Annotated in this window: 52 protein-coding genes, 2 tRNA genes and 2 other RNA genes (2 of these 56 only partly in view); 39 read left to right on the top strand and 17 right to left on the bottom strand. The window is 56.5% G+C overall.

What is annotated here, in order from left to right; translation table 11 throughout:
• Positions 1-121, bottom strand: the start of a protein-coding gene (locus tag H9X81_RS05475; protein ID WP_177502265.1) for a hypothetical protein. 137 nt of this gene lie to the left of the window's left edge; 121 of the gene's 258 nt are visible here — the first part of the coding sequence; the start codon lies at positions 119-121; its stop codon lies off the left edge, out of view.
• Positions 122-416: 295 nt separating this feature from the next.
• Here H9X81_RS05475 and H9X81_RS05470 point away from each other — a divergent pair, with 295 nt between their 5' ends.
• From H9X81_RS05470 to H9X81_RS05440, 7 genes are all read left to right on the top strand, one after another.
• Entirely contained in the window at positions 417-1,289 is an 873-nt protein-coding gene (locus H9X81_RS05470; RefSeq protein ID WP_204720406.1) for a substrate-binding domain-containing protein, read from the top strand.
• 41 nt (positions 1,290-1,330) lie between these two features.
• The gene (gene pstC, locus H9X81_RS05465; RefSeq protein ID WP_204720404.1) at positions 1,331-2,182 is read left to right on the top strand and encodes a phosphate ABC transporter permease subunit PstC; all 852 of its coding nucleotides are present in this window, start codon (positions 1,331-1,333) and stop codon (positions 2,180-2,182) included.
• Positions 2,183-2,196: 14 nt separating this feature from the next.
• Positions 2,197-3,021 (top strand): phosphate ABC transporter permease PstA, encoded by an 825-nt coding sequence (gene pstA / locus H9X81_RS05460; RefSeq protein ID WP_204720471.1) that lies wholly within the window; start codon positions 2,197-2,199, stop codon positions 3,019-3,021.
• Positions 3,022-3,025: 4 nt separating this feature from the next.
• Positions 3,026-3,778: a phosphate ABC transporter ATP-binding protein PstB gene (gene pstB / locus H9X81_RS05455; RefSeq protein WP_191392833.1), complete on the top strand. Its 753-nt coding sequence runs from the start codon at positions 3,026-3,028 to the stop codon at positions 3,776-3,778.
• 1 nt (position 3,779) lies between these two features.
• Positions 3,780-4,418, top strand: a complete 639-nt coding sequence (gene phoU / locus H9X81_RS05450; RefSeq protein ID WP_204720402.1) for a phosphate signaling complex protein PhoU — start codon at positions 3,780-3,782, stop codon at positions 4,416-4,418.
• 69 nt (positions 4,419-4,487) lie between these two features.
• Positions 4,488-5,156 (top strand): response regulator transcription factor, encoded by a 669-nt coding sequence (locus H9X81_RS05445; protein ID WP_204720400.1) that lies wholly within the window; start codon positions 4,488-4,490, stop codon positions 5,154-5,156.
• An 8-nt stretch (positions 5,157-5,164) separates the two neighbouring features.
• Positions 5,165-6,841 carry a sensor histidine kinase gene (locus tag H9X81_RS05440; RefSeq protein ID WP_204720398.1) on the top strand — a complete coding sequence of 559 codons (1,677 nt, stop codon included), beginning with the start codon at positions 5,165-5,167 and terminating at the stop codon, positions 6,839-6,841.
• 221 nt (positions 6,842-7,062) lie between these two features.
• Here the strand turns inward: H9X81_RS05440 and H9X81_RS05435 are convergent.
• Positions 7,063-7,139 (bottom strand) — tRNA-Pro (locus H9X81_RS05435).
• Between the two features lie 197 nt (positions 7,140-7,336).
• On the opposite strand from H9X81_RS05435, the gene H9X81_RS05430 reads away from it, so the two are divergent.
• The 19 genes from H9X81_RS05430 to H9X81_RS05340 all read left to right on the top strand — a co-directional run bounded on the left by H9X81_RS05430 (position 7,337) and on the right by H9X81_RS05340 (position 26,904).
• Positions 7,337-8,284, top strand: coding sequence for a biotin--[acetyl-CoA-carboxylase] ligase (locus H9X81_RS05430; protein ID WP_204720396.1), 948 nt, complete (start codon positions 7,337-7,339; stop codon positions 8,282-8,284).
• A 166-nt stretch (positions 8,285-8,450) separates the two neighbouring features.
• Complete coding sequence (locus H9X81_RS05425) at positions 8,451-9,695, top strand: MFS transporter (protein WP_191392828.1); 1,245 nt, start codon at positions 8,451-8,453, stop codon at positions 9,693-9,695.
• Positions 9,696-9,929: 234 nt separating this feature from the next.
• Positions 9,930-11,606: a protein kinase domain-containing protein gene (locus H9X81_RS05420; RefSeq protein WP_204720394.1), complete on the top strand. Its 1,677-nt coding sequence runs from the start codon at positions 9,930-9,932 to the stop codon at positions 11,604-11,606.
• 113 nt (positions 11,607-11,719) lie between these two features.
• A complete protein-coding gene (locus H9X81_RS05415) occupies positions 11,720-13,330 on the top strand; it encodes a peptidoglycan D,D-transpeptidase FtsI family protein (protein WP_204720392.1) in 1,611 nt (536 codons plus the stop codon).
• 13 nt (positions 13,331-13,343) lie between these two features.
• Positions 13,344-13,604, top strand: a complete 261-nt coding sequence (locus H9X81_RS05410; protein ID WP_177503182.1) for a heavy-metal-associated domain-containing protein — start codon at positions 13,344-13,346, stop codon at positions 13,602-13,604.
• Between the two features lie 109 nt (positions 13,605-13,713).
• An RNA gene (gene ffs, locus H9X81_RS05405) (signal recognition particle sRNA small type) lies at positions 13,714-13,811 on the top strand.
• A gap of 67 nt (positions 13,812-13,878) precedes the next feature.
• Positions 13,879-15,504 carry a DNA polymerase III subunit gamma/tau gene (gene dnaX / locus H9X81_RS05400; RefSeq protein ID WP_204720390.1) on the top strand — a complete coding sequence of 542 codons (1,626 nt, stop codon included), beginning with the start codon at positions 13,879-13,881 and terminating at the stop codon, positions 15,502-15,504.
• 33 nt (positions 15,505-15,537) lie between these two features.
• Positions 15,538-15,885 carry a YbaB/EbfC family nucleoid-associated protein gene (locus H9X81_RS05395; RefSeq protein WP_191392823.1) on the top strand — a complete coding sequence of 116 codons (348 nt, stop codon included), beginning with the start codon at positions 15,538-15,540 and terminating at the stop codon, positions 15,883-15,885.
• A 12-nt stretch (positions 15,886-15,897) separates the two neighbouring features.
• Positions 15,898-16,497 (top strand): recombination mediator RecR, encoded by a 600-nt coding sequence (recR, locus tag H9X81_RS05390; protein WP_191392822.1) that lies wholly within the window; start codon positions 15,898-15,900, stop codon positions 16,495-16,497.
• A gap of 89 nt (positions 16,498-16,586) precedes the next feature.
• Positions 16,587-17,000 carry a GtrA family protein gene (locus tag H9X81_RS05385; RefSeq protein WP_204720388.1) on the top strand — a complete coding sequence of 138 codons (414 nt, stop codon included), beginning with the start codon at positions 16,587-16,589 and terminating at the stop codon, positions 16,998-17,000.
• Positions 17,001-17,153: 153 nt separating this feature from the next.
• Entirely contained in the window at positions 17,154-17,732 is a 579-nt protein-coding gene (locus H9X81_RS05380; RefSeq protein WP_204720386.1) for a rubrerythrin family protein, read from the top strand.
• Between the two features lie 100 nt (positions 17,733-17,832).
• Positions 17,833-18,303 (top strand): SsrA-binding protein SmpB, encoded by a 471-nt coding sequence (smpB, locus tag H9X81_RS05375; protein ID WP_204720384.1) that lies wholly within the window; start codon positions 17,833-17,835, stop codon positions 18,301-18,303.
• 7 nt (positions 18,304-18,310) lie between these two features.
• Positions 18,311-18,660, top strand: a transfer-messenger RNA (tmRNA) gene (gene ssrA, locus H9X81_RS05370).
• Positions 18,661-19,015: 355 nt separating this feature from the next.
• Complete coding sequence (locus H9X81_RS05365; RefSeq protein ID WP_204720382.1) at positions 19,016-19,498, top strand: flavodoxin; 483 nt, start codon at positions 19,016-19,018, stop codon at positions 19,496-19,498.
• Between the two features lie 167 nt (positions 19,499-19,665).
• Positions 19,666-20,826 carry a serine hydrolase domain-containing protein gene (locus tag H9X81_RS05360; RefSeq protein ID WP_204720380.1) on the top strand — a complete coding sequence of 387 codons (1,161 nt, stop codon included), beginning with the start codon at positions 19,666-19,668 and terminating at the stop codon, positions 20,824-20,826.
• 201 nt (positions 20,827-21,027) lie between these two features.
• Positions 21,028-22,629 (top strand): Imm5 family immunity protein, encoded by a 1,602-nt coding sequence (locus H9X81_RS05355; protein ID WP_204720378.1) that lies wholly within the window; start codon positions 21,028-21,030, stop codon positions 22,627-22,629.
• Positions 22,630-23,141: 512 nt separating this feature from the next.
• Entirely contained in the window at positions 23,142-26,009 is a 2,868-nt protein-coding gene (locus tag H9X81_RS05350) for a diguanylate cyclase domain-containing protein (protein WP_204720376.1), read from the top strand.
• The gene (locus H9X81_RS11955; RefSeq protein ID WP_275951258.1) at positions 25,892-26,215 is read left to right on the top strand and encodes an EAL domain-containing protein; all 324 of its coding nucleotides are present in this window, start codon (positions 25,892-25,894) and stop codon (positions 26,213-26,215) included. The genes H9X81_RS05350 and H9X81_RS11955 overlap by 118 nt, the downstream gene beginning before the upstream one ends.
• A gap of 26 nt (positions 26,216-26,241) precedes the next feature.
• Positions 26,242-26,904, top strand: a complete 663-nt coding sequence (locus H9X81_RS05340) for a PilZ domain-containing protein (RefSeq protein WP_204720372.1) — start codon at positions 26,242-26,244, stop codon at positions 26,902-26,904.
• Positions 26,905-27,098: 194 nt separating this feature from the next.
• Here the strand turns inward: H9X81_RS05340 and H9X81_RS05335 are convergent, their stop codons facing one another.
• Positions 27,099-29,144 carry a methyl-accepting chemotaxis protein gene (locus tag H9X81_RS05335; protein ID WP_243424025.1) on the bottom strand — a complete coding sequence of 682 codons (2,046 nt, stop codon included), beginning with the start codon at positions 29,142-29,144 and terminating at the stop codon, positions 27,099-27,101.
• Positions 29,145-29,411: 267 nt separating this feature from the next.
• Here H9X81_RS05335 and H9X81_RS05330 point away from each other — a divergent pair, with 267 nt between their 5' ends.
• From H9X81_RS05330 to H9X81_RS05300, 7 genes are all read left to right on the top strand, one after another.
• Positions 29,412-29,723, top strand: coding sequence for a PadR family transcriptional regulator (locus H9X81_RS05330; RefSeq protein ID WP_204720367.1), 312 nt, complete (start codon positions 29,412-29,414; stop codon positions 29,721-29,723).
• Complete coding sequence (locus H9X81_RS05325; RefSeq protein WP_204720365.1) at positions 29,720-30,877, top strand: DUF2812 domain-containing protein; 1,158 nt, start codon at positions 29,720-29,722, stop codon at positions 30,875-30,877. Before H9X81_RS05330 ends, H9X81_RS05325 begins: the two co-directional genes overlap by 4 nt.
• 135 nt (positions 30,878-31,012) lie before the next feature.
• The gene (locus tag H9X81_RS05320) at positions 31,013-31,486 is read left to right on the top strand and encodes a flavodoxin family protein (RefSeq protein WP_177504464.1); all 474 of its coding nucleotides are present in this window, start codon (positions 31,013-31,015) and stop codon (positions 31,484-31,486) included.
• A 282-nt stretch (positions 31,487-31,768) separates the two neighbouring features.
• Positions 31,769-33,265: an ABC transporter ATP-binding protein gene (locus H9X81_RS05315; protein ID WP_191392934.1), complete on the top strand. Its 1,497-nt coding sequence runs from the start codon at positions 31,769-31,771 to the stop codon at positions 33,263-33,265.
• Positions 33,265-34,401, top strand: coding sequence for an ABC transporter permease (locus H9X81_RS05310; protein WP_191392926.1), 1,137 nt, complete (start codon positions 33,265-33,267; stop codon positions 34,399-34,401). The genes H9X81_RS05315 and H9X81_RS05310 overlap by 1 nt, the downstream gene beginning before the upstream one ends.
• Entirely contained in the window at positions 34,391-35,317 is a 927-nt protein-coding gene (locus tag H9X81_RS05305) for an ABC transporter permease (RefSeq protein ID WP_177504461.1), read from the top strand. The genes H9X81_RS05310 and H9X81_RS05305 overlap by 11 nt, the downstream gene beginning before the upstream one ends.
• A gap of 93 nt (positions 35,318-35,410) precedes the next feature.
• Positions 35,411-36,739 (top strand): pyrimidine-nucleoside phosphorylase, encoded by a 1,329-nt coding sequence (locus tag H9X81_RS05300; RefSeq protein ID WP_204720363.1) that lies wholly within the window; start codon positions 35,411-35,413, stop codon positions 36,737-36,739.
• A 108-nt stretch (positions 36,740-36,847) separates the two neighbouring features.
• On the opposite strand, the gene H9X81_RS05295 is transcribed toward H9X81_RS05300, so the two are convergent.
• Positions 36,848-38,275, bottom strand: coding sequence for an amidohydrolase (locus tag H9X81_RS05295; protein WP_191392925.1), 1,428 nt, complete (start codon positions 38,273-38,275; stop codon positions 36,848-36,850).
• A 159-nt stretch (positions 38,276-38,434) separates the two neighbouring features.
• Entirely contained in the window at positions 38,435-39,859 is a 1,425-nt protein-coding gene (locus H9X81_RS05290) for an amidohydrolase (protein WP_204720361.1), read from the bottom strand.
• A 545-nt stretch (positions 39,860-40,404) separates the two neighbouring features.
• On the opposite strand from H9X81_RS05290, the gene H9X81_RS05285 reads away from it, so the two are divergent.
• The 4 genes from H9X81_RS05285 (at position 40,405) to H9X81_RS05270 (ending at position 44,776) form a co-directional block, all read left to right on the top strand.
• Entirely contained in the window at positions 40,405-41,523 is a 1,119-nt protein-coding gene (locus tag H9X81_RS05285) for a THUMP domain-containing class I SAM-dependent RNA methyltransferase (RefSeq protein ID WP_204720359.1), read from the top strand.
• Positions 41,524-41,825: 302 nt separating this feature from the next.
• Positions 41,826-42,539, top strand: coding sequence for a DUF5058 family protein (locus tag H9X81_RS05280; protein ID WP_243424034.1), 714 nt, complete (start codon positions 41,826-41,828; stop codon positions 42,537-42,539).
• Between the two features lie 16 nt (positions 42,540-42,555).
• Positions 42,556-43,266, top strand: coding sequence for a hypothetical protein (locus tag H9X81_RS05275; protein WP_177502184.1), 711 nt, complete (start codon positions 42,556-42,558; stop codon positions 43,264-43,266).
• A gap of 73 nt (positions 43,267-43,339) precedes the next feature.
• Positions 43,340-44,776, top strand: a complete 1,437-nt coding sequence (locus H9X81_RS05270) for an amidohydrolase (protein ID WP_224762471.1) — start codon at positions 43,340-43,342, stop codon at positions 44,774-44,776.
• Between the two features lie 98 nt (positions 44,777-44,874).
• Here H9X81_RS05270 and H9X81_RS05265 read toward each other — a convergent pair whose 3' ends face one another.
• The 12 genes from H9X81_RS05265 to H9X81_RS05210 all read right to left on the bottom strand — a co-directional run bounded on the left by H9X81_RS05265 (position 44,875) and on the right by H9X81_RS05210 (position 56,158).
• The gene (locus H9X81_RS05265) at positions 44,875-46,245 is read right to left on the bottom strand and encodes an MATE family efflux transporter (protein WP_204720357.1); all 1,371 of its coding nucleotides are present in this window, start codon (positions 46,243-46,245) and stop codon (positions 44,875-44,877) included.
• Between the two features lie 166 nt (positions 46,246-46,411).
• Positions 46,412-47,002 (bottom strand): MBL fold metallo-hydrolase, encoded by a 591-nt coding sequence (locus tag H9X81_RS05260; RefSeq protein ID WP_204720355.1) that lies wholly within the window; start codon positions 47,000-47,002, stop codon positions 46,412-46,414.
• Positions 47,003-47,036: 34 nt separating this feature from the next.
• Positions 47,037-47,528, bottom strand: coding sequence for a flavodoxin family protein BilS (gene bilS / locus H9X81_RS05255; protein WP_204720353.1), 492 nt, complete (start codon positions 47,526-47,528; stop codon positions 47,037-47,039).
• 28 nt (positions 47,529-47,556) lie between these two features.
• Positions 47,557-49,605: an ATP-dependent DNA helicase RecG gene (gene recG / locus H9X81_RS05250; protein ID WP_204720351.1), complete on the bottom strand. Its 2,049-nt coding sequence runs from the start codon at positions 49,603-49,605 to the stop codon at positions 47,557-47,559.
• Between the two features lie 21 nt (positions 49,606-49,626).
• Positions 49,627-50,187 carry a GNAT family N-acetyltransferase gene (locus tag H9X81_RS05245; RefSeq protein ID WP_204720349.1) on the bottom strand — a complete coding sequence of 187 codons (561 nt, stop codon included), beginning with the start codon at positions 50,185-50,187 and terminating at the stop codon, positions 49,627-49,629.
• A 162-nt stretch (positions 50,188-50,349) separates the two neighbouring features.
• A tRNA-Lys gene (locus tag H9X81_RS05240) sits at positions 50,350-50,425 on the bottom strand.
• Between the two features lie 80 nt (positions 50,426-50,505).
• Entirely contained in the window at positions 50,506-52,770 is a 2,265-nt protein-coding gene (locus H9X81_RS05235) for a S9 family peptidase (RefSeq protein ID WP_204720347.1), read from the bottom strand.
• 226 nt (positions 52,771-52,996) lie between these two features.
• Positions 52,997-53,233 carry a 30S ribosomal protein S18 gene (gene rpsR / locus H9X81_RS05230; protein WP_177502808.1) on the bottom strand — a complete coding sequence of 79 codons (237 nt, stop codon included), beginning with the start codon at positions 53,231-53,233 and terminating at the stop codon, positions 52,997-52,999.
• Between the two features lie 58 nt (positions 53,234-53,291).
• The gene (locus H9X81_RS05225; RefSeq protein WP_177502807.1) at positions 53,292-53,759 is read right to left on the bottom strand and encodes a single-stranded DNA-binding protein; all 468 of its coding nucleotides are present in this window, start codon (positions 53,757-53,759) and stop codon (positions 53,292-53,294) included.
• Between the two features lie 12 nt (positions 53,760-53,771).
• The gene (gene rpsF / locus H9X81_RS05220; protein ID WP_177502806.1) at positions 53,772-54,062 is read right to left on the bottom strand and encodes a 30S ribosomal protein S6; all 291 of its coding nucleotides are present in this window, start codon (positions 54,060-54,062) and stop codon (positions 53,772-53,774) included.
• Positions 54,063-54,208: 146 nt separating this feature from the next.
• Entirely contained in the window at positions 54,209-55,081 is an 873-nt protein-coding gene (galU, locus tag H9X81_RS05215; protein ID WP_204720345.1) for a UTP--glucose-1-phosphate uridylyltransferase GalU, read from the bottom strand.
• Between the two features lie 24 nt (positions 55,082-55,105).
• The gene (locus H9X81_RS05210) at positions 55,106-56,158 is read right to left on the bottom strand and encodes an RING finger protein (protein ID WP_177502804.1); all 1,053 of its coding nucleotides are present in this window, start codon (positions 56,156-56,158) and stop codon (positions 55,106-55,108) included.
• Between the two features lie 262 nt (positions 56,159-56,420).
• Here H9X81_RS05210 and prfB point away from each other — a divergent pair, with 262 nt between their 5' ends.
• Positions 56,421-57,536 (top strand): peptide chain release factor 2, encoded by a 1,116-nt coding sequence (gene prfB / locus H9X81_RS05205; RefSeq protein ID WP_177502803.1) that lies wholly within the window; start codon positions 56,421-56,423, stop codon positions 57,534-57,536.
• Between the two features lie 114 nt (positions 57,537-57,650).
• A protein-coding gene (gene pyrE / locus H9X81_RS05200) for an orotate phosphoribosyltransferase (RefSeq protein ID WP_177502814.1) crosses the window boundary here: on the top strand, positions 57,651-57,671 show its beginning. The gene runs 642 nt beyond the window's last position; only the first 21 of its 663 coding nucleotides appear in the window; the start codon lies at positions 57,651-57,653; its stop codon lies beyond the right edge, outside the window.

The raw sequence follows: 57,671 nt of genomic DNA, 5'->3' as shown, positions 1-57,671 counted from the left end.
CATGGTACTGCTCACTGAGGCTTTCCAGGGCATCCTCGGCCTGCCCCAGCCGCTGGATCGCCTCCCGGAGCTGATCGGGATCGGTCAGCTCATAGCTGCCGTCCGGCAGTTTCTTTGTCATCCGCAATATTCTCACCTCTCTGCCGCCGGTGCTCCGGTTTTGCCGCGGAGCAGAAGCGAAATGGCTCATCGGTCAGCCGGACAGGGGACAGGCAGAGTCCACAGTTGTCCGGCTGCCGGAATGCTGAGCTGTTTTGCGGCTATTATATCACAAAAGCGGGGATTTAACAAAAAAAGTCCCATGTTACAGACTATGTTACACAGATTTAACACAGCTCTTGTTTCAGATGTAACGCATCAGCCTTAAAATAACGACTGAAAGCTAAACAAAGACAGCTGAAAGGAAGTAAAACAATATGAAAAAGTTCGCAGCAATCTTTATGTGTGCCGCTCTGGCAGTAGGCGCTCTGTCCGGCTGCAGCAGCAACGAAAACAGTTCCACCGCTGACAACAGCACCGCCGGCAACCCCATCTCGGTTGTAACCCGTGAAGATGGTTCGGGTACCCGCGGCGCCTTCGTAGAGCTCTTCGGCATTGAGGACGCTGACGGCAACGATGCCATCACCCAGTCCGCTGAGATCTCCAACAGCACCTCGGTTGTTATGACCACCGTAGCCGGCAACCCCGATGCCATCGGCTACATCTCCCTGGGCTCCCTGAACAACACTGTCAAGGCTCTGGAGATTGATGGTGTAGCAGCTACTGTAGAGAACATCAACAACGGTACATATAAGGTATACCGTCCCTTCAACATTGCCACCAAGGAAGGCCTCAGCGAGACCGCTCAGGACTTTGTAAACTTCATCATGAGCGAGCAGGGTCAGGCCATTGTAGCTGAGGAAGGCTACATCAGCGTTGAAAATAGCGGTTCCTACACTCCCTCCGGCAAGACCGGTACTGTAACCGTATCCGGTTCCTCCTCTGTAACTCCTGTAATGCAGGTGCTGAAGGAAGAGTATGAGGCTCTGAACCCCGATGTAACCATCGAGCTGCAGCAGAGCGACTCCACCACTGGTGTAAATGATGCCATCGCCGGCACTTCGGATATCGGTATGGCTTCCCGTGCCCTGAAGGACAGCGAGCTGGAGCAGGGTGTAGTCGGCACAGTCATTGCCAATGATGGTATTGCTGTAATCGTCAACAACGAAAGCACTGTAACCGGACTCACAAGCGAGCAGGTCAAGGGGATCTACATGGGCGAACTGACCAACTGGTCGGAAGTTGCCTAAAACTGATCGACAACAGATCAAACATTTTCTGAGGTGAGCCGATGAATAAACTCAGAGAAAAGAGCATGGGCTGTGTCTTCTTAGTCACGGCCCTTGCTTCTATATTCGCTGTAATTATAATCTGTCTGTTCCTGTTTGCGAATGGACTTCCCACCATTGCGGAGATCGGCCCGTTCGATTTCCTGCTGGGTACCACATGGAAACCTACCAATGATATCTATGGCATCTTCCCGATGATCCTGGGCAGTATCTATGTCACTGCCGGATCGCTGATCATCGGTGTGCCGGTGGGACTGCTGTGTGCCGTTTATCTGGCCCGGTTCTGCCCGCCCCGTGTCTATAAGTACCTCAAGCCGGCAGTGGATCTGCTGGCTGGCATTCCCTCCATTGTCTATGGCTTCTTCGGCCTGGTGGTGATTGTGCCCATCATGCGGGATCTGTTCGGCGGCAACGGCAAGAGCGTCCTGACTGCCTCCATCCTGCTGGGCATCATGATCCTGCCCACCCTCATCAGTGTGGGTGAGGCTTCCATCCGTGCCGTGCCCGAGAGCTATTATGAAGGCGCCCTGGCCCTGGGAGCCACTCCCGAGGAAACCGTGTTCAAAGTGATGCTGCCCGCAGCCAAGAGCGGCCTGACCGCCGGTGTGATTCTGGCAATCGACCGTTCCATCGGCGAGGCCATGGCAGTGAGCATGGTAGCAGGCAACCAGCCCATCATTCCGGACAGCCTGCTCAGCGGTGTGCGTACCCTCACAGCCAATATCGTGCTGGAGATGGGTTATGCTGCCGACATGCACCGGGAAGCCCTGCTGGCAACCGGCGTGGTGCTGTTCATCTTTATCCTGCTGATCAACCTCAGCTTCTCGCTGCTCAGAAGGAGGGATGACAAGTGAAGCAGTACTTCCGTATGTATAAAAAGCATCCCAAGGCAGTGGCACTGCGCATTCTGGTGACAACTGCCGCGGCCCTGACTGTCCTGGTGCTGTTTTCGCTGGTGTTCTATATCCTCATCAAGGGCATTCCCAACCTGAAGCCCTCACTGTTTGAGTGGAAGTACACCTCCAAGAATGCCTCGATGATGCCTGCCATCATCAATACCATTACCATGGTGCTGATGACCCTGCTCATTGCGGTACCCTTCGGCATCGGTTCGGCGATCTACCTCACCGAGTATGCCAAGCGGGGCAACAAGGTGGTGCCGGTGATCCGCATGACCACCGAGACCCTCTCGGGTATTCCGTCCATTGTCTATGGTCTGTTCGGCTATATGGCCTTTGTGCGCTGGCTGGACTGGGGATACAGCCTCATGGCTGGTATCATCACACTGGCGATCATGATCCTGCCGCTCATCATGCGCACCACCGAGGAGGCGCTGCTGGCGGTGCCGGACAGCTACCGGGAAGGCAGCTACGGCCTGGGTGCCGGACGGCTGCGCACCATCTTCCGGGTGGTGCTGCCTTCGGCTATGCCGGGCATCCTCTCGGGTGTGATCCTGGGTGTGGGCCGTATCGTAGGTGAGACTGCCGCCCTGATCTACACCGCCGGTTCGGTAACCGGTGTGCCGAATTCCCTCATGAGCGGCGGACGCACCCTGGCAGTGCATATGTATGCATTGCTCTCCGAAGGTCTTTACACCGACGAAGCCTATGCCACCGCCGTGGTGCTGCTGGTGCTGGTATTCATCATCAACCGGCTCAGCGCCTATGTGGCAAACAAAATTCAGAACAGGTGACGATATGAATAAATTTGACATACAGCACCTTGACCTCTACTATGGGGATTTCAAGGCGCTCAAGGACATCAACCTGGAGATCCAGGAACATGGCATCACCGCATTCATCGGCCCGTCCGGCTGTGGCAAATCCACACTGCTCCGGACCCTGGACCGCATGAATGACCTGGTGGAAGGCTGCCGGATCGACGGCAAGATTCTTCTGGACGGCAAGGATATTTTCGGGCCGGACATGGATGTATTTGAACTGCGCAAGCGGGTGGGCATGGTGTTCCAGAAGCCCAATCCCTTCCCGATGAGCGTCTATGACAATATTGCCTATGGTCCCCGGACCCATGGCATCCGTTCCAAGGCCAAGCTCGATGAACTGGTGGAACGGTCGCTGCGGGGCGCGGCTATCTGGGACGAACTCAAGGACCGTCTGAAGAAGAGTGCGCTGGGTCTTTCCGGCGGACAGCAGCAGCGTCTGTGCATTGCCCGTGCGTTGGCAGTGGAGCCGGAAGTGCTGCTGATGGATGAGCCCACATCGGCTCTGGACCCCATCTCCACCTCCAAGATTGAGGAACTGGTAATGGAGCTCAAGGACCGGTACACCATTGTGATGGTGACCCATAATATGCAGCAGGCGGTGCGTGTAGCTGACAAGACAGCTTTCTTCCTGCTGGGAGAGGTTGTGGAGTACGGCGAAACCGAGCAGATGTTCTCCCAGCCCCGGGACAAGCGCACCGAGGACTATATCACAGGAAGGTTTGGTTGATATGCGTACAAGATTTGACCGTCAGCTGGAACAGCTGAATGTGGAACTGATCCGGATGGGAGCATTGTGCGAGGAAGCGATTTCCATTGTAGCCAAGAGCCTGCTGGACAGTGATCTGACCTATCTGCCCCATGCGCTGGATCTGGATGACCAGATCGATGACAAGGAGCGGGAGATCGAAGCGCTCTGCATGAAGATCCTGCTGCAGCAGCAGCCGGTAGCCAGTGACCTGCGGGTGGTATCCTCGGCACTGAAGATGATCTCGGATATGGAGCGGATCGGCGACCAGGCCCGGGATATCGCAGAGATGCTGGAATATGTCGTACAGTACAAGTTTGAGAGCCGGGTGCATATCGGTGATATGGCCCGTGCCTCCATCAAGATGGTAACCGACAGCATTGATTCCTTTGTCCGCAAGGACTATGATGCTGCCGTGGCTGTGATTGCCTCGGATGATGTGGTGGATACCCTGTTCCAGAAGGTCAAGGATGAGCTGACTGCTGCCGTTGCGGCACAGCCGGAAAATGGCGAGATCTTCCTGGATCTGCTGATGATCGCTAAGTATTTTGAGCGCATCGGCGACCATGCCACCAACATTGCCGAATGGGTCTGCTATTCGCTCACCGGACAGCATGTATAAGCCAGTTGCCCTTTGGGCTAATTTTCACTATAATGAGAGCTGGAAGATACAAAAGAAGGTGATACTGGCATGATCTATGTATTGGAAGATGACGCAAATATCCGCAAGCTGGTGGACTATGCATTGACCCGGGAGGGATACAGTGTGGAAGGCTTCGGGACCCCGGCGGAATTCTGGGCAGCCGTGGGACGGCAGATTCCGCAGCTGGTGCTGCTGGACATCATGCTGCCCCAGGAGGATGGCCTTTCGGTGCTGCGGAAGCTCCGGAGCCGTTCGGATACCCGGCGTCTGCCGGTGATCATGCTCACCGCCCGCAGCAGTGAGTTTGACAAGGTGACCGGACTGGATTCCGGTGCGGATGACTATATTGCAAAGCCCTTCGGCATGATGGAGCTGATCTCCCGGATTCGGGCGGTGCTGCGCCGTACCGGGCCGGAAACCGAAGAAAAATCCTGGCGGATCGGCAGCCTGTATGTCCAGCCCGGACGGCATATTGTCCAGGCCGGCGGTGTGGATGTGGCGCTGACCTATAAGGAATATGAACTGCTCTGTGCGCTGCTGGAAGCAGATGGACGGGTACTTACCCGGGATACTCTGCTCAGCACCATCTGGGGCTATGATTTTGACGGAGATACCCGGACTGTGGATGTACATATCCGCCGGCTGCGCCAGAAACTGGGAGAAGCCGGCAGCTGTATTGAAACAGTCAAGGGCATCGGATATAAGATCGGAGGGTGAAACCGCCCATGTATAAAAGAATATTCCGGTCGGTCTGCCTGACGGCATTTGCGGTATTCATTGCCAGTCTGGCACTGATTATGGGAATGCTGTATCAGTACTTTGACGGGCAGCTCAAGGAGGAGATCCGCACCGAGGCCAATTATCTGGCCCATGCGGTGAATATCAGCGGGGAAGAGTACCTCACCGAGCTGAGCCCCGGTGACAAGCGCATCACGCTCATCGGGGCAGACGGCACCGTGCTGTATGACAGCGAATCAGACCCGGATACCATGGATAACCACAGCCAGCGGGACGAGGTGATTGCCGCCCGGAAATACGGCCTGGGAGAGAGCGTCCGCTATTCGGATACCCTCACCGAAAAGACAGTGTACTGTGCTGTGCGTCTGGACAGCGGCGACATCCTGCGTGTTTCTGATGTACAGGCTTCGACCTTTACAGTGCTGCTCAGCTTTGCGCAGCCCATTTTCGTGGTGATCATCGCTGTGCTGATCCTGTCGGCCTTTGCGGCGTCCCGGGTTTCTGCCGGGATTGTGCGCCCGCTCAACCAGATGGACCTGGATTCCCCTTCGCCGGTGCTGGAGGGCTATGATGAGCTCTCGCCGCTGTTCCGGCGGATCGAGCACCAGCGTGCCACCATTGAGCACCAGCTGGAGGACGCGGTGAAAATGCGGGAGGAATTCCGCATGATCACCGAGAATATGTCCGAAGGCTTCCTGGTCATTGACCGGGCAACCAACCTGCTCACCTATAATACGTCTGCTCTGCGCCTGCTGGGCGTCAAGGAAGGCGAGGTGGGCCGCAGTGTCCTGGAGCTCAACCGTTCCGAGGAGTTCCGGGGCGCCATTGATGAGGCACTGGCAGGCGGTCATGCCCAGCGCCACATGACCATCGGCGGCAGAACATACAGCCTGATCGCCAACCCGGTCCATGAGGGCGAGGAGGTTATCGGCGCTGTCATTGTCCTGCTGGACATCACCGAGCAGGAGCAGCGGGAACAGCTCCGCCGGGAGTTTACCGCCAATGTGTCCCATGAACTGAAAACTCCGCTGACCTCCATCTCCGGCTTTGCCGAGCTGATGAAGACCGGTACAGTCCCCCAGGAAGATGTGGTGGACTTCTCGGCCCGCATCTATGATGAGGCCAGCCGTCTGATCGCCCTGGTAGGGGACATCATCAAGCTGTCCGAGCTGGATGAGGGCGGCAGCTTTGCCTCAGCGGCAGAGGATGTGGACCTCCGGGCACTCTGTGAGGAGATCCGGGATCGTCTGTCCCCGGCTGCCCAGGCCCGAGCAGTGACCTTCTCCGTCACCGGTGAGGAAGTGCGCCTGCATACCTCCCGCAAGATGCTGGAGGAGATCATCTACAATCTCTGCGACAATGCCGTCAAGTACAACCGTGTGGGCGGCAAGGCAGAGGCTGTGATCTCCCGGTCGGAGGATCAGAAGGTCATGCTGAAGATCCGGGATACCGGCATCGGCATTCCCGATGAGGACCAGCAGCGTGTATTTGAGCGGTTCTACCGGGTGGACAAGAGCCACTCCCGGGAGATCGGCGGCACCGGACTGGGACTGTCCATTGTCAAGCATGGGGCAGCAGCCCTGGGCATTGAGATCCGCCTGGAGAGCCGGGAAGGGGTCGGCACTTCTGTGACCCTGACCTTCCCGCCGGAACTGATTGTGTAATTTCCTGTTTCAGCTTTTATAGAAAACAGCCGTCTGCAGGACTGAATGCATGCGGCTGTTTTTGTGTTTCTGCCTATGGGGGCGGAGCGCTTATTATAAGAAAACCCGGCAGCCGATGCGCCTGGCTGCCGGGTTTCTGTTTGCCCGCAAACGGGGCAGGATATGAAAAAATCCGGAGAGAATCTCTCCGGATTTTTCTCCCTCTATGTGAGGGATTTAGCTGGTCTGAGTAGCGGGATTCGAACCCACGGCCTCTACCACCCCAAGGTAGCGCGCTACCAATCTGCGCCATACCCAGCCACTGCAAGAGCTATTATAGCACCCGTATTCAGAAAATGCAAGGGGTATTTCAAATTTTTATCCATATAGCAAATTGTACAGGCTGATCTGGAAAACATTTATCAAAAATAGCCAACTTCTGCCATATAATCCGGTTTGACACTGGAAAAATCGGTTGTTATACTGTGTTCAGAGCATGAATGAAAGGAGCAAATCATGGAGAAAAAAAGTCAGATCCTTGAAATTCTCAGCGATGGTGGCTGGCATGACCGGGAACAGCTGTCCGCGCAGCTGGGCATAAGCGGCAGTGAGCTGGAGGTACAGCTGGACTCTCTGCGCCGCAGCCATCCTGAGCTGCGTCAGGTGCCGGAGCTGGGCATCTGTCTGCCCCGGGAGCCCCAGCGCTATGACCGTCGCCTGCTGGAAGCCCTGGCAGGGGGGCCTGTGGAGGTTTTCGATACCATCGGTTCCACCAATGATGCGGCCCGGGAGCTGTTTGAGCAGGGAGCGCCCCATGGAGCGGCGGCGCTTGCTGACCAGCAGACCGCCGGACGGGGCCGGATGGGGCGTTCGTTTGTATCCCCGAGCGGCACGGGCATCTATGTGAGCGTGCTGCTCACGACGCCGGCGGCACTGGAAAACGCCCATCTGGTGACTCCGGCGGCGGCAGTGGTGACTGCGGGGATTCTGGAGCGCTTTACCCGGGCGGAGATCGGCATCAAATGGGTCAATGACCTGTTCTGCAGGGGAAAGAAGATCTCCGGCATTCTCACCGAGGCAGTGGTGCGGGAGGGCAAACCTGCGGGCATCATTGTCGGCACCGGGATCAACTTTGCCACACCGCCGGAACTTCTGCCTGCGGAGATGGCAGGGTCGCTGCGGGAGGATCTCATGCCGGGGGCCAGCCGCAATGAGGTGGCAGCTGCCATGGTGCGGGAGATGCGGGATACCCTGCCGGAATTGGTAAGGAGCCGCAGTTTCCTGCCGGAATACCGCCGGCGGAGCATTCTGCTGGGCAGACTGGTGCGGGTGCTTCCGGTGGGACAGGAGTCCTACGAGGCAACAGCGGAGTCCATTGATGAGGAAGCTGCCCTTGTGGTGGACTGTCAGGGCCGGAAAATCCGTCTGCAGACCGGGGAAGTGAGCATCCGCGTCTTTGAGTAGCGAACAAATCGTTGGCAGTTATGCATGAAAGCCTTCATTTGAATTTGTGCGTTTCATTCAATTTTCAGACATTTGTAGAAAAAAGAGGGGGGGATGGTTGCGAAGCTCTGCCCTTGCGTGATAAGATTGCCTTTGGACTTTATAAAAGAAAGGGTAGATTCACACCATGTCTAACACCAAAACATCCGGCTTCCATTATGGCTGGGTGATCGTCGTTTCCTGCTTTATGATCATGTGCTTTGCACTGTGTCTGATCATGAACTGCTTTGGTCTGTTCATCAAGCCGGTAACCGAGGATCTGGGCATGTCCCGTCAGGCATTCTCCATGAACTCCACCATGATTTCCGCAGCCATGATGGTTGTGTCCTTCTTCTCCGGCAAGGTATTCAGCGGTCGGGTCAGCATCAAGAAGATCATGATGGTTGCCACAGTCGGCCTGAGTGCCAGCTATGCCCTCTATTCCATGGCAAGCACTCCGGTGGTATTTTATGCCATCTCCATTGCTGTGGGTATTTTCCTGGCTCTGCTGGCCCAGGTGCCCTGCTCCATGCTGGTCAATAACTGGTTCCGGGAAAAGAAGGGCCTTGCCATGGGTCTTGTCTTCATGGGAAGCGGTGTCGGCGGCATTATCCTCAACCCTATCATCAGCGCGCTGATGGGCAGCGTAGGCTGGCGTATGACCTATCTGGTCATGGCAGGCGTGATGTTCGTAGCAGTTGCCCCCTGCACCTTCTTCCTGATCCGGGTGCGTCCGGAGGATAAGGGCCTTGAGCCCTACGGCGGTCGTGCCCAGGGCGGTGCGTCGGAGGTTTACGGCATGACCTATGCCGAAGCCCGCCGGGATCTCCGGTTCTGGCTGCTGCTGCTCTCGGTTATGATCATCACCGGCTGCTGCGCATCGGTGGTACAGCAGCTGGCTTCCTATGTCAGCGACATCGGTTACAGCTATGAGGTGTCGGCAATGGTCAGCTCCTGCAGCCTGGGTCTGATGGCTGTGGGCAAGCTGCTCACCGGCCGTATGTATGACAAGCTCGGTGTCCGCACCAGCACCCTGATCTGCATGGCCTGTGTCATCGGCGGTATCGGCATCCTGAGCATGGCTGCATCGGGCGTGGCCTTCATCGGTGTGTTCCTGGTGCTGTTCGGCGTGGGCTGCGCCCTCACCACAGTGGCCTATCCCATCCTCACCACCGCTCTGTTCGGCAACCGGGATTACAGCAGTATCTACGGCATTGTCAATGTAGCCAACTCGGTGGGTACCGCTGTGGGTTCGCCCATTGCCGCTGCCATCTTTGACAGCCAGGGCAGCTATGTTCCGGCTTGGTATCTGGCAGCCGCGCTCCTGTGTGTGGACTTCGTTGTCCTGCTGGTAATGTTCAGAAAGAAGCCGGCAGCAGAAGCAGTTCACTGAGTTTTCCACAAAGCATAAGCCTTCGGAATGAATCTTCCGGAGGCTTTTTGTTTTCCCGATGCAGGAATTTGCCCGGAACAGCGCACTGTTCCGAGAGAGAAAGTACGCTGGAAAGCGGGCAAAAATCTTGCAACTGTGCGATAAATATAGTATGATTAAAAATAGACACTTGCGCCCTGGACCGACCCAAAGGGTCCGGAACAGGGCAGACGCGGAGGAAAGGAGGCCGGAAGCGTGGAGAAGCAGCGATGCCCATACTGCCTGAATCTGAGCGATCAGAACATCTGTCCCTATTGCGGGGAGGAGCGGGAGATTGCGGCGGCGGAGAATACCCGTGCCCATGCCCGGAATATCGGGAATATCCTGGCTGGTCGGTATCAGATCGGCAAGGCGCTGAGCCACAACGGAGAGGGAATCACCTATCTGGCCTATGATAACCAGGAGAATACCCGGGTGGAGATCCGGGAGTATTTTCCGGGGAATCTCTGTGCCCGGCAGCCGGATGGTTCAGTGCTGGTAGGGGACGAAACACTGCTGGCCTTCAAGTCCCTGATGTTTGACTTCACGGATATGTACAAGGCTGTGGCGGAAGCCGGTTCGCCGGGGCTGCAGAAGGTGCGGGAGATCTTCCTGGAGCAGGGTACGGCCTATGCGGTCTGTGAGCTCTACGACCTTCCCACCCTGGCTCAGTATGTCCGGGAAAACGGGGCGCTGTCGGTGATGGAAGCCAAGCGCATCATGCTGGAGCTGTGTTCCGCGCTGACGCCTATCCACCGGGGCGGGCTGATCCACGGCGGCATCAGTCCCCGCAATATCCTGGTGGATGAGGAGTCCCGCATCCGGATCACCGGATTTTCCACCCTGTCCCTGCGCACCCGGGGAAGCGGCATCGAATGCGAGCTGTATCCCGGCTTCTCGGCGCCGGAACAGTATGAGGCCAACCGCTGGCAGGGCAGCTGGACCGATGTTTATGGCATCGGTGCGGTGGCCTATCACATGCTCACCGGACGGTACCTGCCTCCCGCCGGGGAACGCCAGACCGGGGCGCCCCTGCCGGGTCTCCGGGAACTGCCCGGCCTGCCGGGGAATATGGCAGCCACCATTGAAAAGGCGCTCTGTCCCGAGAGCGAGCACCGCATCCAGAGTATCGAGGAATTTTCTGCCGGTATTCTGCAGTCTCAGCAGGGGAATACCTCAGTCTTTTCCATCAAGGCCAACGAAACGCTGATTCTGGACGAACAGACCCGTGTGCTGGGCAAGGCAGTGCGGTCCGATTCGGAAAAGACCATGGTAGTGCCGGAGAAACCCAAGACCTCCGCCAAGAAGAAGCCCGCCCGGAGCTGGTCCCGGAAGAAACTGGCCCTGGCAGTGCTGATCTTTCTGGTGGGCTGCGGCGGCGCGGCAGTGGGAGTCAGCGCGTTGATCGGCACTCCCATTCATCTGCCGTCCTTCTCCAAGCCGCAGGTCATCGACTTCCCGGAGCCGCACTATGTGCCGTCTCTGGTGGGGCGCTATGTGGATACCATCACCACCAACAGCGAATGGAGCGATCTGTTCCAGTTCAGCGTCAAATATGTCTATGATGACACCATTCCCGAAGGGATTGTCATCAGTCAGGCGCCCGATGCCGGGGTAAAGATGATCAACAAGGGGTATGTGCTGCTCACAGTGAGCCGGGGTCCGCAGAATGTCAAGATGCCCGGACTGGTGGGAAGCAATCTGGACTTTGCGCTCAAGACTCTCGGGGATATGGGAATCCGTTACGAGCTGGTTGAAACGGAGGAATATGCCCCGGGAATTGTGGGAAAAACCAGTGTTGTGGAAGGGCAGACCATCGACAAGACCAAGGACACCGTCCAGATCTATGTCGGTGTGGAGCCCAGTGAAACCGACGAAGAAACAGAAGACTGACAGCCTTGACAAGCGGGGTGTCCGAATGGTTCGGACACCCCGCTTTTTGCATAAAAAGAGCCGGTTTCAGCCATACTATCTCCGAAAAAATGCGCATCTGGAGGTGAGTGCGGATGGAGCGGCGGTGTGCCGGGGTGTTTGTCACCCTGATTTTATTGTTTATGGCGATGGTGCTGCGGATCTTTGTCCTCTCCCGGTCCGCCTATTATGCGGCGGTAGCGGGTGGGCAGAGCAGCTGGCTGCTGGAGGTGGACCAGAGCCGGGGACAGATCTATGACTGCAATCTCAAGCCGCTGACCGGTTCGGAGACCCGCTATGTGGCAGCAGTGGAGCCCTCAGCCGATGCGGCGGGGGCGCTGTACCCGGTGCTGGCAGAGGAGGACCGGGAGGCGGCGACCCATGCGCTGGCCGGACTGACCCCCTTTGTCATTGATGTGACCTCACCGGAGGTCTATGCGCCGGGGGTGGAGGTGTTCGAGGTACAGGACCGGGTCAGCGCCGGACAGACAGCGGTGCACCTCATCGGCTATCTGGACAGCGAAGGCAAGGGGGTCACCGGGCTGGAGGCGGCCTTTGACGAGTACCTGCGCAGCTGCGGCGGCAGTCTGTCGGTGCGGTATGCCACCGATACCATGGGACAGGCGCTTTCCAGCACAGCGCCGGAGGTGGTGAACGAGAACTACGGCGCCGGCGGGGGAGTGGTGCTCACCATCGACCGGGAGATCCAGCAGGCAGCGGAGCAGGCTGCGGCCCGGTATTTTGAGAAGGGAGCGGTGGTGGTGCTGGATGTCCACACCGGGGAGATCCGGGCCATGGCAAGCCTGCCGTCCTACGATCCCACCAATGTGGCGGCAGCCCTGGAGGACCCGGACAGCCCGCTGATCAACCGGGCACTGCTTCCGTACAGCGTTGGCTCCACCTTCAAGGTGCTGGTGGCAGCCACCGCCATTGAACAGGGCTACGCCGACCACACCCATGACTGTCCCGGCTATATCCAGGTGGAGGATGTGATCTTCCACTGCCACAACCTGGCGGGCCATGGGCTGCTCAATATGACCCAGGCGCTGGAAAAATCCTGCAATCCCTACTTTGTATCGCTGATCCAGCTCACCGGGGGTGAGTCGGTGGCAGCCAAGGCAGCCGCCATCGGGTTCGGGTCGCCGCTGGAGCTGGCAGACGGCATCACAGCGTCTGCCGGACGGCTTCCCACCTATGAGGAGCTGGCAGTGCCGGGTCAGACCGCCAACTTCGGGTTCGGGCAGGGCTACCTCACCGCCACACCGCTGCAGATTGCCCAGCTCATGGCGACAGTCGCCAATGACGGAGCGGCAGTCACCCCCAAGCTGATCGCCGGCTACACCGAGGACGGACAGACCATCTCGGAATATACCCCTACCTATTCTCCCCGGCAGGTGATCCGGGAGTCGGCGGCGCTGCAGGTGCAGCAGATGATGATCCAGGTGGTGGAGGAGGGCAGCGGCACCAAGGCCCGTCCCAAGGCGCTGGGAGCGGGCGGCAAGACCGCCTCGGCCCAGACCGGCACCTATGATGAAAACGGCGAGGAGATTGTCCAGGCGTGGTTTGCGGGGTTCTATCCGGCAGATGAGCCCCAGTATGCCATTGCTGTGCTGGCGGAGGGCATGGAGTCCGGCGGTGACTATGCGGCGCCGGTGTTTGCCAAGATCTGTGACCGTATTGCCGAGCTGGGAAAACTGAATGGATAACAGGAGGAGAAGTATGCAGGACAGAACTGAGATGAACCGGGAAGAACCGGAGCAGACCTATGGATTCACGGTGGTACCGGGATCGGGGCAGGACAGCAGTGCTCTCCAGGAGAAACTGCGGGCTATGCCCGGCGTGACCGGGGCGGAGGTCTCGGAGCTTCAGGGGCGGGTCTGGATACAGGCGCACGGGCTGGCACGCACGGTGCTGGAGCAGGCCATCGCCCAGAGCGGGTATGAAGTGACCGGCTGCACTGATGAGTCCGGACGGGACTGACCGGCAGTTTTTTTGACAGGATACTTGAAAACTTCGGTGCGGTATTGTATAATAAGAAAGCCTAATTGTAGAAAATAGGGCAATGGAGCGTGTGCTTTGCCACGCTGGCAGATTGGTCCTGTGCGATTGACGGCCGTGAATCATGTCAGGCGGGGAACCGAGCAGCATTAAGCGGTTCGAAGATGTGCCGCAGCAAACCTGTCTGCCGGTGTGACAAAGCGCACGCTTTGCTTATAGGGTTGGAAGCCAGCTGAACAGAAGGGGGCAGGGAGCTTTGCATATTGCGCTGTATCGGAAATACCGTCCCGCTACCTTTGCGGATGTGGTCGGGCAGGAGCATATCACCCACACACTGCAGAGCGAAGTAGCATCGGGCAATCCGGCCCATGCCTATCTGTTTACCGGAAGCCGGGGCACCGGCAAGACCACCTGTGCCAAGATCCTTGCCAAGGCGCTCAACTGCAGGAATCCCCAGAACGGGGACCCCTGCGGGGAATGCGAAGTCTGCCGGGGCATTGATGATGGCTCGGTGCTGGATGTCCTGGAGATCGATGCCGCCAGCAACAACGGCGTGGACAATATCCGGGACCTCCGGGACGAGGCCAACTTCACTCCGGCGGTGGGTAAATACCGGGTCTATATCATCGACGAGGCCCACATGCTCTCCACAGGCGCTTTCAATGCCCTGCTCAAAATCATGGAGGAGCCCCCGGCTCATGTGGTATTCATTCTGGCTACCACCGAGGTGCACAAGATCCCGGCAACCATCCTCTCCCGGTGTCAGCGGTTCGATTTCTACCGCATTCCCCGGGATGCCATCGCTTCCCGGCTGGAATACATCGCCGGGAAAGAGGGCTTTACCGTCACACGGGAGGCGGCGGAACTCATCGCCGGCCTGTCGGACGGAGCTCTGCGGGATGCCATTTCGCTCTTGGATCTCTGTTCCTCTTACAGCCGGGAGATTACCCGGGATACGGTGCTGGAAGCCTCCGGTACCGTGGGGACAGGCCATCTCTACGACCTGGCAGATGCCGCGGCGGACGGGGATACCGCCCGGGCGCTGGCGATTGCCGGGGAGCTGAGCCGCCGATCCATGGATGAGAGCCGGCTGTGTGAGCAGCTCATCGGTCACTACCGGGACCTGATGCTCACCCGGGCTGTCCAGGACCCGACCCCGCTGCTGGATACCCCATCGCTGGATCTTCAGCGGCTGCGGGCCCAGTCGGACCGCTATTCCATGGAGCGCATCCTCTATTCCATCGAGGTGCTGCAGGAGGCGCTGGGACGGATGTCCCGGAGTGCCGAGCGCCGCACCGAACTGGAAGTGACGCTGATCAAGCTCTGCGACCCCCGGCTTTCCACCCGGACGGACGCACTGCTCAGCCGGATTGAAAAGCTGGAATCGGCACTGCGGGCGGGTGTGACCCTGCCGCAGACCCCTACTGCCGCCCGAACGGCAGTACAGGAGGAACCGGAACTTCCGGAGATTCCGGATTTCCCGGATGTCATGCCGGTTCCGGAGCAGCCTGCCCCGAAGGAAAAGCCCGCTGTCAAGGCAGAGGCGCCGGCTCCGGAGGAGCAGAAGGTGCTCAACTGGCGGGAGGTGCTGGACCATCTGGAGAAGAAAAATCCGGCACTGGCAGGCGCACTGGTGGGTTCTTCGGCCTATCGGCGGGGCGGCTATGTGCTGATCGACTGCCGGGACGACTTTTTCCTCAAGCTCATGCGGGAAAACGATTATGCCCGGGAATGCATCAAGCAGGCCTTCCTGGAGGTAAACGGCACCCGGTGCAGCATTGGTCCCTACCGGCGGCCTGTCCAGGAGAAGAAGGAAGAGGACCCGCTGGCAACTTTCATCGAAACTCTTGACCTTCCACAGGAAAGGGTTCAAATAGACTAATTTCGCAACGATAATTTTTTGGAGGAATCAAACATGAAAGCAAGAATCCCGAAGAATTTTGGCGGTATGCCCAATAATATGCAGAGCATGATCCAGCAGGCTCAGAAGATGCAGGAAGACATCACCAAGAAGCAGGCTGAGATCGATGAGATGGAGTTCACCGCATCGGTTGGCGGCGGCGCTGTGGAAGTGGTTATGAGCGGTAAGAAGGAGCTCAAGGCCATCACCATCAAGCCGGAGGTAGTAGATCCCGAGGATGTGGAGATGCTGCAGGATCTGGTAATCAGCGCTGTGAACGAGGCTCTGCGCAATGTAGAAGCCAAGACTGCTGAGGAAATGGACAAGGTTACCGGCGGTCTGAACATTCCTGGCCTGGTATAAGGGGAGCTGCGGATGGCATATCAGGTAGCGCCGCTTCAGAAGCTGATCGAGCATTTTGAACGCCTGCCGGGTATCGGACGCAAATCCGCCCAGCGGCTGGCGTTTCATGTACTCAATATGCCCAAGGAGCGTGCGGAAGACTTTGCCCGCTGTATTCTGGAAGCCCGGGAGAAGATCCACAAGTGTGCGGTCTGCCAGAACCTGACCGATGAGGAACTGTGTCCCATCTGCCGGGACGAGAGCCGGGATCATACCACCATCTGTGTGGTGGAAAACTCCCAGGATGTGCTGGCATTTGAACGCACCCGGGAATACAAAGGAGTCTATCATGTGCTGGGTGGACTGATTTCTCCCATGGATGGAATCGGACCGGATCAGCTGGCTCTGAAGGAACTGCTGCGCCGTGTGGCAGAAGGGGAAGTGCGGGAAGTGATCATGGCAACCAATCCCACTGTGGAGGGAGAGGCCACTGCCATGTACATAGCCCGGCTGCTCAAGCCCATGGGAATCAAGGTAAGCCGTCTGGCTTATGGAATCCCGGTGGGCGGCAATCTGGAATACGCAGATGAAACCACACTGTTCCGTGCCCTGCAGGGACGCAGTGAGATCTGAGGCTTTATAAGCTGCTGCGGCAGCGGAAAACCGGACAGTACCTGAGGACTGGTCCGGTTTTTTCATGGACAAAACAGAGGTGTGATTGAATGGAACAGCTTCGCAGTCTGATCAAAAAACTGCTCCAGTTCCGGTTTGTCCGGTTCTGTATTACCGGCGGACTCAATACGCTGGTGGATTTTATTGTCTTTTTCCTGCTCACCGGTTCGCTGAAGTGGCCGGTGATCCCTTCCCAGGTCATCAGTTACAGTGCCGGGATTCTCAACAGCTACTGTATCAACCGCCGCTGGACCTTCCAGACCCGGAACCGGTTCTTCGGACGGGAAATGCTGTGGTTCATCGGAGTAAATCTCTGTGTGCTGGGAGTCAGCGTACTGTCCATGTGGGTGCTCACCACACAGATGGGCTTCGGGACGATCCTCAGCAAGCTCTGCACCACTGCCCTGACCATGGTGCTGGGATTTGTGCTCAACCGGCTGCTGGTTTTCCGCAGCCGCGCATAGTTTCAAAAAACAGGCGGCCCGAATCCAGAGCCGTCTGTTTTATTATATCATTGTGTGTCCGCTTGTTAAATTATAAATAATACTTGATTTTCCAGAATCTGAGGAACATAATAATAGTAACGATAATTGTTACTGTTTTAAGTAGGATGTACAATGGAACTCAAGGGATCGCGGACCGAACAGAATCTGCTCAATGCTTTCAGCGGGGAATCGATGGCACGGAACAAGTATCTGTTTTTTGCAGAGAAGGCCAAGCAGGAGAACCATCCGGAAATAGCTGAGCTGTTTGAAAAGATGGCACAGAATGAGGGAATGCATGGCAAGCTGCTCTATCACTACCTGAAGGGCGTAGGCGGCACAGCTGAGAACCTGCGGGAAGCCGTAGACGGCGAATATGGCGAGTGGAGCCGGATGTATCCGGAGTTTGCCCGGATTGCCCGGGAAGAGGGTTTTGAAGCCATTGGCAAGCTGTTTGATGAGATCACCAAGATCGAGCGCGACCATGAGGGACGCTTCCTGATGGCACTGGCAAAGCTGCACAATCCGTCTGTGGATACTTCCAAGCCGGAAGCTGCGCCCAAGAACTCCGGTGGCAAGCACATGGTGACTGTATCGGGTTACCGCTGCATGTTCTGCGGCGCCACTTATGAGCATCGTCCGGATGTCTGCCCGGTATGTCAGGCAATCGGATCGTTTGAGTCCACCACCATCCAGAAGGAAATGGAGGACTGAGTTCCATCAGGACTGTGTGCGACAGGAACCGGCATTGACGAATCTGAAATTTGTGGTATACTGATAAGGTATCAGCAAAAAACACAGAGGAGGCAGGAGCATGGCGGAAAAGACATCATTCAAAACCATCAGTGAGAACCGCCAGGTGCGCCATGAGTACTTTGTGGAAGAGACCTATGAAGCGGGGATTGAGCTGTATGGTACCGAGGTGAAGAGCCTGCGGGCCGGAACTGTCAATATGAAGGACAGCTGGTGCAGCATTGAAGATGGAGAGATCTTCATCAAGCAGCTGCATATCAGTCCCTATGAACATGGCAACATCTTCAACCGGGACCCGCTTCGGGTACGGCGTCTGCTGATGCACAAGTCTGAGATCCATCGTCTGTTGGGTCTGCTCAAACGGGACGGCTATACTCTGATTCCGCTCTCCCTGTATTTCAAGGGATCGCGCGTCAAGGTAAAGGTGGGCCTGTGTAAGGGTAAGAAACTTTACGATAAGCGGGCAGATGCAGCCAAACGGGATGCTCAGCGCACCATCGACCGTGCGATGAAACAGCGCACACGGTCCTGATTTACCTGGGGGCGTAAAGGCTTCGACGGGGATGCAGAAGTGCGGGCAGCGAGTAGGAGGCGGGACTCCTTCATCACCCCGAAATTAAAATTAAACGCTAACGATAATAGAGTAGCACTTGCTGCGTAACTAAACGCAGCCGTCTGACCGGACAGGACCACGGGTCCGGATCGGGCGTCGATTAGTGGTGAACGCCTTCAGCTTTTTCCTTGGGGCTGCTGGTGTATCAGAGGATACCGTAGCGCATAGCCTGTTTGCCGGCGGTGCGTGAGGGGAATCCTAAAAGACAAACTGCACTCGGAGATACCTGCGTGGAAGTGTTTTCGGACGGGGGTTCAATTCCCCCCGCCTCCACCACCAGACTGAGTCTGGACGCATGTCGCGTTCCAGGCTCTTTTTCTTTGTGCTTATACATGTCGCTACCCTAAAAGCATCTGAGAGGGTGATTTTTACAGTGTGCACTGGCGAATAACTTGTATGAGCCGATTCTGTGTGTGAGGCATTAAAGATGATGATTCTGCTCCATAGCGGGGAGGAGGTTTAAGATGCCAGCCTTTTGGTACAGCACTTTTTATCATGCTCAAAAGGCATGATTTATAATGAAGAATAGGTATTCGACATATAATTCTGACTGCGATATACTGTTGATTGAAGAGAAAATGAGCTCTAAAAGGCTCAGGGTTTTGCGTGAGTGAAAGGAGAATGATGAACCATGGCAAAGACATTGGTTGCATATTTCAGTGCCAGCGGCGTGACCCGGAACGCAGCTGAACTGATAGCCAGAACCGCAGGAGCAGACCTCTATGAGATCTGCCCGGCAGAGCCCTATACTGCGGCGGATCTCAACTGGCGGGATAAAAACTCCCGCAGTTCCCGGGAAATGCGGGATAAGAACTCCCGTCCCGCTCTGGCAGATCATCCGGTGAATCTCCAGGAGTATGACACCGTGCTGCTGTGCTTCCCGATCTGGTGGTATACAGCGCCCACGATTATCAACACATTCCTGGAAAGCCACGATTTCGCAGGAAAGACCATCATCCTGTTTGCCACTTCGGGCGGCAGCGGATTCGGCAATACAGCACAGGATCTGAAGCGCAGTGTGGCTTCCTCGGCAGTGATCCGGGAGGGGCGCCTTCTGAATGGCAGGCTCCAGGAATCTGCGATCCGGGAATGGCTCTCGGAGCTTGGAATCTGAGCAGACGAAGTACAGCCATTTTTGGTACCTGGGGAATAGTTTTTTCGGCGGTCTACTGCCTGGAAGAGCCGATTTCCAAAGGTCAGAAGACATCCGCTTTCCGCCGCCATGAACTATATGACAGACTGGCCTCTGGCGGTGTTTTAAGATAACAAGGAGTTTTGCCCATGAAAAAGTTCCTGCCGTTCCTTATGATTTTGGCGCTGATGCTCTCCCTGACCGCCTGTGGCACCGCTCAGTCTGGATCTGAGCCGGAGTCCACCGCACAGAGCCTGGAGGAATCGTCTGTTCAAGCGGCTTTGGAGGCCCCGGAGCAGGATAACAGCTGGCAGTTCGATTCCCCGGAGAACCATCAGATGGACCCGGAGGTGTTCGAGGCCCTGCATCAGGCATTGCCCGGCAGCGGCATCCATACGATGGTAACTGTCAAGGATGGGGTCATCATCGACGAGTACTATGGGGACGGCTACGATGAGAACAGTCTTTTTGAGCTGTACTCGGCCTCCAAATCCTTTACCGGGGCGCTGATCGGCATTGCAATCGACGAGGGATACATCGGCGGGGTGGATGACCGGGTCTCTGATTATCTCCCGGAGGTGCTGGAACAGGAGGATACCCGGAAGCACGACCTGACGCTGCGGCATCTGCTGACCCAGACTTCCGGCCTGGAATGGTATGAATGGGGCAGCGGGTACAGCAACTGGACCGAGTTCCGCTCTGCGGATAACTGGGTGGACTATATTCTGAGTCGGGCCCTGATTCACGATCCCGGAACAGTCTTTAATTACAGCACTGGCAATACCCATCTGCTCTCGGCAGTATTGCAGTCAGCCACCGGCATGACCCAGGAGGAGTATTGCCGCACCCGCCTGTTTGACCCCATGGGAATCAGCGAGGAGGCCTATTGGAACACCGATCCGCAGGGGATTGCCGATGGAGGCAATGGACTTGTCATCACCTCCCGGGATGCTGCCAGATTCGGGCAGCTTTATCTGAACGGCGGCACATGGAATGGGCAGCAGCTGGTTCCCGCAGACTGGGTGGAGGAGTCCACTTCCCGGCAGAATGGCGGGCCTGGCGATGCCACAGGGGCCTATGGCTACCAGTGGTGGGTGCGCACCCATACCGCAGGGGAATATGGAACCTACGCCACACCCTATCCGGCAGCCAGTTATGACACCTATTTCGCGTTCGGGCATGCAGGGCAGTTTATCTATGTGGTGCCGGAGCTTCAGCTGGTGACGGTCATCACCAGCAGCTGTCAGAGCTCCTACACGCCCCGCGCCTACTTCACCGACTATGTCCTCAATGCCTATATGGGGGCATAGTATGGCAAAAGAGAATCCCGCACTTACTTCGCAAATATCAAACAGCAGAAGGCGTCCGGCAGGGCGCCTTTTTGCGCCTGTTCTCAGAAAAGGAGAGTGCGGAGAAGCCGTGGAAAATGAGAGGGGGATATGCTATACTTTTCTTATAGCAGAGAGCCGGAAGCCGGACGCAAAGCCAGTGGATTATGAAGGGGGAAAGGTATGCTGACCATCATAGAAAAAGCCCAAAAGGAGATTTCCGAGACCGGGAGCCTGAGTGTTGCGGCCCGGCAGCAGCTCTGGCTGGCTCTGGGCCCGGCAGAGGTGAACGAACAGCACCCCGGGCCGCTCACCGAGGCGGTGAGAAAGCGGGCACAGCTCGCTCTGGCCTGCGGGAAAAAGGTATCCAGAGTATGGAACGCCTATGATGCCGAGGATAAGCGTCCCCAGGCTCTGCTGCGGAAGATCAGTGCCTATCTGGAGGGAAAATACACAGCAGAAGAGCTGGATCAGCTTCTGTCGAAAACCGACTTCATGTCCCTGATAGATGAGGAGCGGTACAGCAATGCTCCGCTGGCGGCGCTGGCAGCCTGGAACGGGGCAGTGACTGCCCTCTATGATGAGCCGCTGCTGAGCCCTGACCACATCGGGTGCAGGGAGGAAGACCTCGATTTCTACGACTGGGACGCTGCCTGGTGTGCGGCAGTAGCCTGGGCGGGCCGGGACGAGGACGCCAGCACCGGAAAACAGCGTGTGGAAGAAATGAAGTTCTGGGCCTGGTATCTGGAACAGGCGGCAGCACTGCTGGGGGAAGAGGGGTATCGCTTCCCTAAAAAGGAGATCCGCCGTTTCCAGGAACAGCAGGAGCCACCCCGACCGGTGCCGGAACAGGCCGATCTGGAGGACTTTGTCCGATATATGGGGCTGGGGGAATTACTGTACTGTGCCTGGCAGGCACGGGATCACTGCTATGTGATCTGGACTGTCAAGCGCTCCATGAAAGCAAGATGTCCGGAGTGCGGCGCTGAGATCACCCAGCCAAAGTTCTGGTACGGCGGCAACTACCTGGATGATGCGTTCCCGAACAATGGCCCGGCAATCCGGCTCTTGGTAAAAATCCCATGGCTGAGCTACCCTAATCATCCGGATGCCAACTGTCGGATCATCGAGGAGGAATCCATCAATGTCAAGGCAGCCTGGAAGCGCTATCTGGCAGTACCCGGACGCCCGAAGGAATTCCTGGAGGAGCTGAAACGCCGGAGGGTCAATTCCTACAATATAGGGGAAGCCTTTACCAGCCTCAATGAGCAGACCGATTATCATCACTGCCAGATCATTCCTCCCGACATTCAGGGAATCCGCTGGATCGATCCGGAGATGGAGGAGATGGAGATCGATCTGGCCGCCTTTGGGCCCCATGTCTATTTTCAGAATCACACCCTGGAGGAGTACTGCCGTTGTTATCCGGACCGGGTGCAGACGGAGGAGGATGGCACGCTTCTGCTGACCATGGACCGCCACTGGGTGCGCTGTGAGCGGGACGAAAACGGTGCCCTGACCCGTGTGATCCTCCGGTCCCGGTTTATGGTGCGGTTTGACCGGAATGCGGAGGCAGCGGTCAAAGCCAAGCTGCTCCATGAGAACCAGAGTGCGGCTTTGGGCGAGGTTCTGGGCTGTTCTGACCGGGAGGTTGTGCGGATGCCCTGGGAGGAGCTGCGCAGCCGGCTTTCGGGGCTGACCCGACCCCAGGCACTGGCTGCACAGAAGAAACTGCGGGATAACGGCCTGCTCTGTGACCTTCTGCCCATTCCCCGGCGTGTGTAAGTGCATCCGCCAAAAGCTGTCTGCGGTTCTGTTCCGGAGAAGGTCCAGCCCTGTCCGGCGGTGCAGGAAACCACCGATCCGGCACGAATAGATATGCAGAATTTGTGAATTTTTAGTCGAAATCTGTCGAACGCTTCCCTGGATTTTGCCGGGGAAGCGTTTTTCTGTACCCGGAGATAAGCTTTTGCTGTTTTGGCGTGCTTCCGAGGCTGTAAATCCGGAATGAATTTCTGTATGCACCGCCGATGGATCATGGCGCAAAAAATGGCTTATCTGCGTACTTTTTTGGCGTTTTTGTACTATATTTTCGGCAGCGCATTGTGGAGATGTCTATAATCCTAAAATTTTGCTTAGATGTATTTATGAATTTTGTCTTGTCAAAAGGAAAAGTTCAATGATATAATAAAATATAATCAATATTCAGCAATTACACACAGTAAAATTGTGTGCAAGTCGTACAGATATTTTGAGGATCAAGGAATTGCAAAGCTGTTTGGAAAGAGGACGGATAGATGGAATATTTACTGAATTTTTTTGAGGACCTGGACGAGATGGTCTATATCTCGGATATGGAAACCAATGAGCTCGTGTATATGAACCGGCATCTGCGGAATGCTCTGGGATTTGAAAACCATGCACAGTACCAGGGTCAGATGTGCTATAAAGTGCTGCAGGGATATGACCAGCCTTGTTCATTCTGTACCAATCATATACTGGAACCCAATCATTTCCATTCCTGGACGCATATCAATCCGGTAATGAACAAGCGCTTTCTTATAAAGGACAGTGTATTTTATTACGACGACAGAAAGTATCGCATTGAGATTGCCATTGATGTGGATTCGGAGGTCGTCTGCCAGACTCCCTATTACTATGCCCGGAGTGAAAGCATCCTGAATGGATGTCTGCAGCAGGCCTTTTCGGACGCCAGTCCGGAGGCGGCTCTGGGACAGATCCTCTCCTATGTGGGACGGACCTTCAGCTGTGACCGTGTCTATATCTTTGAGCTCGACGGCGATTCTGCCAACAATACCTATGAATGGTGCGATCCGTCTGCGGCGCCGCAGCAGGAGATCCTGCAGAACCTTCCGATTTCGTTCATCAGCTGGTGGATCGACCTCTTTGAGAAGAATGAACTGGTGATGATCAGGGATCTGGAGGAGATCCGGACCGAGTATCCCGCTGCCTATGCAGTGCTCAAGCCGCAGAAGATCGAGCGGTTGGCTGCCGGACCGATCCTTTCGGATGGCAAGCTGGTGGGCTTCTTCGGCGTGGACAATCCGGACCCGGATATGATGGGGCTGATCGCTTCGCTGCTCAAAATGATCGGTTATTTTGTGATCTCACTGCTGCAGCGCAGGGATCTGCTCAAGCATCTGAATACACTCAGCTTCCATGACCCGCTCACCGGCGCCTACAATCGCAATGCGCTCTTTGAGCACAATACCTTTGCGGACAAGTGCAAGACCATGGGCGTGGTATACTGCGATATTACCGGCCTCAAGCAGGTCAATGATTCGATGGGACATGACGCAGGCGATCTGCTGATCCGGCACAGTTATCAGCTGATCCGGAATGAGCTGGACACCCCCTGGGTCTACCGGACCGGCGGAGATGAATTTGTGGCGGTATTCCCGGATATTGAGCAGGAGGCGTTCTGGACCAAGGTATCGGACCTGCATGCGGCAGTCCATAAATCCAAGCAGCACATTGCTGTGGGTTATGCCTGGTGCGGGGAGCAGCCGTTCAGCGTGGAGGCAATGATTTCCCGGGCAGACAAGGTCATGTACCAGGACAAGCGGGACTATTACGCGGCGAACCGGATGCTGCCGGGAGTGGAACGCCGCCGGGAAGCAGACCGGGTTCCGGTGTTGGCCCATGACGGCGACAGCCTGTTCTACAACTTCCTGCATACGACCTATTATGATGCGGAAATGGTATTCCGCTCCATTTCCCAGCAGAATACAACCGCCTATTTCTATTTTGGCGATATGCAGAAGAATATCTTCTATGTATCCGACAATATGCGGGACGAGTTCGGATTCCAGAGCAACATCGTACCGGGGCTGCTCCAGGCCTGGGCGCAGCGGATCACTTCAGTGAAGTACCGTGATATGTACTGGGAGGAGCTGGACTCCATGATCAAGGAGAAGCGTTCCATCCACGACCTGCGGTACCAGGTGCGGGACACCAACGGTAAATCCATGTGGGTGCGGTGCTATGGTATCCTCAAGTGGAACGAGGATAAGACCCTGCCGCTGTTCTTCTCGGGCCGTGTGAGCCATCAGGATGATGCGTTTGTCATTGACCCGGTCACCAACTTCCCACGGGAACAGGCTCTGCTGAGCTATCTGGACGAGGTGAAGGGGAAGAAGAGCACTGCGCTGGCGATTGGATTCAGCTTCAACAGCATCGCGGAGATCAACAGCACCCGGGGCCGTACATACAGCGACCATCTGGTCGAGAATATTGCCACAGATCTGATGGAAAAGCTGTCGGATAAGATGTCCTTCTACCGTCTGGAGGGAATGCGCTGCGCAGCGATCCTGGATGCCGGCTGTACCGAGAGCCGGGAAGAACTGGTGGAACAGATCCGTGCCATTGTGGACAGCTGGTACCATCTCATGGGGATTTCCCTGCAGCACACCTGCTCCTTTGCGGTGATGGAGTACCCGCAGTCCAACCTGATGCCGGCTGACTTCCTGGGACAGCTGGTTTCGCTGATCCGTGTTGCCAAGCATGATACCAAGCAGCTCTATGCCGGCTATTCGGAAAGCAACATCGAGCGTGTAAAGTATATGTCCAATATGGCGCTGGCTCTCAGCCGGGATGTGCTGTGCGGGATGGAGAACTTCCGTATTGTGATCCAGCCCATCGTTTCCACACTGAACGGACGGGCCATCGGCGGCGAAGTATTGCTGCGCTGGAAATTCGGCGGCAAGGATGTTTCACCGGCAGTCTTTGTCCCCATGCTGGAAAAGGACAATATGATCCATCTGGCAGGCCGCTGGGTGTTTGAACAGGCTGTCTGTGCCTGCATGCGGCTGGTGTCCTACGATCCCGATTTCTATCTCAGTTTCAATGTGAGCCTCTATCAGCTGTCCGATTCCCATTTCCTGGACTTCATGGAGGAGACCCTCGGGAAGTATCAGGTGGACGGCTGCCATCTGGTGGCGGAAATGACCGAGAGCTGCATGGACGAGAAGCCGGAATACTGCTGCACTTTGTCACAGTCTGCCGGAAGCTGGGCATCCGCATTGCACTGGACGATTTCGGCAGCGGCTATTCTTCACTCCGGATGCTGCTTCAGTATCCCACCAACATCATCAAGCTGGATCGTTCCCTGCTGGGTGAAATGGTGGAATCGGCTGATAAGATGAATTTCATATCCAGTATTGTATATGCCTGTCACCGGTTTGGAAAGATGGTGTGCATGGAGGGCGTGGAAACCGCTGAGGAAAACACCCTGATCCGGGAATCGGGCTGTGATCTGATCCAGGGCTATTATTACCACAAGCCCATGGAACTCGATGATGTATACAGACTGCTGGCATCAGAAAGCGGCGCAGGTTCCGCTGGTTTGTGATTCCAGGCAGACTCGGGGGTGATACTATGACAATGAAGGATTTTATCGAATGTGCGGTGGATTTGCGCTGCACCGTTCTGACAAAAGATAATCAGTTTTTGTTTGTGGGCAGGATCACCCATTATGATCCAGAAACAGATATGATCCGGCTGGTGGATTACGAACGGCGGCTGATTCCCCGGAACAGCGCGCCGGAAGGCTCGACAGTCAAGCTCTTCATCAAGCTGACCCAGAATAAAGGCGAACTGATCCTGATCGAAGGCAAGGTTGTCAAATCCATGAGCCTGTTCCTGATGATCCAGGCTGTACAGGCGGTCATCAAGGAGGAGGCCCGGGACAATTACCGGCAGAATATCATGCGTCCGGCAGCACTTTCCAAGGTCAATGAGGAGCCCAGGGAGGTGCCCTGTACCATCCTCAATGTCAGCGCCACGGGCATCGCTCTGCAGAGCCCGGGACTGTTCCAGATCGGCGACATTCTGGAGCTGACCCGGCAGCGGTTCCGGGTGCGTGGGCCGGAGCATACCGTCAAATGCAAGGTGGTGCGGATGCGCGGCCTGACAGAGGGCGGATACTTCTATGGCTGTCAGTTCGTGGAGCTGACCCAGGAGGAAGAGAACCGGCTGTATCAGGACATGTTTGCTCTGCAGGCCGCAGAGATGTATAAACAGCGCAACCCTAAGTTCTGACTGCAAAGAGAAAAATCCCCTGGCTCATTTGGAAGCCAGGGGATTTTCATTTGCCTTGGGATATGGGGCAGGGGAGATGCGGCAGGCCTGACAGCTTCTGTTCTGTCTGGCGGAGGCTGGGGGAAACCCGTTTCAGACATTGGACTGCATACAAAAAGACCGGGCTTTACGCCCGGTCTTTTCAGATTTCTGGATTAGTACTTGTCGCTGCCGAACGGAACGGATTCACGATCCGAAGTGTTCAAAGCGGAGTCAGACATTCCGAAGGACTGCCAGGAAGATCCGGTGCTGACATTGCGCAGCTTGAAGCCGCTGATCAGCTCACGGAGCATATTGGCCTGACCGGACAGCTCTTCGCTGGCGGCAGCGCTCTGCTCGGCAGTAGCGGAGTTGGTCTGTACAACGCTGGAGATCTGATCGATGCCCACAGTAACCTGCTTGATTGCCTGAGCTTCGTTGTCAGTTTCCTGGGAAATAGTGTCCATGATGGAAACTGCGGCACGGGCGCCCTCAGCGGTTGCCTCCATGAGGCCAGCCACTTCGTCCACGATGTTGGAGCCACGCTCTACCGAAACGATGGAATCAGCGATCAGGGCAGAGGTGTTCTTGGAGGCCTCCGAGCTCTTGGAGGCGAGGTTGCGGACTTCATCGGCTACAACTGCGAAGCCGCGTCCGGCAGCACCTGCACGGGCTGCTTCCACAGCAGCGTTCAGAGCCAGGATATTGGTCTGGAACGCAATGTCCTCAATGGTCTTGATGATATTGCGGATCTGGTTCGAGCTGTTCTTGATGTCCTGCATAGCGGAAACCAGTTCTTCCATCTTATCCTTGGTGGCCATCAGCTGGTTGCCGGCGTTGGTAGCAGTATCACTGGCCTGACGGGCAGCATTGGAAGTATTGAGGGTGTTGTTGGAAATCTCGGTGATGGTAGCAGCCAGCTCCTGTACCGAGGAGGCCTGTTCGGTGGCGCCCTGGCTCAGAGCCTGCGCACCAGCCGATACCTGATCCGATCCGGCGGATACCTGATCAGCCGCGATGTTGATCTGATGCAGGGTATCGCTGAGCTTGTCAATGATGTTTTCAATGGAGGTCAGCAGGGTGGTGAAGTCACCGCGATACAGGCTCTTATCCTTGGAGTCCACATCGAAGTTGCCGGCTGCCATGGATTCCAGCAGGTAGCACTCGTCGTCGATCAGGGCAGACAGGGTATCTACGATAATACCGGTGGACTTTGCCAGAACTCCGGTTTCGTCCTTGGTTGTGATCTGCGGAACGGGGGTGCGCAGGTCGCCTTCAGCCAGAAGGTTCAGACGATTGGCGCAGAGGGTGATGGGCTTGGAGATGAGAGCTGCCAGACGGAAGCCGATCAGCACAGCCACAATAATGGAAACGATCACCAGGGCGATCACAACCAAGATAGCCTGGACAGTGGCCTGAGTGAAGTCGCTGACAGGAGCGTTGATGGCAACACTCCAGCCGTCGGTATTAGCAACAGGGCTGTATGCGATGTACTTGGTCTCGCCGTTGTATTCATAGGTACCGCTGCCCGACTCACCGGCGATCATCTTGGATTCGTATGCAGCCAGATCCTTCAGAGTGGGATCGTTCTTGGAATCAGCGATGGTGTTGTCCTGGTTGCGCACCAACTGGATATCCTCATGGGCAATGGTGTTGCCGTTCTTATCCAGCATGTAGGCGCTGCCGTTTTCGCTGATGTGGATGGAGCTTACAATATCATTGAGGAAGGTCTCTTGGGGTACGAAGTATACCACGCCGATGACATTGCTGTCCACAACGCCGTCTTCCCACAGGGGAGCGGCAACGATGATGGTCAGTTCACCGGTTACCTTGCTCACAACCGGAGTGGAGATGTAGCTGTTGCCCTTCATACACTCGGTATAGTAGTCACGGTCGGAATAGTCGTTTCCATCCAGCAGGCCAATACCGTTGGCATCCAGGATGTTGGAACGTGTCATGTTGTATTTCTGAGCCCACTGATTCATCAGAGTCGCTTTTTCCTCAGCGGTCAGGGTGTTTCCGGCGATGTCGCTCCGGGCACCGAAGGATATAGCTACATTCCGATAGGCTTCCAGCTCTTTTTCGATACGGCTGGCTGTGATGGTAGCTGTGGTTTTCATGGAATCTTCCAGCTGGCTGACAGAACTGGAGTAGCTCATATAGATGCTCACTCCGCCGACAATCAGCAGAAATGCTGTAACGGTACAGACAATACCCGCCATGATTTTTGTGCGTATGCTTTTCAACGTTCTCGCTCCCAACTTTATTGTGTTAGATTTTAATTCTTGCACAATTATTTTATTACTTTTATTGACAAAGTTCAATAAAAATTTCCAAACAATTTCCAAATTCGACATTTCATTCTATTTTGGGGGAATAAGTTTGTGGATTGATATGAAATTTGTTGCATTGGTGTTCCGGTTGTGCTATTATTATGTCAGACGATATATCGTGACGCGTAATAGTTGAGCAGAAGGAGGGACCCGGATATGCCGGAGCGTCAGCCCATGAGCGAAGCCATGTATTATATTCTGTTGGCGCTGCTGCATCCGGTGCATGGATATGGGGTCATGCAGCGGGTCCGGGAGCTGTCCGGAGGACGGCTGGTGCTGGGGCCGGGGACGCTGTACGGCATTCTGACCCGGATGCACACCGAGGGGTATATCCGCCTGGAGAGTGCGGAGGGCCGGCGCAAGGTCTACGCCATCACCGAGGCGGGGACACAGGCGCTGCTGGAGGAATACCGGCGGCTCAAGACCATGGTGCAGGATGGAAACATACTGGAGGAGGAACTCAAATGAAACGGCGGTACGCACTGCATCCGATGGAATTTGCCATCGGGGAAACCGAACAGTTTTATTCTGAAATGGCGGCAAAGGGGTGGTTCCTGGAGAAGCGGGGCGCCTGGTTCTCCCGGTTCCGCCGCGGGGAGCCGGCAGCCATGCGCTACCGGGTGGAGCTGGCGGATCTGCGCTTCCTGGACCCGGATCACGGCCTGCCTGAGGAACAGATCAGCGTCTATGAGGAATGCGGCTGGAAGTATGTCACCGGACATGGGCTTTTCCACATCTTCTCCTCCCCGGCGGACAGCGATGCCCCGGAATTCTATACCGATCCCCGTCAGCAGGCCCTGGTGCTCCGTGGACTGCGCCGGAGCTATGTGTCCAGCTGGATTCTGCTCATTGTGATATTTACGGTCAATACTCTGTTCTACTTTTCCTTCGGCAGCCGCACCTTCGGCAACTGGTGGGGAAGCTGGTACCATGTATTTGTATCGGATACCGGCATTGTGCTGACACTGGCGGCGATGCTGTTCTGGGGATTGTTCTCACTGCTCTACGGGAACATCCGCATCGGACAGCTGTACCGCCGCCTGCGCAAGGGCATACCCATGGACCACACCCCCAGAAGGAGAAACTGGTTCTATAAAGGCATCCGGCTGATGTCGGCCTGTGCCGTGGTGTATTCCCTGACCGTGATGGGGTTCCAGTATCTGGGTGCCTACCGGGGCGATATGCCGGCAGTGTCCGACGGCCCCTACCTGACCCTGGAGAAACTGGGGGTGGAAGGGGAGCGGCATTCCTATTTCACCAACGGGCCCAGCGGGCTTCGCTATGAGAAGGGTCTGCTCAGCGAGAACTGGTACACCAACGAACAGGTCTACCAGCCCCAGAAGGAGGATATTGTCTGGCTTTATCAGGATGTCTACCGCCTGCGCCGCCCGCAGATGGCGGATTCCTTTGTGGAATCGCTCATGTGGGACAGCGCCTGGAGCAGCAGTCCGGCGGACTACACCTGCCTGAATGATTCCCGGTTCGATGGAATATGGACTGCCAGGAACGAGATGATCGTCCAGTCCGGGGATACGGTCTGGGTGTTTACCTATTATGAGCTGGAAACGGCGTTCAGCCGGGAGGATCTGCTGCAGGCTGTGGCGGAGCGTCAGTCAAAGTGACCAGATTTTTCCGTACAGATTTGTGCCGGTGGGAGAATGGAGCGGAAACAGCTTGAATCCATACCGGGCAAGTAGTATATTGAAACTGATAATACCGGTGATCGGCACCGGCAGTGATGGAAAGGAGAACGGAAAATGAAACTGGCAATCGTATACTATTCGGAATCGGGCAATACCAAGCAGGCTGCGGAGTATGTGGCTGAAGGCATGAAGAAGGCAGGCGCGGAAGTGGGCCTGTTTGAGCTGGACAAGATCGACGAGGCATTTGTAGCAGAGGCCAAGGCTGTGGTATTCGGCGCACCGACCTTCTATGCAGATACCTGCTGGCAGATGAAGAAGTTCTTTGATGAAACCAAGCTGCCGCTTGCCGGAAAGATCGGCGCCACCTTCGGTACTGCCGGATACCTGCAGGGCGGCTGCGAGATCGCGCTGCAGAACAATGTGGTACGGATGCTCTGCAAGGGCATGCTGGTATATTCGGGCGGCTGTGCATTGGGCGAACCGCTGACCCATCTGGGCGCCATTGCGCTGGGCGGTCATGTGGAAGAGCAGAAGGAACAGTTTGTCACCCTGGGTGAGCGTGTGGCAGCACAGGCAGCCAGACTGTAACCGGCATCTTTGATCTGAAATGAAGGAACTGTCTTTCTCCGGAAGGGGGAAGGCAGTTCTTTTTTGTATCATAGATAAAATCTGGAATTAAAATTTTGTTAATATTTACGAGAATGAGCAGGCAGAAGCGCGGGATTTTCTGGTAGCATTTTTCGTCAAACTACGATATACTTAATATATATGGCTTGTACCAGGTCAATACTGAGATTGGGCTGTATCAACAATCTGTCAGAGAGGGTGAAGAGCGTGTCAGCAGCTTCAGAAAAAGTGTATGCCGTTGAAATGCAGGGGATCAGCAAGTATTTTGGCTCCTTCTGCGCACTGAACGGTGTGCAGCTCAGCGTGGAAAAGGGAAGCATCCACGCGCTTCTGGGCGAGAACGGCGCCGGTAAATCCACATTGATGAATGTCCTGTACGGACTGTATCAGGCGGATGAGGGCGAGATCCGGATCAACGGTCAGAAAGCGGTTATCAAGAATCCCAATACAGCCATCAAGCTGGGAATCGGCATGGTGCATCAGCACTTCATGCTGGTGGAACCGTTCACAGTTACACAGAATATCATGCTCGGTATGGAAAAAACACGGTTTGGCGGCGTCATTGATGAGGCAGCCACCCGGAAGGATGTACTGGAGCTTTCGGAAAAATATGGCCTGACCATCGATCCCGATGCCAAGATCGAGGATATTTCGGTGGGCATGCAGCAGCGTGTGGAGATCCTCAAGGCTCTGTACCGCGGTGCGGAGATCCTGATTCTGGACGAGCCCACCGCTGTGCTGACTCCTCAGGAGATTAATGAACTCATTGAGATCATGCACCGCCTGGCCAACGATGGCAAGACCATCATCATCATCACTCATAAGCTCGGTGAGATCAAGAAGTCGGCAGACTACTGCACCATTATCCGCCGGGGCAGATACATTGATACAGTCAAGGTTTCGGATGTGGATGAGATGGAACTGGCCTCGATGATGGTGGGACGGGAAGTAAAGCTCACCGTTGCCAAGGAGAAGGCCAATCCCGGGGAGGTGCTGTTCTCGATTGCAGGCCTGACCGTCGAGGATACCCGTGGAATCGAGCGGGTGAAGAACCTCAGCCTGGAGGTGCGCCGGGGCGAGATCCTGGGCATCGCCGGCATTGACGGCAACGGACAGCATGAACTGGTGGAAGCCATCATGAACATGGTGCCGTCCAAAGCGGGCAGCATCCGGGTACGGGACAAGGAGATCCAGAACCGTACCCCGTCGGATACACTGGCAGCCGGAATCGCCACCATTCCCGAGGACCGGCACAAGCATGGTCTGGTGCTGGACTTCACAGTGGCGGAAAACTTCGTCATTGAGAAGTTCCGCCGGGAGCCCTTCTCCCGGAAGGGTGTGCTGAATCTCAAGGCTATCCGCAGCCACGCCACCGAGCTGATCGAACGGTTCGACGTGCGGCCTGCGGGCTGTGAAAACAGTGCGGCCCGGGGACTTTCGGGCGGCAACCAGCAAAAGCTCATCATTGCCCGGGAAGTGGACAACGACCCGGATGTGCTCATTGCGGTGCAGCCTACCCGAGGACTGGATGTAGGCGCCATCGAGTATGTGCACAAGGCGCTCATCGAAGCCCGGGATCAGGGCAAGGCGGTACTGCTGGTATCGCTGGAACTGGACGAGGTCATGGATGTATCTGACCGGATCGCAATTATTTATGACGGAACGATTGTGGACACCATTGACGCGGAAAACGCGGATGAGAACCACATCGGCCTTCTGATGGCAGGAGGAAAGAAGTGATGAAACAACTCGAAAAAGCACTTCGCCGGCCGATCACCGGTATCCTGATCTCGATCGTGATGGGCTTTATTGTCGGAGCCATTGTCCTGTCCATTGCGGGCTACAATCCGGCAGCTGCCTATGCTTCGATGATCAGCGGCATTTTTTCCAAACCCAAGTATATTGTCCAGGTGATCATCCGGGCCACACCGCTCATCTTCACCGGACTGAGCATTTCTTTCGCCTTCAAGACCGGTATGTTCAATATCGGCGCTGAGGGCCAGGCCATCATGGGCATGGTGGCAGCAGTCGTGGTCGGCTACTGCATCGAGCTCCCGCCGGTGATCCACTTCATCGCGGTGGCTCTGGCAGCTATCGCCGCTGCCGGTCTGTGGGGCGCCCTGGTGGGCGTGCTCAAGGCCAAGTTCGGCATCCATGAGGTTATCTCGGGCATCATGCTCAACTGGATCGCCCTGTACTTCAATAACTTCATGATCGGTATGCCCTGGCTCAAGAAGCCCCAGACCGAGGCTTCCTATGAGGTGCTTCCCAGCTCCTGGATCGTAATCCTCAACGAGTGGAAGACCTCCGATGCCGGTCGGGAATGGCTGCTGGACGGCACCCATCCCATTCTGGGCGATGTGCTCATCAAGACCGACCTCAACTACGGCATCTTCCTGGCGATTGCCGCGGCTTTCCTGGTATGGTTCATTCTAAACCGCACCACCCGGGGCTATGAGATGCGGGCCGTGGGCTCCGGCAGTGAGGCCGCCCGGTTTGCCGGTATCAATGTCAACAAGAATATTATCCTGTCCCTGGCCTTTGCGGGCGCTCTGGCAGGTCTGGCCGGCGCCATTGTCATCACCGGCGCCATGCCTCACCGCATCACCACCCTTACCTCCCAGCCCGGTTATGGCTTCGATGGTATCTCGGTGGCGCTGATGGCAAATACCTCGCCGCTGGGTGTGATCGCTTCGGCACTGTTGTTTGCGGGACTGCAGTACGGCGGCAGCTCCATTCAGGCGGATCTGGGTGCTCCCAGTGAGATCATCAATATCGTGATCGGTACCATCATCTTCTTCATCGCCATGTCGGGAGCCTTCCGCATGCTGGCTGACTATCTGGAAAAGAGGAGGGGCAGAAGCAATGGCAAGTAATATTTTTCTGGCAATCACCATTACATTTATGTATGCAGCCCCGCTGATCCTCACCGCTCTGGGCGGCGTCGTCAGTGAGCGCTCCGGCGTCATCAACATCGGCCTGGAAGGCATGATGGTGATCGGTGCCTTTGCCGGTGCGGCAGCTGGCTATTACAGCGCCAGCCCCTGGATCGGCTTCCTGGCAGCGGGTCTGGCAGGCGGTCTGCTGGCTCTGCTGCACGCAGTGGCCTCCATCACCTTCAAGGCCAATCAGACCATCTCGGGTGTCGCCCTCAACTTCATCGGACAGGGCCTGGCTCTGTTCCTCTGCCGTCTGTTCTTTGACGGCGCTACCATGTCCAAGCCGGTGCCCAAGCAGATGCCCAAGCTGATGAGCCTGCTGGGCCTGCAGCCGGAGGGTGCCCTGCGCAACTTCGATGTGGACATCACCTTTGTGATCGCTCTGGTGCTCACCGGTGTGATCTGGTTCGTGCTCTACCGTACCAAGTGGGGCCTGCGTCTGCGGGCAGTGGGTGAGCATCCCGCCGCCGCGGATACCCTGGGTGTCAATGTCTATGCGGTGCGGTATGCGGCTGTTATCATTTCCGGCGTTCTCGCTGGCTTCGGCGGCGCGGCTCAGTCGCTGGCTGTGGTTTCGCTGTTCACCCCCACGGTTATCTCGGGTCAGGGCTTCATCGCCATGGCGGCAGTGATCTTCGGCAAGTGGACTCCCCATGGAGCATTCCTGGCCTGCCTGGTCTTTGCCTTTGCACAGGCACTGGTGGTTATGCTCGGCGGCGGCAGCTCCAGCATTTCGCCCCAGCTGCTGTCCATGCTGCCCTATGTGCTCACAATCCTGGTACTGGTGCTGTTTGTCGGCAAGGCTGTGGCTCCCAAGGCAGACGGTGTCCCCTATGAGAAGGGTGCCCGGTAAAATCCAAGTCTTTGTTTATGAACAGCCGTCTGTGGTCAGTCATGTCCCGGGCGGCTGTTCCGGTCTTTCGAAATCATAAAGGAGTGTCTGACTATGAGAATGTATGACATCATCCATAAAAAACGTGACGGATTCCCATTGACCGATGAAGAGATCAGCTTTGTGGTCCAGGGCTGTACCGATGGTTCCATTCCGGATTATCAGCTTTCGGCTCTGATGATGGCGATCTACTTCCAGGGGCTTGATCCCCATGAAACTGCTGTCCTCACCGACCGGATGGCCCATTCGGGAGATCTGGTGGATCTTTCGGGGATTCAGGGCTTCAAGGCGGATAAGCATTCCACCGGCGGCGTGGGGGACAAGACCACCATGGTGGTGGCTCCCATTGTGGCAGCCTGCGGAGTGCCGGTGGCAAAGATGTCCGGGCGCGGTCTGGGACACACCGGCGGCACTGTGGATAAGCTGGAATCCATTCCCGGCTTCTGTGTGGAGCTTTCCCCGGAGGAATTTATCCGCACCGTCAATACCGTAGGCGCCTGTGTGGTAGGCCAGAGCGGCGACCTGGCGCCGGCAGACAAGAAGCTCTATGCGCTGCGGGACGTGACTGCCACTGTGGAGAGCATTCCGCTGATTGCGGCGAGCATCATGTCCAAGAAGATCGCTGCCGGAGCAGACGGTATCGTGCTGGATGTAAAGGTGGGCAGCGGTGCGTTCATGAAGACGCTGGAGGACGCGGTGCGTCTGGCGGAGACCATGGTGCAGATCGGAGAAGCGGTGGGACGGCACACTGTGGCGCTGATCACCAACATGGATGCGCCGCTGGGCAATGCGGTGGGCAATACCCTGGAGGTCCGGGAGGCGGTGGAGACTCTGGAAGGCCATGGCCCCTCGGAACTGACCACCATCTGCCGGGAGCTGGCAGCCAATATGCTGTACCTGGCAGGCAAGGGGGATATTATCCACTGCAACAAGCTGGCCCGGGAAGCCATTCTGACCGGAGCAGCCCTGGCAAAATTCAAGGAGATGGTAGCGGCACAGGGCGGTGATGTATCGGCGATCGAGGATACCCAGAAGCTCCCGGCTGCCTCTGACTTCCGCCGGGTCAAGGCGCCGATGGACGGTTACATCACCCATATTGACGCCGAGAAATGCGGCCTTGCGGCAGCCATGCTGGGCGCCGGACGGCAGGCCAAGGGCGATGCCATCGACTACACAGCGGGCATCTACTTCAAGATGAACCTGGGCGAACAGGTGGACGGAGGCTTTGAGTTTGCACGGCTCTACACCTCGGGAGACCCGGTGCGGTTTGATGAGGCAGAGCGTCTGTTCCTGGAGGCGGTGACCATTTCGCCGGAGCCGCTGCCCGAGAGTCCTAAGCTGATTCTGGGGCGGGTTTCGGCAGAGGGAACCGAGCTGTACTGATCCCGGCACAGCGATATAAAAACCGCGGCGGAGCATGGAATCTTCCGCCGCGGACAAGAAAAAACGGACAGCAGCCGCTGTCCGTTTTTTTGATGTGTTGATTCGGGATCAGTCAAACAGGGGAACAGTCTCCGGAGGAACCGGGCAGATGTACTTGCCGCCGGTGGTCTTGACATATTCCTCATGAGCCTTCTTGAGCAGCTCAGGATCTTCCATGGTGCGGATCACAGCCAGGGCCAGAGCCTTGGAAGCGGCGATCATACCCTTGTGACCGATGCTGCAGCCATCCTGGGCAGCAACCTGCCAGGTGTGACCGGGAGTACCGTTGGCCCAGCAGCAGGTACCCAGCTGAGCAGTGGGAGTGCAGTAGCTCACATCGCCTACATCGGTGGAGCCGGGCATTGCATAGTCAATGTGCTTGTAGGGGGCAATGTACTCGGTCAGCGGGCTCTTGCGCACTTCCTCGTAGACCTCATCCGGGGCAACGCCCTTGATGTTGGCCAGGGAGGATTCGATCTCGGCGTCGCTGTAATCGTCCCAGAACTTCCGGGCCAGATCGTAGTCAGCCTGGTCGAATTCAGGAGCGCCAGTCTCCATCAGGCAGTCGCAGAGCAGCTGGGAGAGGACATCGTTGGGCTGATAGTCGCACAGGCCAGCGGCAGTCTGGATCTCCAGCTCGGTGCCGGTCATGAGGGCAGCGCCGCGGGCAACATCGTTGACCCGCTCGATGAGCTCCAGTACCTGGGTGATCTTGGGCGCGCGGATAAAGTAGTTGACGCAGGCGTGATCCTGTACTACATTGGGAGCGGAACCGCCCACATCCCGGTAGGCATAGTGCAGACGGGCTTCGGGAATGATATGTTCTCTGAGGTAGTTGCAGCCAACGCTCATGAGTTCACAGGCATCCAGGGCGCTGCGTCCCAGATGGGGAGAGGCAGCGGCATGGCTGGTACGGCCCTTGAACTTGTAGTAGATGCTGTTGTTTGCCAGCGAGCTGACGCCCCAGACGCTGTTGAGGTTGCTGGGATGCCAGGTGAAGGCGGCATCAATGCCATCGAAGGCACCGGCACGGGCCATGAACATCTTGCCGCAGCCGAACTCCTCACCGGGGCAGCCGAAGTAGTGAACCGAACCCTTGATGCCATTCTGTTCCATGTAGTCCTTGACAGCCACAGCGGCAGCCAGAGAACCGGCGCCCAGCAGGTTATGACCGCAGCCATGACCATTACCGCCCTCACAGATGGGAGTATGGACATCGTTGCCGGCCTCCTGGCTCAGGCTGGGCAGAGCATCGAACTCGCCGAGCAGAGCGATTGCCGGATGACCTTCGCCCCAGACACCGACAAAAGCGGTGGGAATGCCAGCCAGGCCAGTGGTGACCTTGAAGCCTTCGCTTTCCAGGGCAGCAATCAGGGCAGCAGCGGATTTCTCTTCCTTAAAGCCCAGTTCGGGTGTGCTCCAGACCTGGTTTGCCACATTGACAAACTTATCGGCCTTTTCGTCCACCAGGGCTTTGATCTTCTGAACATCAGCCATTACAGATACCTCCGTTAATCTTCGATATACAGCTGAATCCGTGCCAGAGTGACACGGACCCAACATTGCTTTTTCATAGTTTACCAGCTTTCCCTGGCAAAGTCAAGAAATACGGGTATATTTTGCAGGAATTACTGTGTATTCATTCATTTTATAGCCTTAGAGGGCCGGCTGAACATCGTCGGTTACCGGGCAGACATACTTGCCGCCGGTGGCCTTTTTCCACTCTTCCTTGGCCTTTTCGAGCAGCTCCGGATTCTGCATGGCCTTGATGGAAGCCAGGGCCAGTACCTCAGCGGCCTTGACAGTGCCGGTGCGTCCGATGTCGCTGCCCGACTGAGCAGTCACCTGCCAGGTATGACCGGTGGTGCAGAGTGCCCAGGTGGATACATTCATCTGAGCGGTGGGAGCGCAGTAGCTCACATCGCCCACATCGGTGCTGCCGCTGGAAATCATATCGCTGGCATGATAGGGGAAGATGTCCTCCACCAGGATCTGATCCTTGTACTTCTCAGCCACTTCCGGACCGAAGTGAGCAGCCAGGGTACGGGCCTTGTCTGCCACGGCGGCGGGATCGAAGGTCTTGGCAAATTCCGCAGCCAGAGCCTTTTCCTCCTCCGAGAACTTGGGACCGCCAGCCTCACAGAAGGACTCATAGAGCAGCTTGGAGAGAGTGTCGTTGGGGACATAATCGCACAGGCCGTCGTTGAGGACGATCTCGAGCTGGGTGCCGGTCATCAGAGCAGCGCCCCGGGCTACATCCTTGACCCGCTCATAGAGGTCCAGCACCTGATACAGCCGGGGAGACCGTACATAGTAGAAAACGCAGGCATGATCCTGTACCACATTGGGAGCCGAGCCGCCCACATCGGTATAGGCATAGTGGATGCGCTCATCGGGCAGGATATGCTCCCGGAGATAGTTGCAGCCCACATTCATCAGTTCGCAGGCATCCAGGGCGCTGCGTCCCAGATGGGGGGAACCGGCAGCGTGGCTGGTGCGTCCCTTGAACTTGAAGTAAGCGCAGAGGTTAGCCAGGGAGTGGTCGGCAGTGATGGCGTTGTAAGCGCCGCCGTGCCAGGTAAAGGCAGCATCCAGGTCGTCAAAGAGTCCTGCCCGGGCCATGAACATCTTGCCGGAGCCGAACTCCTCACCGGGGCAGCCATAGTAGCGGATGGTACCCTTGAGGCCATGGGCCTGCATATAATCCTTGACTGCCACAGCGGCACCCAGCGCACCGGCGCCCAGCAGGTTGTGACCGCAGCCATGACCGTTCTCGCTTACGATCTCAGAGCTCTCCACCGGATCGCCGGCAGCATGCTTGAGGGCAGGCAGGGCATCATATTCGCCCAGCAGACCGATGATGGGCTTGCCTTCGCCCCAGCTGGCTACAAAGGCAGTGGGGATTCCGGCAACGCCTTCCTCCACCGCAAAGCCCTCGGCCTTGAGAACATCGGTCAGAGCCTTGGCAGACTGGAATTCCTTGAAGCCGATTTCAGCATATTCCCAGACCAGGTCGCCGGCATGCAGGAAAGCTTCCTTCTTAGCGTCCACAAGTTTTTTGATCTCGTTTACCATTTCCATCTCGATCCCTCCGCAGTAAATTTATACATAAATGATGAATATTCTTTCTGTATCATATCACCTGAATGACCGGTTGTCAATTCTTTTTTGAGGCTTTTTTCCAAAAAAATATCCTGCGTTTCCCCGAAGAGAAAAACTGCCATGATCCGTGGATTGATCGGAAAGGAGGCGATTGGCGGGGAGCAGGGGCGATGCCGGAATGGACGGGAAAATATCGATTCTGCAAGACAGTGAATATTCACTGTATGTGAGAGCGGTGCCGGGACTGCGAAAAAAGCCAGGCCAGGAGCCATTCCCGGCTCGCCAAAACAGGGGAAATATGGTATAATAGCCGCAAGACGGCTGTTAGGCTTGCTCTTATGACCGGGTGATCGGCGGGCGGTTTTCTGCCCGAATGGCTTCCCCCGGTGGGCAGCGGTTCTTCCCGGCTTGCGCCCGCAGAGTCTGTCTCTGATAGCGGGTGTACGCATCGGGAAGTAAAACGCATTATTAAAAAGAAAGAACCCCGCACAAGGGGAGATCTATAAACGAAAAGGCGGTACTTTATGGGAACACTAACGATCTGTTGTCCCTGTCTGTTTGGCCTGGAGAGTGTCCTCTCCGGGGAGATCAAGCGGATGGGCGGTCAGAATATTCAGACCACCGATGGCAAGGTCACCTTTGAGGGTGATTTCTCCATGGTGATCCGGGCGAACATCTATCTGCGCACCGCAGAGCGGGTGCTCATTGTTCTGGGCAGTTTTCCGGCCCGGACCTTCACCGAGCTGTTTGACGGCACAGTGAAGCTGCCCTTCGAGGATTTCATCGGCAGCATGGACGCCTTCCCTGTCAAGGGTTGGTCGCTCAATTCCCAGCTGCACAGCGTTCCGGACTGCCAGTCCATTGTAAAGAAGGCGGCAGTCAAGCGGCTGGGGGAGATGTACCGCAAATCCTGGTTTGAGGAGAGCGGTCCGGCCCGGCAGATCCAGTTCTCCATTCTGAAGGATCAGGCGACCATCATGCTGGACACATCCGGCGCGCCGCTGCACAAGCGCGGGTACCGGCAGGTATCCACACTGGCGCCCATCAAGGAGACTCTGGCAGCCGGCATCATTGACCTGGCCCATGTGCGCCGGGATACGGTTGTGATGGACCCGTTCTGCGGTTCGGGTACCTTCCTGATCGAGTCTGCCATGCATGCCATGAAGATTGCCCCGGGTATGCGCCGGCACTTTGCAGCTGAGCGCTGGGGGATCGTGCCGGAGGAGCGCTGGACTGAGATCCGCAAGGAAGCCCATGCCGGGATCTACCGGGATTCCAAGTTCCGGGGCTATGGCAGTGACCTGGATGCCGAGGCGGCGGCTCTTTCGCTGGAGAACGCCAAAAAGGCAGGAGTGGACAGCCGGCTGCGGATTCGCCAGGCCGATATAGCGGACTTCACCCTGCCGGACTTCCCGGCGGCAGTGATCTGCAATCCGCCGTATGGCGAGCGTCTGCTGGAGATCAAGCAGGCAGAGGAGCTCTACCGGACCATGGGTCGGGTATTCAAGCCCCGGGAGGGCATGAGCTACTACATTATCAGTCCCCATGAGGAATTTGAGAAGCTGTTCGGGCGTCCGGCAGACAAACGCCGCAAGCTTTATAACGGCATGATCAAGTGCCAGCTGTTCATGTATTTCAAATAGGAATAATCCCCAAAAGTGAGAATCCCATCTGTGGCAGTATGCTGTAGATGGGATTCTTTTATTGTTTTGTGTATTTAGTCGTATTTGTGGATTATACAAGAAATCAGGCTATCTTTTAATATATTTGCTAAAATTTATTTATTTTGTTAAAAAATATTGATAATTACTTCAAATAATGTTATAACCAAAATAAAGGTGTTTTTACCGGACAGACAGATTTGCATAGATATTCTGTCGCCGGAAAGAAACAAGGAGTACGGAAAAATCGAATAAGACTAAGGAGTTGATGACTTGTGACATTCATGTCGATCATGAACAGTTTTCCGCTTTACATACTGGTAATTGCGGGATTGTTATTTGTATTTGCGCTTTGTCTGGTTACTCTCAAACAGGCCCGGCAGCGTGCATTAGAACTCGGGCTTTCCAAAGAGGAGATCATGGGTGTCATCAAGTCTTCGGCTCTGTTCAGTATTGTACCGTCCCTCTCGGTTGTAGTGGGTCTGTTCTCGCTCCAGGCTGTTCTGGGCGTGCCGTGGTCCTGGTACCGTCTGTCGGTAATCGGATCGGTGAGCTATGAGCTGATCGCGGCGGATATGGCAGCCATCGGCGCCGGATATGACTCCCTCGCTGCCCTGGTAGAGGTCAACGATCCCAATGTAGCCGGTGCGGTTATGCTCGCCATGAGCCTCGGTATCATCGGCGGCGTTGTGGGCTGTCTGCTCCTGGGCAAGAGCATCCAGACCGGTATGGCTTCCTATCGTGCCAAGAGCGGTGCCTGGGGCGCACTGGTTATGAGCTGCTTCGTTATGGCTCTGATGGCAGTGTTTGTTCCCGCCCGAAGCATCTTTACCGGCACTATCGCCACCCTGACCCTGATCACCAGCGCCCTGATCACAATGGCACACCGCTGGATCATCAAGAAGTACAAGGTCAAGTGGCTTTCCAACTTCGTGATGGCAGATGCGCTGATCCTGGGTATGGTCAGTGCCGTGTTCTGGAACTATCTGATTGGATGAGGGGAGGAAGCAATCCATGACAAACGATAAAAACAGCTATTTCAACCGAGCCCACCGTCTGGGCCGGATCGGTACCATCATTGCGATCCTGTTCATGATCGGCATACCCGTAGTTGTATGCTTCATCTATGATGTAATGCCCACCTTCAGCGAAGTGTTCACCACCGCCATTGGTCTGCTGGCTGTCTATGTGCCCACAGCCCTTTCGGAGGTAATCAGCTACACTCCTATGCTGGGCACAGCCTGCTATATCACCTTCATCACCGGCAACGTGGGCAATATGAAGATCCCCTGCGCCCTCAACGCCATGGAAATGACCGACTCTCCGCTGGGCACTGAGCGGGGCGATACCGTTTCCGCCATTGCCGTCAGCGTTTCGTCCATGGTGACCATGATCGTTATCGCCATCGGCGTTGTGCTGCTGGTTCCGCTGCAGCCCATCCTGGAAAACCCCACCGTTCAGGTTGCCACCAGCTATATGCTGCCGGCTCTGTTCGGAAGCATGGTAGTCACCAATGTTGCCAACAGCAAGTCGGGTGAGTACCGCATCAAGAACCGTATCCTGACCATGCTGGCTCCCATGGCCTGCATCATCGCCTTTGACTATCTGGTAATGCCGATCAAGGGTAAGGAAGGCTATACCATGATCGTGACCATCCCGCTGACCATCCTGCTGGCTTACATCATGTACAAGCTGGGTATTGTCAAAGTGGAAAAAGAGGACTGAGATGGAATTTGACGGCATCAAGCCGTAAAGAGCAGAATATAGATCGAACAGAGATCAATAAGGAGGAACGACAATGGATATGGAAAACAAGGTCCGTCAGATCCGGGAACTGGTTGAGGCGAAGCGTGAAAAGTTCGCCAGAGTCAGCGATGAAGTATGGGCCGTGCCGGAGCTGTACTTCCACGAAACCAAATCCGCTGCCATTCTCATCAAGGCTCTGAAGGAAGAGGGCTTTGAGGTACAGGAAGGCGTGGATGGCATTCCCACAGCGTTTATCGGAACCTGGGGCAGCGGCAAGCCGGTCATCGGTATCCTGGGTGAGTTTGATGCCCTTCCCAGCCTGAGCCAGGAAGCCGGCTGCTGGGAGCACAAGGAAATCGTCAAGGGCGGTCCCGGTCACGGCTGCGGACACAACGCTCTGGGCGCTGGCGCTATGGCAGCCGCTGTTGCCGCCAAGGACTACATGGAAAAGAACGGCCTGAGCGGTACCATCCGGTACTATGGCTGTCCGGCAGAGGAAGCCGGCTGGGGTAAGATGTTCCTGGCCCGTGACGGCTACTTCGACGATCTGGATGCCTGCTATACCTGGCACCCGGGTGTAGGCAATATGGTACAGGGCACCAGCAGCCTGGCAAATATGTGTGCTTTCTTCACCTTCAAGGGACGCACCAGCCATGCGGCAGCATCGCCGCATCTGGGACGCAGCGCCCTGGATGCCTGCGAACTGATGAATGTGGGCGTCAACTACCTGCGTGAGCATGTGATCCCCGAGGCCCGCATCCATTATGCCTATCAGGATGTCGGCGGCGCGGCTCCCAACGTGGTACAGGATCACGCCCAGCTCAAGTACTTTATCCGTGCGCCCAAGATCACCCAGGTCAAGGAGATCGGTGAGCGGGTCAAGGATATTGCCCGCGGCGCAGCCCTGATGACCGGTACCGAAGTGGACATCTATTTCAGCGCCGGCATGTGCGACTATGTGCCCAATGATGTGCTCAGTGAGATCCTCTCCGAAGCCCTGGTAGCAGTGGGCGGACCGAAGTTTGACGATGCGGACCGGGAACTGGCAAAGAAGTTCTTTGACCTCTACACTCCCAGCGAGATCGAAGCAGCCCTCAAGCGGCTCTCCTATAACTATGAGAACTGGGAGGACTACCGCACCATTCCGCTGGTTGAGGAAGTTGGCCCCTATAAGAAGACCTCGGCCTATGGATTCGGCTCCACTGACGTGGGTGACGCCAGCTATGCGGCTCCCACAGCTCAGATGAATGTCGCCACCTATGCCAACGGTACACCGGGTCACTCCTGGAATGTAACAGCACAGGTGAACTCCTCCATTACCCATAAGGCACTGGTAACGGTTGCCGAGGCCCTGTCGCTGGCCTGCATCCTGACCATTGAGCGTCCCGAGGCCGTCAAGGCAGCCCGGGAAGAGTACATCAAGAGCACCGGTGGCAAGTATATCTGCCCGGTTGGTATGGATGCCAAGCCCGAACTGGAACATGTATAATCCCATTTTCCTGATACTCCGATGATGAAAAAACAGCCCGAAGCTGCATGTGAGCTTCGGGCTGTTTGCGTATTGCGGATGGATTGTGGGGAAGGGGATCAGATGACGTGGATCTTCTTCCAGCTGCCGCGCCAGTAGCGCCACAGGAAGCAGACCGCACGGACGATCCAGTCGCAGAACATGGCGAGCCAGACGCCCAGCAGGCCGAGTCCGAGGCCCCAGGAGCAGGCAAACACATAGCTGAGTGCCACACGGCAGACAAACATGGTAGTCAGGGAAACCACCATGGTAAAGACAGCGTCACCGGCAGCACGCAGGGAGTTGGGCAGGGTAAAGGCCATGGGCCAGAACAGCATGTTGGCGATGGCGCAGAGCTTGAGCACCTGGGAGGCCATTGCCATGGCTTCAGGGCTGAGGTTAAAGAGCGTTACCAGGAAGTCGGCGGAGAAGAAGAGCGCGCTGCCCATGATGAGCATGCTCAGGTAGCTGCAGCCCACCAGCAGCTTGGTATAGTGGACTGCCTGACGGGTATCGCCGGCGCCGATGCAGCGTCCGATGACGGTGATAATGGCCAGACCCATGGCGGAGCCGGGTACGTTGATAACGCCGCTGATGCTGTTGGCAATGGCATTGGCAGCCACAGCCGAGGTGCCGAAGGTGGTGATGAGGTTGAGCACCATGAGCTTACCGGCCTGGAACATACCGTTTTCCATACCGGTGGGGATACCGATGAACAGAATCCGGCGGATCATGCTGCCATTGAATTCGAAGTGGAAGATGTCGTCCACCTGAACGGTGAGGCCGGGGTGCCGGAGCATCACCATGATGATGACAGCAGCGGCAATACGGGAAACCAGGGTACCGATACCCGCACCGGCAGCGCCCATGCCGAATCCGAAGATGAGGATGGCATTGACGAGGATATTGATGACGTTGATGATAAAGGAGTTGATCATCGAAACCTTGCTGTTGCCCATGGCGCGGAACAGGGCAGCGCCGGCATTATAGATGCCCATGAAGGGGTAGGCTGCGGCGGTGAGCAGGAAGTAGACGAGGGCGCTGTCCATGACAGCGGGCTCTACCTGACCGAAGATAAGGGAGAGAATATGCTGACGGAAGATCAGAGCCAGGATCATCAGCACCGCCGAAATGCCGGTCATGGCATAGAGGAGCTGTTTGGCAGCGGTCTTGGCGCTGTGGGTTTCCTGGCGGCCCAGATACTGTGCTACCACAACGGCGCCGCCGGTGGAGAGAGCCGAGAAGATCTGGATAATCAGGGTATTGATGTTGTCCACCAGGGAAACGCCGGAAACAGTAGCTTCGCCGGCGGTGGTAACCATGACGGTATCAGCCATACCAACGGTCATCAGCAGGAGCTGTTCGATGATCAGCGGTACAATCAGGCGGATCAGGGCATCACGGCTGAACAAGAGATTGGAACGATCCAGAGCCTGGGTCTGTTCGGTCATATAGTTCCCTCCTCGAAAAATGTAGAAAGTATAACCATTTTTATAACAAACTATATTATACTCCTGAAAAAGAAAAACGCAAGTGCAATTTTACCATTGTCAAGCACTTGCGTTTGTATATTATGTATAATCTAAGTAAAATTTTCAGCCAATCCCATTGGCAAAATCAGAGGGAGATCTCCTCACCGGGGCGTACCAGCAGAGCGGACTTTACTGTAAAGGCTTTAGCCTTGTCGTCATCGTAGAGATCGCCTGGCTTCATGTGGATGGGAATGGTGTGTCTGGCTCCGATCAGGTCAGCACATTCCATGGCCTCCTCCAGCCCCATATTGTAGAATCCGTCCGTGGGGAGCAGGGCATAGTCGATTCCCAGCTCCGCCATGGATGCCATATAGTCGGTGCGGGAGGTATCGCCGGAGGCATAGAGCAGCACACCATCTACCCGGATCAGGTATCCCACGCACTCGGAGATGGGGTGGTTCTTGTTGCAGGCGGGAACGGCTGTGACTGTGATGCCGTCCATCTCCACTGTGCGGTACTCACCGTTCACCAGCATATCTCCTGAACGGTGCAGGATGGTGTCCGGCTTCATGGTGAGCAGCTCCAGCTTGTTGTGGTCGTAGTGCTCATGGGTGATGAGGACGATGTCAGCCGGCTTGTCATAACCCTCACCGGCATAGGGGTCCACATAGAGAACCCGTCCATCGTCTGCGGTGATGCGGTAGCTTCCGTGTCCCTGATAGAGCAGTTTTGCCATAGTTTCATTCTCCCTTCATCGGTTTATTGGGGTGTCAAAGGCTTCTGGCCCAGTTTGTCAGTGCTTCCAGATCCTGATCGTTCGGACGGTCCAGGACAGCATCGAAGTTTTTCAGCAGCATTTTTGTCCGGCTGTCTTCGGGATTGGCCTCCAGCATGGCCTCATACCGGCGGCGGATGCCCATTCCCATCTTGCCCGGGCACATGAACCCGCCCAGATACCGGCAGTCCGCAGGCAGGTGTTCTTTTACCCGGCCCAGGATCGCTTCAAAGTAGGCGTCCTCCTTGCCGAATCCCGCTGTGCCGAACAGGGCGATTTCCTTCCCGCCAAGGCCAGACAGGAAGGCTGCCATTTTCTCATCGCAGCTGCCCTTGTCGGTCCAGAATCCCGCCAGAATCCGGTCGGCATCCTGCCAGCCCTCCGCTTCTGCCAGGGGCATGGCGGGCAGGTTCAGCTGAGCGGACAGTTCCTGGGCAAGCCGGGCGGTATTGCCGGTGGCACTGCTGTAAACGATCACAGTTTTCATATCAAATTCCTCCTGTCTGTATTGCGGGTCAGTTGGGGCGGTCCCCGATCTCCGCGAGCATTTTGTCTACTTTCCGGCGGATGGCACGATGGGCCGGGTCGGTGAGTCCCGGATCGGCTTTGAGCAGCTGATCCGCCGCCTTTCGGGCAGCCGAGAGCAGCTCTACATCGTTAGCCAGGTCGGCGATGGCAAACTGGGGCAGACCATGCTGGCGCTGCCCGAAGAAGTCGCCGGGGCCCCGGAGTTTGAGGTCCTGTTCTGCCACTTCAAAGCCGCTGTTGGTGCGGCACATGGTGCGCAGCCGTATCTGGGCGTCCTGGCTTTTGCTGTCTGAGAGCAGAATGCAGGTGGACTGCACCTTGCCGCGTCCCACCCGGCCCCGGAGCTGATGCAGCTGACTCAGGCCGAAGCGCTCGGCGTTCTCGATGAGCATGATAACGGCATTGGGGACATCCACACCCACTTCCACCACCGTTGTGGCGACCAGCAGGTCGATTTCCCCATCCTTGAACTTCCGCATGACTTCGTCCTTTTCGGCGGCTTTCATCTTTCCGTGGAGCAGTCCCACCCGATAGTCCGCAAAGTCATGCTTCTGCAGGTTCTCGGCGTATTCCGAGGCGGGCACCAGCCCCAGATCCACCTCGCCGGGCTCCACCAGCGGACAGATGATATACCCCTGGTATCCATGGTCCAGATGCTGCTTGATGTAGCCATAGGCCCGCTGCCGTTTGGCGCTGTCGATGGCGTAGGTCTTGACCGGCAGACGGCCCACCGGCATGGTGTCGATGACCGAGATGTCCAGGTCGCCATAGATCATCAAAGCCAGCGTCCGGGGGATGGGGGTGGCGGACATGACCAGCGTATGAGGGCTCTGTCCTTTCTGGCCCAGAGCGATGCGCTGCCCCACGCCGAACCGGTGCTGTTCATCGGTGATGACCAGTCCCAGCCGGGAGAATTCGATTCCGGAGGAGATGAGCGCATGGGTGCCCACCACCAGATCCACCTCACCCGCAGCCAGAGCGGCCCGGATGCGTTTTTTCTCCGAGGCCTTGGTGGAACCGGTGAGCAGCTCCACCCGCAGCCCGATGGGGGCGAGGAATTTCTGCATGGTTTCCCAGTGCTGGGCGGCGAGGATCTCGGTGGGCGCCATCAGGGCGGACTGGGTGTGGTTCCGGGCCGCAAATACGCAGGCGCAGGCGGCAACCACCGTCTTGCCCGAGCCCACATCGCCCTGGAGCAGGCGGTTCATAGGGGTGCTGCCGGCGAGATCGCCGCAGATCTCCCGTACCGACCGGAGTTGAGCTTCGGTCAGAGCAAAGGGGAGGGAGTCCAGGAAATCCTCGATCTCCACCGGCTGCATGGCGACCGGAGCCGGGGTGTCCCGGGCGGTGCGCACCGCAGAGAGAGCCAGCGAAAGGGTAAAGAGCTCCTCGAAAATCAGTCGGCGCCGGGCAATGAGCATATCATGCCGGCTGGCGGGGAAATGGATATTTTCAATGGCATATTGCAGGTGACAGAGCTGATTCTGCACCTTGATGTCAGAGGGAATGGTCTCCTCGAGCGTTTCCAGCAGCCCGGAGAGGGCCAGCCGCACTTCGGCAGCCAGGAACCGGGAGTTGATGCCGGCAGTCTGGGGATAGACCGGGATCAGCTGCCGGGCTTCAGCTAGGGTGAAGATCAGCGGGGTGTTCATTTCCCGCCGCAGCAGGGAGCCGGACACCTTGCCATAGAAGACATATTCCTCATCCACCTGCAGCTTGTCCACTGTGAATTTGGAGTTGAAGAAGGTGAGCAGCAATTCAGTGCCGTCCGGGTCCACCGCCCGCACCTTAAAGACCGAAAGGCCTTTGCGGATATGCTGTTCTCCGGATTTGGAGAGCACCATGGCCCGGACCGCGCACGGTATTGTGGGGTCGGCACTGAGGGCGGAAACCGGCTCCGTCAGGTCGATGTAATCCCGGGGATAGTGGTTCAGCAGATCGCCGACCGTGTCGATGCCCAGCTTGTGCAGCAGGGCAGCGCGCTTTTCGCCGATCCCCTTGAGAAACTGGATTTCTGTATCAAAACTGACCGCCAAGGCGGGTCACCCACTTTCTTTTTAGTGCTGGCTCTCCCAGTCTGAGCGCAGGATCGCCAGGAGGCAGTAGTTCCCCAGCCCCTGGTTGTCCCGGTAGCTCTGCCGGAGCACGCCTTCCTTCTGCATGCCGCACTTCTGCATTACGCCGCCGCTGTGGGGGTTCTGCACATTATGGATGGCTGCCACCCGATTGGCGCCCAGCTCGGTGAAAGCAAAGCGGATCACCGCCTCCAGGGCTTCGGAAGTATAGCCCTGGTGCCACCATTTCTGTCCGATGCAGTAGCCCATCTGGATCTCATCGATGTCGTCATTGATCTTTACAATGCTGATGGAGCCGATGGGTTCCCCGACGCTGCGGGGAACAATGGCCCACTGGTACTGCCGGGGATCATCGTAACCGTGAATCCAGTCCGCAAGGACCTGTTCACTGACTGCCAGGCTCTCATGCGGCGGCCAGGTGAGGAACCGGGTGACCTCCGGGTCAGAAGCCCAGTTCCGGTACATGGCAGCGGCGTCGCCAGCGGCAAAGCGGCGCAGGATCAGCCGGGGAGTTTCCAGGGTTATCGTTCCGGTATGGCGCATGGCGAAGGCCTCCTTGTACAGTTCTGCATATTAGTCATTTTAGCACAAAGCCGTAAAAAAGAAAATCCCCACCGCAGGAAGGGCAGGGTGAGACATCCGGATACAATAGAAACGCAATATTCCAGGCAAACAAAAAGACACGGCAATAAGCCGTGTCTTTTCTGGTGATCCATCGGAGATTCGAACTCCGGACACCTTGATTAAAAGTCAAGTGCTCTGCCACCTGAGCTAATGGATCACAACCGCATCAGAATGCTATATAATTATAGCAATGTTTGGTACGGTTGTCAATGCTTTTTCCGATTTAGCAAAGGCAGGTCAGCGGGGGAAGCGATACTCAGCCGGAGGCTCCTCACAGAGCAGCCAGCGGGTGAAGAAGTCCATCTTCCGGCGGATAAAGTACGGGTCAGCCGGGACATTGTGGTTGAGCCGGGGCAGGAGGATAAAATCAAAGTCCTTATCTGCCCGCTGCAGGGCGTCAATCAGGCGCACGGTCTGGGCCATGGGCACATTGTCGTCCAGCATACCGCAGGCCAGCAGGAGCTTCCCTTCCAGGTTGGGAGCCAGGGCGGTGTTGTCACCCTTGAGATAGGTCTCCCGGTTGTAGAGGCCGTAATAGCGCTCGGTCCAGGTGTTTTCATACATCCGCTGGTCGTGGTTGCCGGCGCTGGCTACGCCTACCTTGTAGACACCCGGATATTCCAGCATAGCCCGGGAAGTGGCACAACCGCCGCCGGAGTTGCCCCAGATGCCTGCCCGGTCCAGATCCAGGAAGGGGAAGAGCGTCTTGAGCTGCCCGAGAGTCCCCACATGGTCTGCCAGACCGGCACAGCCATGGATATTCTCATAGCTGACATCGTGAATCTTCCGGCCCCGGCAGGGAGTGCCCAGACCATCGAGGATAATTCCGGCAATGCCCAGCTGAGCATACTCCTGCAGGCCGCCGAAGCTCTCCCGCCCGTTGGCGGTTTTCCAGGTGAAGGCCTTGGGAACATTGGCGATCTGCATGCCGCCGTAGATATAGTCGATGAAGGGGTAGGTCTTGCCCGCTTCCATGCCGGCAGGACGGATCAGGATGCCATACAGGGGAGTTTCTCCGTCGGTGGCAGTGACCTGGAACCGCTCCGGCATGATGTAACCGGCTTCCAGCAGAGCCGAGATGTCCGCCCGGATCACTTCGCAGAGGAAACCGCCGTCCCGGTCACGCAGGACAGTCACCGGAGCCTGATCCACCCGGGACCAGGTATCTGCCAGGCAGTCGGGGAAGATGCGTACCATGTGTTCGCCGTCCTCAGGGGTGAGCAGGCTGAATCCGGTGCCGTCAAAGTTTACACGGCAGAGCCCATGATAGTAGGGGTCGGAGTATTCGGGCAGGTTGTTTGCCATGAAGTAGATCTGCTGCCGCTCCGGGTCCACTGCCACCAGCTGCTGCACAATGATCCCCTCAGGGGTGATAGCGCCTTCACAGCTGCCATCGGCGTTATTGTACCGGTACAGCCGGGCCAGACCATCCCGTTCCGACTGCCAGAAGCTCCACTTCCGGTCCCCGGTGACAAAGTTGGAGAACCGGTAGTTTCCGAATCCATCCAGAGTGCCGCCGGTGCCCACATTGAGGAACTTCTCATGGGATTCTTCCACCAGGGTGCGGACTTCGCCGGTTTCAGCGTCACACAGGCAGAGCCGGGCCTTCTTGTTGCCGCGGCTGAACCAGGTGAAGTACACCGCGCTGCTGTCCTCCAGCCAGCGGGCATAGCTGGACGAAGTATTGCCCAGCAGCAGAGGGAAGCAATAGGGCTCGCAGTCCAGCTGCCGCAGGGTGCCGTTCACTGCGTCGCCCAGCCAGAGGGTGACAATGGGGAGTTCCCGGTCACTGTCCTCGGGGAAGGGGCAGCGATAGCTGTGCAGCCGGGGACGGATGCTCTCCGAGTGCGGGTCATCAAAGGCCTCGATGGCATAGAGCTGCTTCACCGGGCGCATATCAATCTTGAAGGTGAGAAACTTCCGGCTGTCCGGGCTCCAGACTGCCAGCGGATGCTGTACATAGCCGGTGCGCTCCATGGTGATGGAGGCATCATAGTCCACCAGACGACCATAGTCGCAGTCCTCCACGCCGTCCCAGGTCAGGCGCACTTCTTCACCGGAGGCACAGCGGCGGAGCCAGAGGTCATGTCCCCGGAGGAAGAGCGCCGACTCCTCATCCGGAGAGGGTGTTTCCTCGGGCAGCGGAGCAGGCAGACGGATAATGCTGTCATCCGCGAAGCGCCAGACGCAGTCCGCACCCTGATGGCGGAACTTCAGGCTGGTGTCGCAGAATTCGCAGTCGGAGAAGGGGAGGACACTGCCCTCCAGCCCCAGCAGAGAGCAGAGCTTGGCGGCGTCAAAGAGCGGAGCAGTGCTGCCGTCCCGGGCCAGGGATACGAATTCCCTTGCCACAGCGCCATCCGGCAGACGGTATTCCCGGGCAAAGTAGAGAACCCCTGCCGGGGAGCGGCGGATCACCGGTTCACCATTGAGCACCAGGCGTTCCACCTGTCCGGGCAGGAAGCGGCCAGCGTGTTCATAGCGGGTTTTGATATCTTGCATCAGTGAGGACCTCCTGTTCCAGTCAAAGAAATCTCAGTTGAGTTTACTATAACGCAAAACAGTGGGAGTGTCAAATACTTATAGCTTCCACGCCGGAATCCGGGTAAATTATCGGCAGAGTGCACAGATTAAAGCCGTAAATTTTATGAAGTTAAACAGATAAAGCGCAGGAGCAAAATAAAAACACCCCAGGCCCGGAGGCGAGGGGTGTTGGCAGCAAAACGGCTTAGTCAGCTACATAGGGCAGCAGAGCGATGTGACGAGCTCTCTTGATAGCCACGGTCAGTTCTCTCTGATGACGGGCGCAGGTGCCGGTCACACGACGGGGAACGATCTTGGCGCGCTCAGAGAGGTATCTTCTCAGGCGAGCTACATCCTTGTAATCAATGGTTTCAACCTTATCGGCGCAGAAGGCGCAGACTTTTCTTCTTCTTCTGCCGCGATTTCTATCATTTCTCTCCATTGTGGGAAATCCTCCTTCTCATTAGTTTGGTTCAGATACCGAGGTGATGATGTGCCGGTTAGAAGGGCAGATCATCCTCGCCGTCGATCTCCGAGAAATCCCCGAAGCTGCCGCTGGAATAAGAGGCAGGCTCAGCAGGGGCCGCAGGGCGGCTGAAGTTATTGCCCGGATTGGACGGGTACGAGGAACCGGAACCCTGAGCAGAGTTCTTGCTGTCCACGAAGAAGGCGCGGTCAGCGACTACTTCCACAGCAGTTCTCTTGTTTCCGTTTTTGTCCTCGTAGTTGCGGGTCTGGATGGAGCCGTCGATTCCGATCAGACGACCCTTGGAGAAATACTTGCTGACGAATTCCGCCTGCTGTCTCCAGGTGACGATGTTGATGAAATCGGTCTGACGCTCCCCGTTCCTGCCAGAAAAAGCACGGTCACAAGCTATCGAAAAGGAGCAGACAGATACCCCATTGGGAGTCTGCTTCAGTTCCGGGTCCGCGGTGAGGCGGCCGATCAGAATAGCCTTGTTATACATAGTGACACCGCCTTACTTAGCAATAATCATGGAACGCAGTACGCCGTCGGTGATCTTGTAGATACGGTCGAGCTCGGCGGGGAACTCAGGGGCAGAAGTGAATTCTACCAGCATGTAGTAACCCTCGGTCTCATCCTCAATGGCGTAAGCGAGCTTTCTCTTGCCCCACTCATCAACATTGGTGATGGTGCCGTTCTCACTGATGAGAGACTTGAACTTCTCCACATTTGCAGCGATACCCTCTTCACCCAGCTTGGTGTTGAAGATAACGACTGTCTCGTAATTGGCTGTTACCTTTGGCATTTTTGGTGCACCTCCTTTTGGACTTGAGGCCCTGCCGTCTGGCAGAGCAAGGAATGTCAATCATGCACACGAATATTCGTGATTGGCACGATAACAGAAAAATTATATCACACTCAGCAGCTTTGTCAAGCGTCTGAATGGGATTTTTACAGGGTTTCTGCGAGTTTTTTGAGATATTTGCGGAAATCTTCGCCCACTTCGGGATGTTTGAGGCCCACTTCCACAGCAGCCTGCAGGATTCCCAGCTTGTTGCCCATATCATACCGGGTGCCGGTGTAGTCCACACCGATCATGCCGTCCCGGCGGGCCAGGACCAGCATGGCGTCTGTGAGCTGGATCTCACCGCCGGCGCCGGGCTCGGTGTGCTCCAGAATGGAGAAGATCTCCGGCGGCAGAACACAGCGGCCCAGAATGGAGTAGTAGGAGAGGACCTCAGCCTCCGTCTTGGGCTTTTCGATCATGTCGGTGACCAGGAATTCCCGGTTGCCGATGGGATCTGCCTTGAGGGAGGAGTACTTGTGGATCATCTCATGGGGCACTTCCTTGATGCCCACCACGCCCTTGCCGTGCTTTTCATAGGCGGCACAGAGCTCGGCGGTGGCGGAGTTTTCCCCGATGATGACATCATCGCCGTAGAGAACGGCAAAGGGCTCATCGCCCACAAATTCCTTGGCGCACAGGACCGCATGGCCCAGACCCTTGGTCTCCTTCTGGCGGATGAAAGTGATGTTGGCGAGGTCGGGGATCGCGCGGATCTCGTCATAGATGGCCTGCTTGCCGCCTGCCAGCAGACGCTCCTCCAGTTCAGGAGAGCGGTCGAAGTGGTCCTCAATGGCGCCCTTGCCCCGACCGGTAATGATCAGGATCTCAGTGATGCCGGCCTTCACAGCTTCTTCCACGATATACTGGATCACCGGTTTGTCCACGATGGGGAGCATTTCCTTGGGGATGGATTTGGAAGCCGGCAGCACACGGGTGCCCAGGCCGGCGGCGGGAATGACTGCTTTGCGGATCTTCATGGATCTAAGTCCTCCTTATATGATTCAAAGCATGGTAGTTGCCAGGATCTGATAGGTGATGAGGTAGGAGATGCCGAATACCACGGCGGCACTCAGCAGGGCCATGCCGTAACCCATTCTGGGGTTGGTGCGGCCGTTGAACGCCAGCATGGTGAGGTACTGGTCCTGGGACAGGGTCGAGGGAGCAGCACTGCGGAGCTTTTTGATCTCCCGCACCACATGATTATAATAGAGGCGGTCACTGAACGAAGCCACCACGAACATCAGAGCCAGCTGGACGATGTTGATGATGGAGATCAGGGTGCCCAGGTTGCCCAGCAGACCCAGATCGTAATCCACCGGAACCTGCATATAGACATTGAGGAAATACTTGATGGATTCGCTGCTGTACATCAGACGGGGGATAAACAGCATGGCGACCAGCGACATGACAACGATAGCCGGACGGTAGAGCTTGCGGTAGAACAGGAAGCAGTAGTTGAAGAAGAACGCCGACCAGTTGAAGCTGAAGTTGTGCCCCGAATCCCGCATCATCTTGAATACGCTGAGATAGCGGCGATAATTCGGCCCGATGAAGACAGCGATTTCCTGGGCGGTGACACCGTCGAAATCATCATCCTGATAGATCGGCCCCATGGGGGTCATAATAGGCTGGGGCTCTGCCGGACGGGAGTAGTTCTGATACCCGCCGGACTGGAATCCGCCATTCTGATAGCCTCCGTTCTGGAACCCGCCGTTCTGGTAGCTGCCGGCCTGACGCCCGCCGGCTGTGTTTCCGGGCTGCGGACCCTGGTAACTGCCGTCCAGCGGAATACCACAGGTGGCACAGTACTGGGCATCCGGGAGATTTACAGCGCCGCACCGGGGACAGGTGACATTCTCCTTGGGAGCGGCTTCCTGACGGGGGTCCTGCCAGGTGGAGCCATCGGTGTGCTGATCCTGCCGGGCACAGTGACCCAGTTCCAGATAGCAGCTGCGGTGATGGGGAGCGCCGCAGTCCGGGCAAACCACCACATCATCGTCCTCAGTGAATGGTTTGCCGCACTTGGCGCATGGTACATTGACATACTTGTTCATGGTATCCTCCTAAACATCCAGGGTGGGAACGCCCTGAAAGGGCTCAGAATTCTGGGCCTTTTGCACTAATTCAATATTATATAGTAGTTGGAAGAAAAAAGAAAGGCAGAAAATATGAATAAATGGACCCGAATATGAACGGAAACGGCAGAAAAATACCGGAATGACCGGGTCTTACAGATTATTCTTTACAAGTACGCCGCCGGATACTATAATTATAATGTATTATAATCTAAAAACGGAAGAAAGGGAAACGCTGTATATGCTGCAATTTGAAGAACTGCGCCTGGGGCTGCTGGCACAGGAAGGCGAGCTGAAGAACCTGTATGAGGCGATGGACATTGAGAATAAGAAGTCCCGTCTTGAGGAGCTGGAAGCTCAGACTGCCGTAAGCGGATTCTGGAATGACCAGGAGAACTCCCAGAAGGTAGTCCGGGAGATGAGTCATATCAAGAATGTGCTCAAGGGCTATGAAAAGCTGCGCAGTGCTTATGACGATACACTGACACTGATCGAACTTGCCATTGAGATGGACGATGAAAGCGTCTATGAGGAAGCCAAGAAGGGCTATGATTTTGTCATGGCTGATCTGGAGACTCAGAAGCTGTCCACTCTGCTCACCGGCGAGTATGATGAAAACAATGCCATTCTCACCTTCCATGCAGGTGCAGGCGGCACTGAGGCTCAGGACTGGGCTCAGATGCTCTACCGGATGTATACCCGCTGGGCAGAGCGTCATGGCTTCAAGTACAAGATTCTGGACTATCTGGACGGCGATGAAGCCGGCATCAAGAGCGCTTCGATCCTGATCGAGGGCGAAAATGCCTATGGATTCCTGAAGTCGGAGGCCGGTGTGCACCGTCTGGTGCGTATTTCGCCCTTCGATGCGTCGGGCCGCCGCCAGACCTCCTTTGCTTCGCTGGAAGTCATGCCGGAGCTGAGCGATGAAACCGACATCGAGATCAATGAAGCCGACCTGAAGGTGGATACCTATCGTTCGGGCGGTGCCGGCGGTCAGCATGTAAACAAGACCGAATCGGCAGTGCGCATCACCCATATTCCCACCGGTGTGGTAGTAGCGTGCCAGAACGAGCGCAGCCAGTTCCAGAACCGTGAAGTAGCCATGAAGATGCTCAAGGCGAAGCTGGCGGAGATCAAGGAGCGCGAGCACCTGGAGAAGATCGAGGACATCAAGGGCGTACAGAAGGAGATCGGCTGGGGCAACCAGATCCGTTCCTATGTATTCATGCCCTATACTCTGGTCAAGGACCATCGTACCAACTTTGAGATGGGCAATGTGGCTTCGGTCATGGATGGTGACATCGATGGCTTTATCAATGCTTATCTGAAGGCCAAGAGCCTGGGCGAACTGGCATAAATTTGTCAGAAAGATTTATAAAAGTTTAACAAAGTTTGGTATTCTGCCTTGTGTAACCAATCGGCTTATGCTATACTTAGGCCGTTTAGAATTTTGTAAAGGTGGTTTATTGTGATGCTGACGCAGGCCAAAAGA

Source organism: Hydrogenoanaerobacterium saccharovorans, from assembly GCF_016901815.1.
GTDB lineage: Bacteria > Bacillota > Clostridia > Oscillospirales > Ruminococcaceae > Avimicrobium > Avimicrobium caecorum.
Note: the sequence above shows the minus strand (reverse complement) of the source record. Positions and strands in the feature narration are given on the sequence as shown.

Excerpts from the sequence above, each read along its gene's own strand:
- H9X81_RS05395 (WP_191392823.1), top strand. The coding sequence starts at position 15,538 with ATGAAAGCAAGAATCCCGAAGAATTTTGGCGGTATGCCCAATAATATG.
- H9X81_RS05335 (WP_243424025.1), bottom strand. The coding sequence starts at position 29,144 with ATGGCGGGTATTGTCTGTACCGTTACAGCATTTCTGCTGATTGTCGGC.
- prfB (WP_177502803.1), top strand. The coding sequence starts at position 56,421 with ATGCTGCAATTTGAAGAACTGCGCCTGGGGCTGCTGGCACAGGAAGGC.
- H9X81_RS05210 (WP_177502804.1), bottom strand. The coding sequence starts at position 56,158 with ATGAACAAGTATGTCAATGTACCATGCGCCAAGTGCGGCAAACCATTC.
- pstC (WP_204720404.1), top strand. The coding sequence starts at position 1,331 with ATGAATAAACTCAGAGAAAAGAGCATGGGCTGTGTCTTCTTAGTCACG.
- H9X81_RS05310 (WP_191392926.1), top strand. The coding sequence starts at position 33,265 with ATGAAACAACTCGAAAAAGCACTTCGCCGGCCGATCACCGGTATCCTG.
- H9X81_RS05330 (WP_204720367.1), top strand. The coding sequence starts at position 29,412 with ATGCCGGAGCGTCAGCCCATGAGCGAAGCCATGTATTATATTCTGTTG.
- smpB (WP_204720384.1), top strand. The coding sequence starts at position 17,833 with ATGGCGGAAAAGACATCATTCAAAACCATCAGTGAGAACCGCCAGGTG.
- rpsR (WP_177502808.1), bottom strand. The coding sequence starts at position 53,233 with ATGGAGAGAAATGATAGAAATCGCGGCAGAAGAAGAAGAAAAGTCTGC.
- H9X81_RS05415 (WP_204720392.1), top strand. The coding sequence starts at position 11,720 with ATGGAGCGGCGGTGTGCCGGGGTGTTTGTCACCCTGATTTTATTGTTT.
- H9X81_RS05235 (WP_204720347.1), bottom strand. The coding sequence starts at position 52,770 with ATGCAAGATATCAAAACCCGCTATGAACACGCTGGCCGCTTCCTGCCC.
- H9X81_RS05385 (WP_204720388.1), top strand. The coding sequence starts at position 16,587 with ATGGAACAGCTTCGCAGTCTGATCAAAAAACTGCTCCAGTTCCGGTTT.
- H9X81_RS05305 (WP_177504461.1), top strand. The coding sequence starts at position 34,391 with ATGGCAAGTAATATTTTTCTGGCAATCACCATTACATTTATGTATGCA.
- H9X81_RS05425 (WP_191392828.1), top strand. The coding sequence starts at position 8,451 with ATGTCTAACACCAAAACATCCGGCTTCCATTATGGCTGGGTGATCGTC.
- H9X81_RS05410 (WP_177503182.1), top strand. The coding sequence starts at position 13,344 with ATGCAGGACAGAACTGAGATGAACCGGGAAGAACCGGAGCAGACCTAT.
- H9X81_RS05350 (WP_204720376.1), top strand. The coding sequence starts at position 23,142 with ATGGAATATTTACTGAATTTTTTTGAGGACCTGGACGAGATGGTCTAT.
- H9X81_RS05355 (WP_204720378.1), top strand. The coding sequence starts at position 21,028 with ATGCTGACCATCATAGAAAAAGCCCAAAAGGAGATTTCCGAGACCGGG.
- H9X81_RS05445 (WP_204720400.1), top strand. The coding sequence starts at position 4,488 with ATGATCTATGTATTGGAAGATGACGCAAATATCCGCAAGCTGGTGGAC.
- H9X81_RS05430 (WP_204720396.1), top strand. The coding sequence starts at position 7,337 with ATGGAGAAAAAAAGTCAGATCCTTGAAATTCTCAGCGATGGTGGCTGG.
- H9X81_RS05470 (WP_204720406.1), top strand. The coding sequence starts at position 417 with ATGAAAAAGTTCGCAGCAATCTTTATGTGTGCCGCTCTGGCAGTAGGC.
- H9X81_RS05245 (WP_204720349.1), bottom strand. The coding sequence starts at position 50,187 with ATGCGCCATACCGGAACGATAACCCTGGAAACTCCCCGGCTGATCCTG.
- recR (WP_191392822.1), top strand. The coding sequence starts at position 15,898 with ATGGCATATCAGGTAGCGCCGCTTCAGAAGCTGATCGAGCATTTTGAA.
- phoU (WP_204720402.1), top strand. The coding sequence starts at position 3,780 with ATGCGTACAAGATTTGACCGTCAGCTGGAACAGCTGAATGTGGAACTG.
- H9X81_RS05325 (WP_204720365.1), top strand. The coding sequence starts at position 29,720 with ATGAAACGGCGGTACGCACTGCATCCGATGGAATTTGCCATCGGGGAA.
- H9X81_RS05225 (WP_177502807.1), bottom strand. The coding sequence starts at position 53,759 with ATGTATAACAAGGCTATTCTGATCGGCCGCCTCACCGCGGACCCGGAA.
- H9X81_RS05300 (WP_204720363.1), top strand. The coding sequence starts at position 35,411 with ATGAGAATGTATGACATCATCCATAAAAAACGTGACGGATTCCCATTG.
- H9X81_RS05260 (WP_204720355.1), bottom strand. The coding sequence starts at position 47,002 with ATGGCAAAACTGCTCTATCAGGGACACGGAAGCTACCGCATCACCGCA.
- H9X81_RS05275 (WP_177502184.1), top strand. The coding sequence starts at position 42,556 with ATGACAAACGATAAAAACAGCTATTTCAACCGAGCCCACCGTCTGGGC.
- H9X81_RS05265 (WP_204720357.1), bottom strand. The coding sequence starts at position 46,245 with ATGACCGAACAGACCCAGGCTCTGGATCGTTCCAATCTCTTGTTCAGC.
- rpsF (WP_177502806.1), bottom strand. The coding sequence starts at position 54,062 with ATGCCAAAGGTAACAGCCAATTACGAGACAGTCGTTATCTTCAACACC.
- bilS (WP_204720353.1), bottom strand. The coding sequence starts at position 47,528 with ATGAAAACTGTGATCGTTTACAGCAGTGCCACCGGCAATACCGCCCGG.
- H9X81_RS05290 (WP_204720361.1), bottom strand. The coding sequence starts at position 39,859 with ATGGAAATGGTAAACGAGATCAAAAAACTTGTGGACGCTAAGAAGGAA.
- galU (WP_204720345.1), bottom strand. The coding sequence starts at position 55,081 with ATGAAGATCCGCAAAGCAGTCATTCCCGCCGCCGGCCTGGGCACCCGT.
- H9X81_RS05360 (WP_204720380.1), top strand. The coding sequence starts at position 19,666 with ATGAAAAAGTTCCTGCCGTTCCTTATGATTTTGGCGCTGATGCTCTCC.
- pstB (WP_191392833.1), top strand. The coding sequence starts at position 3,026 with ATGAATAAATTTGACATACAGCACCTTGACCTCTACTATGGGGATTTC.
- H9X81_RS05270 (WP_224762471.1), top strand. The coding sequence starts at position 43,340 with ATGGATATGGAAAACAAGGTCCGTCAGATCCGGGAACTGGTTGAGGCG.
- H9X81_RS05285 (WP_204720359.1), top strand. The coding sequence starts at position 40,405 with ATGGGAACACTAACGATCTGTTGTCCCTGTCTGTTTGGCCTGGAGAGT.
- H9X81_RS05380 (WP_204720386.1), top strand. The coding sequence starts at position 17,154 with ATGGAACTCAAGGGATCGCGGACCGAACAGAATCTGCTCAATGCTTTC.
- H9X81_RS05365 (WP_204720382.1), top strand. The coding sequence starts at position 19,016 with ATGGCAAAGACATTGGTTGCATATTTCAGTGCCAGCGGCGTGACCCGG.
- H9X81_RS05315 (WP_191392934.1), top strand. The coding sequence starts at position 31,769 with ATGCAGGGGATCAGCAAGTATTTTGGCTCCTTCTGCGCACTGAACGGT.
- H9X81_RS05320 (WP_177504464.1), top strand. The coding sequence starts at position 31,013 with ATGAAACTGGCAATCGTATACTATTCGGAATCGGGCAATACCAAGCAG.
- H9X81_RS05295 (WP_191392925.1), bottom strand. The coding sequence starts at position 38,275 with ATGGCTGATGTTCAGAAGATCAAAGCCCTGGTGGACGAAAAGGCCGAT.
- pstA (WP_204720471.1), top strand. The coding sequence starts at position 2,197 with ATGTATAAAAAGCATCCCAAGGCAGTGGCACTGCGCATTCTGGTGACA.
- H9X81_RS05280 (WP_243424034.1), top strand. The coding sequence starts at position 41,826 with ATGTCGATCATGAACAGTTTTCCGCTTTACATACTGGTAATTGCGGGA.
- H9X81_RS05440 (WP_204720398.1), top strand. The coding sequence starts at position 5,165 with ATGTATAAAAGAATATTCCGGTCGGTCTGCCTGACGGCATTTGCGGTA.
- H9X81_RS05340 (WP_204720372.1), top strand. The coding sequence starts at position 26,242 with ATGACAATGAAGGATTTTATCGAATGTGCGGTGGATTTGCGCTGCACC.